We start from the raw sequence: 57,671 nt of genomic DNA, 5'->3' as shown, positions 1-57,671 counted from the left end.
AGGCATCGGCACCCTTTGTGGAACGCTTTTTCGATCGGCTGCACGATCTGGGTCCCAGGGACGGCATGCTTGCGAGCGAAGCCGGGCGGTGGCCGGCCGGGGACCGGCCCCATACCCTGGTGCGGCGCAGCCTGGAACAGGAGGCGCCGGAGGCCTTTTCGATACTGGCAGCGCTGCGCTGGCAAGCGGAGGATCTCGAACGGATCATGAGCCATTGGCAGCAAGACGGTGATTGGCCACGGGCGGCCAGAGCCTGGCTGGAAGCCCGTCCCGTCGAGCCGACCCCCGAGCCACAGCCCTGATTTCGCAACTGCTGGGCTCTTGTGTTATTCCTGCGACACCTCACTGATGAACGGCACGGCCAGTGGCTCCAGGCCCGGCAGGCAGCCGTGTCTGGCCGTACGGAGCAGCCCTTCAATCTGCTCGGCCGACTTGGGTTTGCTGATGAAGTAGCCCTGAATGGAATGGCAGTGCAGCTTGCGCAGAAAGGTCAGCTGGGCCTCGGTTTCCACCCCCTCGGCCACCACCCTCAGGTTGAGGTTTTTCGACAGCGTCACTATGGCCTGCAGTATGGCTTCGTGACTGGGATCGCCACCAATGTCGTTGACGAATGAACGATCGATTTTCAACACATCCAGCGGCAGCATTTTCAGATAACTGAGCGATGAATAGCCGGTGCCGAAATCGTCCAGCGAGACCTGTATGCCCTGCTGATTGATGTTGCGCAGCACGCCGACGGCGACCTCGGGATCTTTCATCACCGCGCTTTCGGTGATTTCCAGCTCCAGTTGCGACGGCTTGAGCCCGGTTTCCTTCAGTATGCTGTCCAGGGTACTCAGCAGCGATTTGTTCTCCAGCTGTCGGACCGACAGGTTGACCGACATGGAGACCTCTTCGGACAGCAGACCGGATTGATGCCAATGGTGGAGCTGGTGACAGGCCTGGCGCAGCACCCATTCGCCAATCGGCACTATCAGCCCGGTTTCCTCGGCAATGGTGATAAATTGCCCCGGTAACACCAGGGGCTGCCCTTCCGGCTGCCAGCGCAGCAGTGCCTCCAGGCCGATAATCCGGCCGCTGGCGATATCGACCTGGGGCTGATAGGTCAGGAAAAATTCATTGCGATCCAGGGCATGGCGCAGCCGGTTTTCCAGATCCAGGGTCTGGGTGACCTTGTGTTGCATTTCACTGGTGAAAAACTGGAAATTGTTTCGCCCACAGGCCTTGGCCTGATACATGGCCATGTCGGCACACTTCAGCAAGGCATGGGCGTTATCGGCGGAGCCCGGATAGAGGGCAATGCCGATACTGGTGCCGATAAAGACCTCATTCCCCTTGATCATGAAGGGTTCGGCCAGGGCATCTATCAGTTTCTGGGCCACGATCGCCGGCCCATGGGAGTGGTCGATTTCTTCCAGGATCACCGTAAATTCGTCTCCCCCCAGACGGCTGATGGTGTCTCCGTCGCGGATGCGATCCTGCAGCCGCAGTGCGGCTTGCTGCAGTAGCTGATCCCCGGCTTCATGACCCAGGGTATCGTTCACCTGCTTGAAGCGATCCAGATCCAGAAACAGCAGGGCGAGGGTGTGCTGGTGACGATCGGTGCGGGCAAAGGCCTGAGCGAGCAGCTTGAGGAACATGCCGCGGTTGGCCAGACCGGTCAGGGGATCGTACTGCGCCAGGTAGGTCAACTTCTGTTCGGTCTGTTTGCGCTCGCTGATATCCTGAAACACCAGCACCATACCCGGGCTATCGGAATCTTTATCATTGATCGGGCTGGCGGTGAATTCGACCGGAAAACACGCGCCGTCACGACGATGAAACCATCGCTGATCGTCCTGCAGGCGGCGTCTGGCCAGGCAGGCAAGATGCAGCTCGCTGTTTTCGAACGGCAATAGGGATTTTTCCATTCCCTGGATATGTGCGAAATGGAGCCCGATCAGTTCATTATGCTGATAGCCGAGCAGTCGCCTGGCGGCCGGATTGGCGAAGGTGATGTGCCCCTGCACATCCAGACTGAGGATCCCCTCGGCCGTGGATTTCAGCAACAGTTCCTGATGACCGCGCAATTGCCTCAGCTCCAGCAGGCTGTGCTCCAGCAGTGTCTTGTGCTTGGACAGTTCGAGGAAGAAGCGCACCTTGCTCAGCAGTATCCGGGGTTGCACCGGCTTGAACAGATAATCGACGGCGCCCACGTTATAGCCCTTGAATTCAAAGGCGTCTTCCTTGTCGGCTGCGGTCACGAAGATGATGGGAATATGCTGGCTACTCTGGTGGCCGCGGATCAGCTCTGCGGTTTCGAAGCCGTCCATTTCCGGCATCATCACATCCAGCAGGATCAGGGCAAACCGATGACGCAACAGCAGGGCGAGGGCTTCCATGCCGGATAACGCATAATGAACGTCTGCGTCCACGTCCTCCAGGATCCGGGTCATGGAGCGGATGTTTTCTATCCGGTCATCGACCACCAGTATGGCGGGGCGCTGTATTTCATGGCGCATGGAAAGCTCTCTTATCATGGTTGTCTCGGCCCGGCACGATACCGGTGTTGTCATGGGGGTAAGCAGATTGATCATGGTTGGCCAGGGGCAAGTCGTGACAGCAGGCGGGCGATATCCTGCAGGCCGAGTACCCGGTCTACCCGGGTTGCCTTCAGCGCCGACCTGGGCATAACGTCGGCCAGGGCCGTCTCCGGATCCTGGACCACTGCCAGTCCGCCGGCCGCCTTCAGCCGGGCCAGTCCGGCACTGCCATCGGAATTGGCGCCGGTCAGGATAATACCGGCGAGCCGGTCGGCATAGACATCGGCGGCACTCTCGAACAGCACATCAATCGACGGGCGGGAATAGCTGACCCTGGCATCGACCGACAGGCTGAAGTGCCCCTGCTGTTCCAGCAACAGATGGTATCCGGCAGGGGCCAGATAGACATGACCGCCCTGCAGCGATTGTTTGTCTTCGGCCTCGATCACCGGCAGGGCACAGTGCCGGCCGAGGAAGGTGTCCAGATGACCCACAACGCCTTCCCGTCGATGCAGCACCACGATCACCGGCAGGGCAAAATCGGCGGGCAGTTGCTCTAGTAGTATCGGCAAGGCCTGTATGGCTCCAGCTGAACCACCGATGACCACGGCATCACAGGGGCGGTTCATTTATTTGTCCGCCGGCTTTGCAGCAGCCTGGTCATCATGGCGCCGCTGAGCGGAGGATGGATAAAAAAGCCCTGAACACAGTCACAGCCATGTTCCTGGAGGAATGCCGCCTGCTCCCGGGTTTCAACCCCTTCGGCTATCAGGTCAAAGCCCAGGGTATGGGCCATGCTGATAATGGTTTTGATCACGGCATCATTCTTGGCGTCCTGTCCTATCTTGTTGACGAAGGGCTGGGCCAGCTTCAGGCTGTCGATCGGCAGACAATGGATTTGATTGAAAGAAGAGTAGCCGGTACCGAAGTCGTCCAGCGCGATGCGCATCCCCGACGCCCTGAGCTGCTCAAGCCTTTGGGTAATGACTTCCAGCTCGTCTTTCAGGGTGTTTTCGGTCAGCTCCAGGTTGACACTGTGCTCGGGCAGGCCGTGTCTGGCCAGTATTGCCTGTATGGTGGATACGCTGTCATCGCGTGTCAGCTGCCGACTGGAAATATTGAGCGCCAGCATGACCCCTTCATCGAGCAGGCCGGCCTGGCACCAGCGTTGAAATTGCCCGCAGGCCTGATCGAATATCCACTCACCCAGTTCGCTCATGATCCCCATGCGTTCCGCCAGGGGAATAAAGCGGGCCGGGTTGATCATGCCCATTTCAGGGTGTCGCCAGCGCAACAGCACCTCGATACCGACCAGGTTCCCGGTGGTCAGATTAACCTGGGGCTGGTAGTGCAGCGATAATTGCTGCTCTTTCACACGGAGAGCATGACGCAGATCCTGCTCGAGCCGTATCCGCTCCATGGCGGCTCTGTGCATGTCCGGGGCGTAAAACTGATAGTTGTTGCGTCCCTGTGCCTTGGCCTGGTAAAGGGCGGTATCGGCGGCCTTTACCAGCTCTTCCGCTTCGTCACTGCAGGCCGGGTAGGTGGCGATGCCGATACTGGGGCTGATAAACACCTGATAGTTGTCCAGCTGGTGCGGGGGAGCCAGGCTGCCAAGGATCTTCTGGGCCACCACGGCGGCGTCCTGGGGCTGGCTGATGTCATCCAGCACGATGGCAAACTCGTCTCCGCCCAGGCGGGCCACCAGATCACTGCGTCTCAGGTTGTCTTTTAGACGTTGGGCGACGCTTTTCAGCAGGTGAGCATTACCATCAAGGGGAGCCGCCTCGGTCTGCGGCGTCACCAGGCTGTACTGGATACGCTGGGCCACGCTCTGCAGCAGTTTGTCGCCGGTATCATGGCCCAGGGTATCGTTGATATCCTTGAAATGATCCAGATCCAGCAGCAGCACCGCCATGTTGCCCTTGCGTCGCCGGGCCCGGGCAATCGACAGGTTGAGGAAGTCGTGAAACAGGGCGCGGTTGGCCAGGCCGGTCAGGGGATCATACTGGGCCAGCTCCAGCAGCTTTTGCTCGGTCTGCTTGCGCAGGCTGATATCCTGGAAGACGATGACACCGCCGACAAAGCTGCCCGCCTCGTCCTTCAGCGGGGCACTGGTGTACTCGGCGGGGATGGCCTGCTGCTCCCGGCTCCAGAGCCGGGTATCGTGCACCCGATAGGGCTGACCGTCCTGATAGGCCATATAGATGGTCGACTGCTCCCAGTGGGGCAGCTCCTGCTCCTGTGCGCCGAACAACAGTCGATGCAGGTGGCAGCCCCGCAGCTGCTGCTCGGTATAGCCGAGGATCCGGGCGCCGGCGGCATTGGCAAACTGAATATGCCCCGACGGTGAGACACCCAGTATGCCCTCACCGGCACAGTTCAATAACAGCTGATATTGCCGTTTCATGGCCGTCAGTTCATGTTGATAGCTGTCCAGCGCCAGGAAAACCCGGATCTTGCTGAGCAGAATATCGCTGTCGACCGGCTTGATCAGGTAATCGACGGCACCCGACTGGTAGCCCTGAAAGATATACCGGCTGTCGGTATTCAGGGCCGTCATGAAAATAATGGGGATCTGCCGGGTTTCCTCATCCTGCCGGATCAGGCTGGCGGTTTCGAAGCCGTCCATTTCCGGCATCTGCACATCCATCAGGATCAGGGCAAAGTCGTGATGCAGGGTAAACGACAGCGCCGCATTGCCCGATTGCGCCAGAAAGACCTCTACCTCACAGTCTTTCAGCAGGCTCTCCATGGCATAGAGGTTTTCCGCCTTGTCGTCGACCACCAGGATCTTGGAACTGTGGGGCTTGATGATCATGATACCTCCCTGCTTGCCTGTTGCCCGGCTTGTTGCTCGAGTTGTTGCCCGGCTTGTTGCTCGAGCTGCTGCTCGAGCAGCTCTACCAGCCGAGTCTGTAGCCGGTTGATGTCCAACGGCTTGACCAGACAGGATACCGCCTCTTGCCGTAGCCAGGTTTCGGCCTGCTTTTGCTCCGTCGATGCCAGCAGCACCAGGGTCGGGCAGGGGGCCTCGTCTCCGTCCTGCAGGGCCCTTATCAGCTGGCGCGCCTGCTGATGTTCCTGCTGGTGTTCCTGATGGTGTGGCGGCATCAGGGCCATGATCAGAACGTCAATCCGGGATTCCGATGCCAATCGGGCCAGGGCGGTGGGGTAGCTGTCTGCCTTGATGACCCGGAATCCATGTTGTCGGAACTGTGCCGTCAGGGTAAAGCTGTTGCGCATGTCGCCGTCTACCAGCAGCAGGTTTTTTCCCCGGGCCAGTTCGGAGAGCCGGGGGGAAGGCTCAGCCTGCCGACCGGGGGATACCGAGTGTGGCTCAGAGGGTGTGGGCGGTTCGGTGTGAGGCCGAGTGGTCAGGGTCTCAAGCCGGAGCCTGCCGGATGAGGGCTTCAGCGGCAGCAGCAGGGTAAAGTGGCTACCCTGTCCCGGCCGACTCTGCAGGCTGATGCGACCGCCCAGCAGGCGAGCCAGTTCACGGCAGATGGCCAGCCCCAGGCCGGTACCTTCATAATAGCGGTTGATGGCCACATCTACCTGCTGAAAGGCCTCGAAAATGTCTGCCTGCTTGGCAGCGGCGATGCCGATACCGGTATCCGAGACCGTAAAGGCAATCGCTTCGTTTTCTTCCAGGCCGACGGTCAATGCGACTTCGCCCTGGTGGGTGAATTTGAGCGCGTTGGAGAGCAGGTTTTTCAGGATTTGCTGTAGTCGTTGGCGATCGGTATGCAGATCCTCGGGTAGATCGATCTGCTGGGTGACAGTGAAGGCGAGCTGCTTTTCGGCGGCGAGGGGAGCAAACTGGCTTTGCAGGTGCCTGAGCATATCGGCAACGGAGACCGGCTCCCAGTGCATGGCCATCTTGCCGGCTTCCACCTTCGACAAATCCAGAATATCGTTGATCAGCCGCAGCAGATCCTGTCCTTCCCGCCGGATGACGCCGGCGGCCTTGAGCTGCTCGCTGTTCAGGTTGCCTTCTTTGTTGGCGGCCAGTTGTTTGGCCAGGATCAGCAGGCTGTGCAGGGGGGTGCGCAGTTCATGGCTGATAGTGGCAAGAAAAGCGGACTTGTATCTGCTGGCCAGCTCCAGCGCCTCTCGTTCCTTGCGCTCGCTGATATCCTGAAACACCAGTACCACACCGGTAAATTTCCCATGCTGATCGTGCAGCGGGCTGAGGGTATATTCGACCGGAAACCGGTGTCCGCCCGCATGGCGAAACCAGTGCTGATCGCAGGTGCTGCTGCCGGCGTTGGCGCCATGCCGGGACAGGGTGTCGATGAGCCAGGCTTCATCGGCCGCTTGCTGTTCGGTCAACAGTAAAAAGTCGGTCAGGGAAGAGCCGGTGACCTGGCTGACATCCAGACCCAGCAGGTGGGCGGCCGCCGGGTTGGCAAAGCCGACGTGCCCGCCGAGATCCAGACTCAGTATGCCTTCACCGACCGAACGCAGCAGTAATTCATTGTTATCCCGCAGCTGGTGGACTTCGCGCAGGCTCTGCTGCAGTTGTTGCTGCTGACGGGCCAGTTGCAGGAATACCCGGACCTTGCTGAGCAATATAGAGGGCTGCAGGGGCTTGAACAGGTAGTCGACGGCACCGAGATCATAGCCCTTGCCCTCGAACGACTGATCCTTGTCGGCGGCGGTGACGAAGATAATGGGTACGTGCTGGCTGGCCCGGTTACCGCGGATCAGGCCGGCGGTCTCGAAGCCGTCCATTTCCGGCATCATCACATCCAGCAGGATCACGGCGAAGTCATGGCGCAGGATCAGGGCCAGGGCCTCATACCCCGAGTGGGCGGTGATAATCTCCGCCTGTAGTCCGGCCAGTACACGCTGCAGGGAATGCAGGTTTTCGGGTCTGTCATCCACCGCCAGTATCTTGGGGAGTGTGGCTGCCTGGCCGGCAGCCGGGGTCGGGGACGGCTCAACGGTCAAGGTGGGTACCCCGCGAGGGAACGCGCTTGAAAATGCGTTGTGGGTAAACCTGGTCTTCAAAATAGTGTTGTACCGCCGAAAATTTCAGTGATTCCTTGTTGCCGAGGCACAGGAAGCCGCGGGGGCTCAGGCTGTCATGCAGCAGGGTCAGCACCCTGTCCTGCAATTGCTGATCGAAATAGATCAGCACATTGCGGCAAATCACCACCTGCATCTCGCCAAAGACACCGTCGGTGGCCAGGTTGTGGTTGGCAAAGGTGACATTGTCCTTGAGCGACTCATGCATCTTGGCCGCGCCGTACTTGGCATGGTAGTAATCGGAGAAAGAGCGGCGGCCACCGGCCCGGATATAATTCTCGCTGTATTGCTGCATCTGTTTGAGGGAATAGATCCCTTCCCTGGCGACGGCCAGAGAGTGGTTGTTGTAGTCGGTGGCGTAGATCTGGGTCCGTTCGTAGAGACCTTCTTCCTTGAGCAGGACAGCCAGGGAGTAGACTTCTTCACCGGTGGCGCAGCCCGCATGCCAGATCTTGATGAAGGGGTAGGTCTTCAACACCGGGATCACCTCTGTGCGCAAGGCCGCAAAAAAGTCGGGATCCCGGAACATGTCGGTCACGGTTACCGACATGAATTTCAGAAAGTCGTCAAAAAACACCTTGTCATGCAGAATGGGCGGGATCAGATCGGCCACCCGACTGACGCCGGCTTGCCGCATGCTCTGTGCCACCCGCCGCTTGAGCGAGGCCTGGGCATAGTGACGGAAATCGTAGCCATAGCGGCGAAAAATGGCCTCCAGCAACAGCTCCAGTTCTATTTTTTCCAGCGCTTTCCGGGCCTCTGTCATCTGAACAACCATACCCTCATCATCGAAATCAGCTTGTCCACATCGACCGGCTTGGTGCAATAGTCATTGGCGCCGGCTGCTATGCTCCTGGCCTTGTCGTCGGGCATGGCCTTGGCGGTGAGCGCAATGATCGGCAGGGACTTGAACCGGGCCTGCTGACGGATTCTACGCATGGCTTCATAGCCGTCCATGACCGGCATCATGATATCCATCAATACCAGCTCGATATCCTGCTCTTCTTCCAGTTTCTGCAGGGCCAGCTCGCCGTTGTCGGCCATGCTGACCTCCAGGCCATGTTCGCGCAGTACCTTGGACAGGGCATAGGTATTGCGCAGATCATCGTCTACCAGCAGTATCTTGCGGCCCTGCAGCAGCTGCTCCGGGCTGTGCAGCATCTGGATGATATTGCGCTGACTGAGCGGCAGGGACGACTCTACGCTGTGCAGGAACAGGGTGGTTTCATCGAGCAGACGCTCCGGGGAGCTGACGCCCTTGATGACGATGCTGCTGGTGTATTCGCTCAGCTCCTTGTATTCCTCGGTCGTCAGCTCCCGTCCCGTGTACACCACTATGGGCGGCAGGGATATCTGCTGGTCCTGGCTGATCTGGTTGAGCAGTTCGAAGCCGCTGATGTCGGGCAGGCTCAAATCCAGGATCACGCAATCGAAGGCGCCGCTGGCCAGCTTGTCATAGGCTTCCCGCCCGGTGCCGACCGCGCAGATGTCCACATCCTTGTTGGCAATCAGCCGGGTTACCGCCTGGCGGTTATGGCTGTCGTCCTCGACCAGCAATACATGCTTGATTGACGCCTGCAACAGGGACTCCATTTTGTCGAACAGGGCCTCGACTTCCTCTCCCGTTACCGGTTTGGTCAGGAAGCCCACGGCGCCCATCTGCAGTACCTCGTTGTTCCTGTCCTCGGCCGACAGTATATGCACCGGGATATGCCGGGTCTTGATGTTCTGCTTGAGCTGCTCCAGCACCTGGCGGCCGCCGATATCGGGCAGCCCCAGATCCAGGATAATGGCGCTGGGCTGATACTCTTCCGCCAGCTGCAGGCCGCTGCTGCCGGTCAGGGCAGTCAGGCACCGGTATCCCTTGTCGCGGGACAGGCCGAGCAGGATTTTGGCAAAGGCCGGATCGTCTTCGATGATCAGCACCGACTTGTCACCCGGCGTCAGTGTCTCCCGGTCGTCATCGGGCGCCGGCATGACGGGCTTGACGGACGGGGCAGGCGCCGGCGTCTCCGTCTTCTGTGCCGGGGCCAGGGGGTGAACCGGTGCCACGGTGGCGGTCTGCGGTTCGCTCACCCGGGCCGGTGACGAGCCGTTGACAAAACGCTGGAATGGCACATAGGTCTTGCCCTGCTCGCCGGCGGCCTCTGTCGTCTGCCCCGACTGGGCCTCCAGCGGCAGATACAGGGTAAAGGTACTGCCCTGGCCTTCTTCACTCTGCAGCTGGATTTCGCCGCCCAGCAGCTTGACCATCTCCCGGGAAATGGTCAGCCCCAGTCCGGTGCCGCCATAGATCCGGCTGATGGAGCCGTCTCCCTGCTGGAAGGCTTCAAACACCGACTGTTGCTTGTCGGCCGCCATGCCGATACCGGTGTCGATGACCGCAAAGGCGAGCACCTGCCCCGGTATCAGGGCCGGATTATTGAACCGGACCGCCGGGTCGGGTCGGTATACCTTCAGGCGCACCGAGCCCCGAGGGGTGAATTTGAGGCCGTTGGACAAGAGGTTGCGCATTACCTGTTCGACGCGCAGCAGATCGCTGAAGATGCTGGCGGGGAGGCCGGATGCTTTCTCCAGCACCAGCTCTATGCCCTTGTCGGCGGCGATGGGGCTGAACTGGCTGCGCAGGTTGTCGATCAGGATGTCGATGGCCATCTGCTCGAAGTGGATATCCAGTTTGCCGGCCTCCACCTTGGACAGGTCCAGGATGTCGTTGATCAGGCCGAGCAGGGCCTTGCCGCCCTGATAAATCACCTTGGCATCTTCCTGCTGTTCTTCGGTCAGATTGCCCTGGCGGTTGTTGGCCAGCGACTGGGAAAGGATCAGCAGGCTGTTGAGGGGGGTGCGCAATTCATGGGACATATTGGCCAGAAATTCCGACTTGTACTGGCTGGCCAGGGACAAGTCACGGGCCTGTATTTCCACCGCCTGTTTGGCCAGCTCGATATCGCGGTTTTTTTCTTCGGTCTCGGCCTTCTTGCGCTCCAGCTCCTCGGTGCGCTCTTCCAGCTCGCTATTCAGCTGCTGCAGCTCTTCGCCCCTGCTGCGCAGGGCGGCTTCCGACTTGACCAGCATCTCGGCATGCTCTTCCAGCTCTTCATTGGCGGCCTTCAGCTCTTCCTGCTGGGTCTGCAGCTCTTCCGACTGCTGCTTGGACTCTTCCAGCAACTGAACCAGTTGTTGCTGGGTGCGAGCCACGTGGATGCCGATGGCGATGCTGTGTGTCACCTTATCGAGAAACTCCAGCTCTATGTCGCTGAAACGACGGTTCACGCCCAGCGCCAGCACCGCCTCGACCTCGTCTTCATGGATCAGCGGCAGCACAATGACGTCACCCGGCCGAGACTCGCCCATGCCGGCATTGATGGTTAACAGCTGTTGCTGATCGTCGGGCATCTGGCTACAGAGAATACTCTGTTGCTCCAGGGCGGCCTGCCCGATCAGCCCCTCGCCGAAGCGGAACTCGTTATCGCTGTTGTTGCGTTTTTTATAGGCATAGCTGGTGACCAGCCGCAAGCGCTCGCCTTCCGCCAGGTAGCAGACCCCGACCTGGGCCTTGAGGTAGCCGGCCAGCCAGGTCATCACCAGTTGTGTCAGGGAGAGCAGCTCATGTTCGCTGCGCATCTTGTAGTGCAGCTCGGCCAGCCCGGATTTCAGCCAGTCCTGTTCCGTTCTATGGGTAGCCAGACGCCTCAGGCTGTCGGACATCTGGTTGACGGACTGGGCCAGCTTGTCCTTCTCGCCCAAGACCTCTACTTGCCTGGAGAAATCCTCCGTTGCCGTGGCGGTGGTGACGGCTGCCACATGGCGCAGCCGTTGTACCATCTGATTGAAGGTATGGGCCAGGGCGCCGGTTTCATCATTCGAGTCTATTTCGATCTCGACATCGAGCTCGCCCCGTTCAAATTTTTTGCCGGCCCTGACCAGGCGCTTCAGGCGCCGGGTAATGCCCAGGGTGGCAAACAGCGACAAGCCGACTCCCGAGACGATGAGCACCAGGGCACAGATGATGAATGCCGTGCGGGTCAATTCGGTGGTGTCCTTGACCTGCTCCAGTTTTTCTTCCAGCTGTCGCTTTTCTATCGCCATCAGCGGGGCCAGCTTGGTTTTGATTTTTCCCAGCAGGGAGTTGTTCAAACGCAGGTTGTCAATCAGGGTCTGCTGCGTAAGTGCCTGGTTTTGTTGTATGTACAGGGCGATACCGGGTTCAACCCTGTTGGTAATCCAGTCATCGATCAGCCTGGTTAACTCGGCCAGATGAGTCAGTTTTTCAGGCTCGTCGGACCAGGCCTGCTGCAGTATATCCAGCGTCTGAATGAGCTGCTCGCGAGTTTCATAAAAGGTGCCGTAAAACATCTGGTCACCGGTACTCAGGTATCCCTGGGCATTGATGACCAGAGAGCGGATCAGGTTAGTGACCGTCAGGGTATGCTGGTAATTTTCATTTTCGCGAGCCAGCTCTGCATTGGCCTTGAGAAGGGCGTTGGTGTTGTATAGCACGACCATGATCAACACGGCGCCGATCAGCCCCCGCAACAGGCTGACCACTAAAAAACGTGAGGAGATCGACTCCTTGTACAATGTCATAAGGTGTTGCCTTCGTTCTGAATAGGTAAGGTGCTTGGGCACGGCAAGGGAGGCCGCAGAAGGGGTATAACGAGGCGATAAAACGAAGGAGATATCCAGGAGTTATCAGGTTCTTCTGCAACTCTGCTGCCATAGAGCGAACTCGTTAGGCCAGAGGTTTTGCGTCACTATCTTTCGATGGGGTTGCCCTTTATTGAACCTGCACGCTAACTGGGCAAGTTGTATACGATATTGTCCCACAGGGCGGAGGGGAGAGACAAGGGATACCGCTTCGAGCGTCAGTACCTTTACCCGATCAATTCGCCTGCTATACCGGCCGGGTGGCCAGCTAGGGGTGACCATGGATGCGAAGTAGTCGGCCACCCGGGTCAACCGCGGCATGACCAGGTTCGGCTGCAAGCGCGCAAGGAAGTGCTCAGGTCCCGCTGCGACCGCTTTGCCCACCCTGCAATTTAATCATGGGTTTTTTCAGATGATTAATATAAATTATGCGCATCGAAATAATAACGATTTATATTAATGATGAGGAGATAATCATGCGCTTCCCGGTACTGGCATTGCTCGCCACTCTGGCTTTTCCCTTTTCCATGGCGGTTGCAGGGCCGGCAGACTCCATTACCGTGGAACACCCGATGGGCAAGACACAGGTGCCGGTGAAGCCTGAGCGGGTGGTGGTCATGGGCATTGGCGCCCTGGATGTGCTGGATACCTTCGGCATAGCGCCGGTGGCGGTGACCAAGGAATATCTGCCGGACTACCTGTCTGAATACCGGGATGACCAATATGCCACCTCCGGCACCCTGTTCGAGCCCGACTTCGAGGGCATCTTCAGCCTGAAACCGGATCTTATCATTATCGGCCCCCGCAGCGTTGATCAGTTCGACGAGCTGAGCAAGATTGCCCCGACCCTGGTGTTTGCGTTCGACGAGCAGGCCGATGCCAGTTACTGGCAGGCCACCCGGCAGTTGTGGCGCACCCTGGGGCGGGTGTTTGCCATCGAGGACAGGGTAGAGGCAAAAATTGCCGAGCTGGATGCCGAGTTTAACGCCATTGCCGAGCATAACCGGGCCGAGCAAAACAATGCCTTGCTGGTGATGAGCAGCGGCAAGAACATCACCGCCTTTGGCGCGCACTCGCGTTTTTCCGCCCTGTTCCGTGACTTTGGCTTTGTGAATGCGGCCGGGGTGCAGGATCAGTCCCGTCATGGCGAGCTGGTTTCTTTTGAGTACATTAAGCAGGCCAACCCCCGGCACCTGTTTATCATCGATCGCGACAAGGTGGTGAACAAGGGCAAGAGCAGCACCCACCAGCAGTTCGACAATGCTCTGGTGAAAGCCACCGCAGCCTACCAAAACCAGGCCGTGACCTATCCGGACACCGGTGCCTGGTACATTACCGCCTCGGGCGTGACCGCCACCGAAATCATGATTTCGGATGTGAAACGGAACCTGCAGATGCAGTAATACTCATCGGATTAATCATGTGCTCAGGCCGTCATCCTGACGAAAGTCAGGATCTCTCTGCAGGAAGATACCGGGTCCGTCATGCTGATACTGAATCAAGTTCAGCATGACGAAGATTCAGTACCGGTATGACCGTGTTTAAAGCAGGGCTGAGATTGAGTACTTTTTAGTGAGATTGTTGTAAGCCGTTGATGCGGCCGGGAATTTAACGTGAAAATCTTGTTGCCTGTTTTTGTGCTGCTAAGTGTGGCATCGGTGTTTGTCGGTGTGATCGATCTGGATATGGCGGCGATATGGCAAGGCGATACCGCCGCCCTCGAGCTGTTGCTGGTCAGCCGCCTGCCCCGGCTGCTGGCCATCTGGCTGGCGGGGGCGGGCCTGAGTATTGCCGGGCTGATTATGCAGCAAATCAGTCAGAACCGCTTTGCCGCCCCGTCCACCACCGGCACCATAGAGTGCGCCATGTTCGGCTATGTGCTGAGCCTGGTGCTGTTTGGTGACGGCAACAACCTGCCCGTGATCTTCGGCTCGGCCATGGCCGGCACCCTGCTGTTTGTGAACTTCATTCACGGGGTGCAGTTCAAAAACGCCATCTATGTGCCGCTGATCGGCATTATCTTCGGCAATGTGGTGGGGGCCGCCGCCACCTTTGTTGCCTATAAGTACGATGTAGTGCAGAACCTGTCCGGCTGGGAGATGGCCAACTTTTCCAGCATCTTGCTCGGCAACTACGAGCTGCTCTATCTCGCCCTGCCGGTGGGCATTGTCAGCTACTGGTTTGCCACCCGGCTGTCGGCGGTGGGCATGGGTCGGGACTTCTCCGTTAACCTCGGCCTCAACTACCGGCAGGTGGTGCTGCTGGGCGTCATGCTGGTGTCGGTGATGTCGGCGTCGGTGGTGATGATCGTCGGCATGCTGCCGTTTCTGGGGCTGATCGTGCCCAACCTGGTGTCCCGCTATCTGGGCGACAACATGCGCAGAAACCTTCCGGTTACGGCGCTGTGCGGCGCCATTCTGGTGCTGGTGTGCGATGTGCTCGGCCGTCTGATTATTTTTCCCCATGAGGTGCCCATCACCATGATCATCAGCCTGCTGGGCGGCGCCGCCTTCATCTATCTGGTGCTGCAAGACACCCGGCGCCGGCAGGGGGCATGATGTCTGACAGAGTTAAAATCATGCTGATGGCGGCGGCCTCGCTGCTGCTGGTGGCGCTGTTTGTGGGCGTGGGGCTGGATGCCGACAACTACCGGTATTTTCTGTCGCGCCGGGTGCCCCGGGTGCTGGCGCTGATCATCGCGGCGGTGGCCATCGCCCAGTCGTCACTGGTGTTTCAGACCATTACCGGCAACCGCATTCTGACCCCCGGCATCATGGGCTTCGATGCCCTGTATCAGGCCACCCAGCTCCTGCTGGTGCTGGTGCTGGGCGGCCTGAGCGTGGCCATGGCCAATGTGTATGTGAATTTTGCGCTGTCGGTGGCGGTGATGATGTTGTTCTCGCTGCTGCTGTTCGGCTTTTATTTTAACAAGCAGCAGGCCGGCATCATGACGCTGTTGCTGCTTGGGGTGATCTTCGGTCAGCTATTCGGCAGCCTGTCTTCCTTTTTCATGATGCTGCTGGACCCTACCGAGTTTGCCGTGGCCCAGGGCAAGATGTTTGCCAGTTTCAACAACATCAACGGCGAGCTGGTGTACCTCTGCCTGTTGCCGCTGGCACTGGTGGTCACGCTGCTGTATCGCCAGCACCGCACCCTGGACGTGTTCTGGCTGGACAGAGACAACGCCATCGGCCTGGGCGTGGATGTAAAGGCGGTCACCCGGCGGGTGCTGCTGCTGATTGCGGTGCTGGTGTCGGTGTCGACCGCCCTGGTGGGGCCCATACTGTTTTTCGGCCTGCTGGTGGCCAATCTCAGCCGGCAGTTGTGCCACAGCTATCAGCACAGAGTGCTGCTGCTGGCCAGCTCGCTGCTGGCGGTGCTGATGCTGCTGGGCGGCCAGTGGCTGCTGGAAAACCTGTTTTCGCTCAACACCACCCTGAGCGTGGTGATCAACTTCTTCGGCGGCCTGTATTTTCTGTGGCTGCTGATCCGGCAAAAAATATAACGACAGGGGTGACCGAAACCATGATTGAACTGGACCGGCTGAGCAAGAAATTCGGCGCGAAAATGGTGATCGATCAGGCCTCTGCCTGTTTCAGGGCCGGCCAGGTGACGGCCATTATCGGCCCCAATGGCGCCGGCAAAAGCACCCTGCTGTCCATGGCCAGCCGGCTGCTCGACAAGGACGGCGGCGAGGTGTTTATCGACGGCAAGGCGCTGGCGCAATGGGACACCAAGGCACTGGCCAAACGGCTGGCGGTGCTGCGCCAGGCCAACAACCTCAACATGCGCTTCAGCGTGCGCGAGCTGGTGTCGTTTGGCCGTTTTCCCCACAGCGGCGGCAAGCTCACCGAGGATGACAAGCAGGTGATCGACCAGGCCATCACCTACCTGGATCTGACCGACATTCAGCACCGTTATCTCGACGAGCTGAGCGGTGGCCAGCGGCAACTGGCCTTTATCGCCATGGTGGTGGCCCAGGACACCGAATATGTGTTTCTGGACGAGCCGCTGAACAACCTGGATATCAAGCATTCGCTGCAGATCATGCGCAATATCCGGGTGCTGGCCCACGAGCTGAACAAGGCGGTGGTGATCGTGATCCACGATATCAACTTCGCCTCCTGCTATGCCGACCATATCATCGCCCTCAAGCAGGGCCGGGTGATCACCCAGGGGCCGACCGATGAAGTGATCCGGGCCGAGGTGCTGTCGGACATCTACGACACCGGGTTCAATATCGCCGAGATGAACGGCCAGCGGATTTGCATGTATTACGGTTGAGTAAGGTCGTGGGAGGCGGCTGTGCTCCGCTTGCACACTGGTGCGGTATGACGGCGTGACTTGCCTCGGCACAGCGCCCGTTATCGACCTGTATCACCCCCTTTGGGCGACGATGATGCTAGAATCCGGGGCAATCTGTCCGCCACCTTCAGTGGTCACAACAAGAGCACGATAACAACCATGACCTCCAATATCTCTACTCTGGCCGGCCTGATCTGGTCGGTGGCCGATCTGCTGCGCGGCGATTTCAAGCAATCCCAGTATGGCCGCATCATTCTGCCCTTTACCGTGCTGCGTCGTCTGGAATGCGTGCTGGCGCCCACCAAGGAGCAGGTGCTGGCCATGGTCGACACCACCAAGGCCATGCCGGAAACCGCCAAAGACAAGCTGCTGCTCAACGCCAGTGGCCAGAGCTTCTACAACACTTCCCAACTCAGCCTGGACCGACTGGGTGAAAACCATGTAGGTGACAACCTGGATGCCTATGTGCGGGCCTTTTCCCGCGATGCCTTCGAGATCTTCGAGCACTTCAACTTCGACGGCACCATCAACCTGCTGGAAGACGCCGATCTGCTGTACAAGGTGGCGCAGAAGTTTGCCAATGTGGATCTCTCCCCCGAGGCGGTCGACAACTACCACATGGGCCTGGTGTTTGAAGAGCTGATCCGCCGCTTTGCCGAAAGCTCCAACGAAACCGCCGGGGAGCACTTTACCCCCCGTGACATAGTGCGGCTGACCACTTCGCTGGTGTTTACCGAAGACGACCAGGCGCTGACCAGGCCCGGCATAGTGCGCTCCATCTACGACCCGACTGCCGGCACCGGCGGCTTTCTGTCCTGCGGCATGGAATATCTGCACGAGCTTAACGAGCAGGCCCGTCTGGCCACCTTTGGCCAGGAGCTGAACGCCGAGTCCTATGCCATCTGCAAGGCCGACATGCTGATCAAGGGCCAGGACATCAGCAACATCAAGCTGGGCAACACCCTGTCCGACGACCAGCTCAAGTTCAAGCGTTTCGACTACTGCCTGTCCAACCCGCCCTTCGGCGTGGACTGGAAGAAAGTGGAAAAAACCGTGCGCGACGAGCAGCAAAGAGAAGGCTTCAACGGCCGCTTCGGCCCCGGACTGCCACGGGTATCCGACGGCTCCCTGCTGTTTCTGCTGCACCTGATCAGCAAGATGCAGGACCCCACCGCCGACTGTGCCGGCTCGCGTATCGGCATCATCCTCAACGGCTCGCCGCTGTTCACCGGCGGCGCCGGCAGTGGCGAAAGCGAGATCCGTCGCTACATACTGGAGCACGACCTGCTGGACGCCCTGGTGGCCCTGCCCACCGACATGTTCTACAACACCGGCATCGCCACCTATATCTGGGTGCTGAGCAACCACAAGCCGGCGGAGCGCAAGGGCAAGGTGCTGCTGATCAACGCCACCGAGCTGCACAGTCCGATGCGCAAGTCGCTGGGCTCCAAGCGCAAGTTCCTCAACGACGAGGCGCTCAAGCAGATCGTCGAGCTGTACAGCCGCTACCAGCAAAGCCCCATCGCCAAGCTGTTCCCCACCACCGCCTTCGGCTATCGCCGCATCACAGTGGAACGTCCGCTCAAGCTGGCCTTCCATCCCCAGGATGCCGACCGCCTCGCCGCGCTGCAGGCCGACAAGGCCTGGGCCAGGCTCGATGCCACCCTGCAGGCCAGTCTGCTGACAGCCCTGGCGGCCTTTGTCGAACCCAAGCTGTTAAGCCGGGACCAGTTCAAGCAACAGCTCGCCAAGGCCATGGGAACGGTCAAGCTGCCGGCAGCGGTTTTCAAATTGCTGTGCAACCACCTGGCCGAGCAGGACGACGCCGCCGAGGTGTGCAAAGCCAAGGGCCAGCCCGAGGCCAACCCGGCGCTGCGTGACAACGAGAATGTGCCTCTTGGCGAAGATATCCACGACTACTTCCGGCGCGAAGTATTGCCCCATGTGCCCGATGCCTGGATAGACGAAAGCAAAACCGATCCGCTCGACGGCCAGGTGGGGCTGGTCGGCTACGAAATTCCCTTCAACCGCCACTTCTATCAGTACCAGCCGCCCCGGGCGCTGGAGGAGATCGACGCCGATCTGGATGCCGTCGCCAAGGAGATCATGCAACTGCTGGCAGAGGTGCATTCGTGAGCCAATTTCAGCCACAGCCGCACTTCAAGGAAGTGCTGACGCTGATCGAGCAGGCGCGCCAGCGGGCCACTCAGGCGGTCAACACCCAGCTGGTTGAGCTTTACTGGCAGGTGGGGGCTTATATCAGCCACAAGCTGGACCAGGCCGAATGGGGCGATGCCGTGGTGGGCCAGCTGGCCGAGTACCTGGCGCACACCCAGCCGGGCCTGCGCGGCTTTACCCGCTCAAACCTGTTTCGCATGCGTCAGTTTTACGAGACCTACCGTGACGATGAAAAAGTCGCAGCACTGCCGCGACAATTATCCTGGACCCACAATCTGAGCATTATCGGCCAGTGTAAGCGACCGGAAGAGCGCGAGTTTTACCTGCGCATGGCCATTCAGGAGAAGTGGTCCAGCCGTGAGCTGGACCGTCGGCTGAAGACGGCTTTGTTCGAGCGCAGCGTCATGCACCCAGCCAAAGTGACACCGGTGGTGCGACACACCCACCCCGGTGCCCTGGATATGTTCCGCGATGCCTATATGGTGGAGTTTCTCGACCTGCCCCCCGGCCATGCCGAGGCCGACCTGCATCAGGGGCTGCTGCAACGCTTGAAGGACTTTCTGATCGAGCTGGGCCGGGACTTCTGCTTTGTCGGCTCCGAATATCCGCTGCAGGTGGGCGGCCGCGACTTTGCGCTGGATCTGCTGTTCTTTCACCGGGGGCTCAACTGCCTGGTGGCCATCGAGCTGAAAGTCGGTCGCTTCGAGCCGGAATACCTGGGCAAACTGGACTTCTATCTGGAAGCCCTCGACCGTGACGAACGCAAGGCCCATGAAAACCCGGCCATCGGCGTGCTGCTCTGCGCCAGCAAAGACAGTGAAGTGGTGGAATACGCCCTTAACCGCTCCCTGTCACCGGCGCTGATCGCCGAATACCAGACCCAGCTGCCCAACAAGGCACTGCTGCAGGCCAAATTGCATGAGTTCTATGCGCTGAATGCGTTGAATGCGCTGGAGGGGGAGCAGGAATGAACCTGAATCAAGCGGTAAGCGAACGGAAAGCCATAAGCTGTAAGCCGTCAGCTATAAGTGGCGTGGCTGGAAAGTATCAGCCCTATCCGGAATATAAGGAGTCGGGGGTGGAGTGGTTGGGGGAAATTCCAGCACATTGGGCGATTCATTCATTAAAACGGACGGTCGATGGCTGCACCAATGGAGTTTGGGGCGGCGAACCTGATGAACTGAGTGATATTACTGTGCTCCGTGTTGCAGATTTCGACCGTAACAAGCTTGAAGTGCGTGACGACAAGCTGACTACACGTTCTATTCCGGAGAAGGATCGTAGAAATAGACTGCTTCAAAAAGGCGATCTGCTAATTGAAAAATCAGGTGGTGGTGAAAAGACGCTAGTCGGGTGCGTTGTTATTTTTGATAAAGACTATGACGCCGTTACGTCAAACTTTGTTGCCAAAATGACCCCAAGAGCTGGGTTTGACAGTGTTTTTTTAAAGTATGCATTCGCTAAACTGTATGCGGGACGTGTGAATTACCCTTCAGTAAAGCAAACGACAGGTATACAAAACCTTGATTCGGATGCATATCTGATGGAGCGATTTGTTTTTCCCTGTGAACAAGAGCAACGCACTATCGCCGCCTTTCTCGACCATGAAACCGCCCGTATCGATGCCCTGACCGCCAAGCAGCAGCGGCTGATTGCGCTGCTCAAGGAAAAGCGCCAGGCGGTGATCTCCCACGCCGTGACCAAGGGCCTGAACCCAAACGCACCGATGAAAGACTCCGGCGTCGAATGGCTGGGGCAGGTGCCGGCACATTGGGAAGTGAGTAAGTTTGGATTCATCTCAATGGTCGTGCGAGGAGGTTCTCCTCGGCCAGCAGGTGACCCTGAATTATTCAATGGAGACTATTCACCTTGGGTTACCGTAGCTGAGATAACCAAAGATAATGAGATTTATCTTACGGATACTGAGAGTTTTTTGACGAAAAAAGGTAGCGATCAATGTCGAATATTTTCTTCGGGCACTTTGCTGATATCAAATAGTGGGGCAACGCTGGGCGTCCCCAAAATTCTTTCAATTAATGCAAATGCAAACGATGGTGTTGTTGGATTCGAAAAATTGAAGATAAACTCAGAGTTTGCTTATTTTTACCTGTCAACATTGACAGAAGATCTTAGAGAAAGGGTTAAGCAAGGTTCTGGTCAGCCGAACCTTAACACTGACATTCTTAAGGGAGTTGTTATTCCGATTCCTCCAAAATCGGAGATTGAAGTCATTGTTAAAGCTATCCACGAGAAAAGAGCCAAGTTCTCAAGCCTGATATCCAAAGCAAGTGTTGCTGTTCACTTGCTTCAAGAACGCCGCACTGCGCTGATCTCCGCCGCTGTCACCGGCAAAATTGACCTACGGGATTGGAAGGCGCCGGATGCAGATTAACGATTACGTCTTCTTGCAGCAGCTGGCCGGGTTGCCCTTTGTGCAGGCCATTTGGTTGTTCGGCTCACGGGCGCGGGGCGATCACCGGGAACGCTCCGATATCGACCTGGCCATCAGTTGCCCGAATGCCAGCGAGGCGGACTGGCTGCAACTGCTTGAGATAGTGGCCCAGGCTGATACCTTGTTGGGCATCGACTGTATCTGGCTGGAACGAGAGCCGGAACAAAGCGCATTGCGCGCCGCCATCGAGCGAGACAAAGAGGTCCTTTATGAACGCCAACCAAAATAATCCTGTATCCGACCAGACAGACAAGCTGTCCCTTAGCCTCAATGCCATGGGCAAGGCCCTGCAACGACTGGCCGAATCGCTGGCCTTTGACCAGAGCCAGCCATTGGTAGTGGATGCCAGTATTCAGCGCTTCGAGTTCTGCATCGAGCTCACCTGGAAGACCATGAAAAAGGCGCTGACCCAGGAAGGTATCGAAGCCAACACCCCCAGAGAATGCATGCAGCAGGCCTACGCCGCCAAGTGGCTGGATGATGAAACCGCCTGGCTGAGCATGCTCAGAGACCGTAACCTGACCTCCCATACCTACAAGGAAGATCTGGCGCTGGAAATCTATCAGCGTCTGCCCGGGCACCTGACCGCCATGCAGGCCCTGCACCAGCTACTGGTGGCCCGGTTTGATACACAGGTGACCGAATGACAACTCAATTCAGCGACTATATCGTCTATGTGGATGAGAGTGGTGACCATGGACTGCAGTCGCTTGACCCCAACTATCCTGTTTTTGTGCTGGCCTTTTGTATCTTTCACAAACGCTATTATGCAGAAACCGTTGTCCCCCGACTGCAGAAGTTCAAGTTCCAGCACTTTGGCCATGACCTGGTGATCCTGCATGAGCATGAAATTCGCAAGGAAAAAGGCGACTTTGCCTGCTTTCGTAACCGGGAGCATAAAAACGATTTCCTCCATGAGCTGACCACTATCATCGAGGAAAGTAACTTCGTGCTTGCTTCCTGTGTGATCGAGAAGCAGCGGCTACGCGAGCAGAGCCAGGCCCCTGAAAACCCTTACCACCTTGCGTTGGGGTTTTGTCTCGAAACGCTCGATGCCTTCCTCAAAGAAAAAAAGCAGCAGGATCGGTTGACCCATGTGGTAGTGGAAAAGAGAGGGAAAAAAGAAGACGACAAGCTGGAGCTGGAGTTCCGCCGTATCTGTGATGGGGAAAACAGGTTAAAACAGACCATGCCGTTTGCCGTACGTTTTGCCGACAAGAAAGCCAATTCGGCAGGATTGCAACTGGCTGATTTGGTGGCACGGCCTATCGGAGTGCATGTTTTGAGACCTGAGCAGGCAAACCGGGCATTTGACTTGTTGAAGCTGAAGTTTTACTGCAGCGGTGGCCGCCAACAGGTAGGTAATGGCTATGAAGCGTGGGGTCTCAAGCGGTTTCCAGAAGCCATAAAAAGCGAAAAGCCCCGATGAATCTCACCGAGGCATTAACGCCGACCGGGTACTCCCAGTCCACTTGCCGCTGATCATAGGTGAATTTTGGCCATTGCTCAACACAAATTCTTGCTAAAAATCGTGCATCAAGACACGGGCATAACAATCGCCAAAACAAAACAACGAGGAGCCGAGCGGGATGCAGGCAGACAAAGCACGGGAACAGGTTTTTCAGGACCATATTATCAGCGCCCTGGCGGCCCAGGGCTGGCTGGTGGGGGAGTCGGCAAAGTACGACAGAGAGCGGGCCCTGTACCCGGAAGATCTGCTGGCCTTTGTGCAGGAAACCCAGCCGGAGGCCTGGCAGAAGTACGGCAAACTCTATGGCGAACAGCCGGAGCAGCACCTGCTGAACGCCGCCGTGCGTCAGCTGGCGCATCCGGCCAAAGGGGCGCTGTGGCTGCTGCGCAATCAGATTGAAGACAGAGGCCACCGGCTCAAACTGGCCAGCTTCAAGCCCGATCACGACCTTAACCCCGAGCTGCTGGCGCGTTACCGGGCCAACCGGCTGCGGGTAGTGCCCGAGCTGGTCTACAGCCCCCACGGCTATGAAGGCCGGCTCGACCTTACCCTGTTTCTCAACGGCATTCCGGTGGCGACCCTGGAGCTGAAGTCCTGCTTCAAGCAATCGCTGGAAAACGCCAAAAACCAGTATCGCTATGATCGCCAGACCAAAACACATGGCAAGGCCGAGCCGCTGCTGACTTTTCGTCGGGGCGCCCTGGTGCATTTTGCGGTCAATCAGTTCGAGGTGGCCATGACCACCAAGCTGGCCGGCAAGCGCACCTTCTTCCTGCCCTTCAACAAGGGCACCCATGAGGGCGGCGCCGGTAACGATCAGCCGCCGATGGTGGACGGCCAGGGCGGCTATGCCACCGAATACCTGTGGCAGGAAATACTGCAGCCGGACAACTTCCTGCGCATTCTCGGCCGCTACCTGCACCTGGAGGTGAAAACCGAAGAAGACGCCCTGGGCAAACTCAACAACAAAGAAACCCTGATCTTCCCTCGTTATCATCAGTGGAGCGTGGTGCAGCAACTGCTCGGTGCCGTCGGCCAGGAAGGGCCGGGCCAGAAATACCTGATCCAGCACTCGGCCGGCTCGGGCAAGTCCAACTCCATCGCCTGGCTGGCTCATCAGCTGGCCTCGCTCTATCGGGAGGGCGGCCACAAACTGTTTCAGTCGGTGATTGTGATCACCGACCGCACCGTGCTCGACAGCCAACTGCAGGAGACCATCGCCCAGTTCGATCATGCCGATGGCGTGGTCAGCCGCATCAACCGGGAAGACGGCGAAGGCAGCAAGTCGGCCCAGCTGACCGAGGCATTGGCCAGCGGCACGCCGATCATCATCGTTACCATCCAGACCTTCCCCCATGTGCTCAAGGCCATTCAGGAGTCCACCTCGCTCAAGGCTTCTACCTTTGCGGTGATTGCCGATGAAGCCCATTCCAGCCAGACCGGCAGCACCGCCCGCCAGCTGCGGGAAGTGCTGATGGCCGAGCAGCTCGACGGCGATGAAGACCTGTCGGCCGAAGACATGTCGGCGGAAGACATGATGAACCTGACCCTGACCGCTCGCGGTGGCAGCGCCAACATCAGCTATTTCGCCTTTACCGCCACCCCCAAGGGCAAGACCCTGGAGCTGTTTGGTCGCCCGCCCAAGGCCAACATGCCCATTGGGCCCGACAACAAGCCGCTGCCGTTCCATGTGTACAGCATGCGCCAGGCCATTGAAGAGGGTTTCATTCTCGATGTGTTGAAGAACTACACCCACTACAACCTGGCCTACAAGCTGGCGATGCAGGCCGAAGAGGATGATCGGGAAGTGGATGCCAAGAAGGCCCGTATTCGGTTGTCCAAATGGGTGCGGTTGCACCCGCACAACATCGGCCAGAAGGTGCAGATCATCATAGAGCACTTCCGTGAGAATGTGGCCCACCTGCTGGGGCATCAGGCCAAGGCCATGGTGGTCACCTCCAGCAGGCTGGAAGCGGTGCGCTACAAGCTGGCGTTCGACAAATACATTCAGGAAAAGGGGCAGCAGGACAAAGGCTACGACGCCATTCGCGTCATGGTGGCCTTTTCCGGCGAGGTGTCCGATGAGGGCGTCGATTACACCGAACGCAACATGAACCCCGAGCTGAATGGCCGGGATATGCGCAAGGCGTTCGATACCCCCGACTATCAGTTGATGCTGGTAGCCAACAAGTTTCAGACCGGCTTCGATCAGCCCAAGCTGTGCGCCATGTATGTGGACAAGAAGCTGACCGGAGTGGACTGTATCCAGACCCTGTCCCGGCTCAACCGCACCTATCCCGGCAAGGAGAGCACCTTTGTGCTCGACTTCGTCAACGATCCCCAGGACGTGCTGGAGGAGTTTCAGAAGTACTTCGAGACCGCCACCCTGGATACGGTGTCCGACCCCAATCTGGTCTACGACCTGTCCCACAAGCTGCGGGCGGCCGGCATCTTCAACTGGAATGAAGTGACCGCCTTTGCCGATGCCTACTTCGATCCCAAGCGGGGCCAGGAGGCGATGCTGAGCTATGCCAAACCGGCGCTGGAACGCTTCAGGAAGCGCTATACCCTGGCCACCGACAGCCTGCGGGAATGCCGACGCATGCTCAAACTGATTGAGCGGGAAGGCGGCAGCGCCACCGACAAGACCAATGCCGAACGGCGGGTGAAAGAGGCCGAAGAAGCCCGCTCCGAGCTGGATATCTTCAAGAAAGACCTCAACAGCTATGTGCGCTTCTACGAGTTTGTATCCCAGATCACCCCGTTCGACGATGGGGAGCTGGAGCAGCTGTGTGTCTATGCCCGCCATCTGCTGCCCCTGCTACGCCAGGAACAGCTCGAAGAAGACGAGATCGACCTCTCGGCGGTGGTGCTGAGCCACTACCACCTCAAGGCCAGACGCACCCAGGACCTCAAGCTCAGGGAAGATGCCGCAGGCTACGGGCTGCAAGGGGTATCGGCGGTGGGCAGCGCCACGCCCAAGGAAGAGAAGAAGGATTACCTGTCCCAGATCCTGGAGCAGCTCAACGATCTGTTCGGGCTGGAAACCACTGACGGCGACAAGCTGACCCTGTTGCAGGGGGCCATGGCCAAGATCAGCGAAAACGACACAGTGATGGCCCAGGTGCGCAACAACTCCAACGAGCAGATCATGCTGGGCGATTTCCCCAAGGCCATGGAGCAGGCGATGATCGACAGCATGGGCTCGTACCAGCACCTGTCGATGCAATACCTGTCCGACCCGGATGTCGCCAAAGGCTTCAACCAGCTGGTGCTGGGCATGTTGCTCAAGGGCCTGCAGGGATCTTTGAAAGCATAAGGGCGGTGGAAGGGGGCTTGCTGCCTCAAATTCTCTTGGCCTGGCTCATTAAGCCGGGCAACCGTTTGCTCTAGAGCTGGGACTCATCTTCAGCTTAACGGCGGTTTGGGAGTTAGGGTTGCACTGCTTGGCGCTGATGCCTTCCATGATGTTTTTTCATGCGGGTACTTTGCCAAGTGTGGGTTCAAGTGAGGGTTCAGAAAAGAAAAAGGCGCTAACCCGCACAGGTTAACGCCTTTTAATTCAACATCTTAACTGACTGCTATCAGTTCATGCCGTATTTCTTGAGCTTCTTGCGCAGGGTACCGCGGTTGATGCCCATCATGTTGGCGGCGCGGGTCTGGTTGCCGCGGGTGTACTGCATGATCACGTCCAGCATGGGGGCTTCGACTTCGGCGAGGACCAACTCATACAACTCGGTTACTTCCTGACCATTGAGCTGGGACAGGTAATTGCGCAGGGCCTGATCGACCGAGTTGCGCAGCGGGCGCTGAGTGGGCTGCTCGGAAGTCGGAGATTTAGTGGTAGTAACCAGTGCATCAGAAGTCGTAGTTTGTTCGAACATATTCAGTCGGCTCTTCTTTTGTTCGTTAAGCTATATTCGCGAAATACTGCTCCAACGAGTCGAGCTGATGCCCGGCTTCGTCGAGAGCGTTGAAATCACTGCGAAAGTCACGGCCCGCATCACTGCCTTGCAGATACCACCCCACATGTTTCCGGGCAATCCTTACGCCCATTACCTCACCGTAAAACGCATGCAGTGCGGCAACATGTTCCCGGATCATCGCCCGCTCCTGGTCCCTGGGAAGCGGTGCGGGAGTAGTACCCTGTTCAAGATAGTGGCGGATTTCTCTAAAAATCCATGGCCGTCCCTGTGCAGCCCGGCCAATCATGATGGCATCGGCGCCGGTATAATCCAGTACAAAACGCGCCTTTTCCGGGCTGTCGATATCACCGTTGGCAATCACGGGAATAGAGACGGCTTGTTTTACTGCTCTGATGGTATCGTATTCCGCCTCACCCCTGTACATGCAGGCCCGCGTGCGGCCATGCACGGCCAGCGCCCGGATACCGCAATCTTCGGCGATACGCGCAATGTGCACGCCGTTGCGGTGGTCCGGATCCCAGCCGGTACGAATCTTCAGGGTGACCGGAACCGTTACTGCATTTACCACGGCGCTGACAATGTCTTGCACCAGCTCCGGGTATTGCAGCAGGGCGGACCCTGCCATCTTCTTGTTTACCTTCTTTGCCGGGCAGCCCATGTTGATGTCGATAATCTGCGCGCCCTGGTCCACATTGAACCGGGCCGCCTCGGCCATCAACGCCGGATCTGCCCCTGCAATCTGGACGGATCGGATACCCGTTTCCCCTTCATGATCCATACGCCGAAGAGATTTTTCGGACTGCCACACCCTGGGGTTGGACGACATCATTTCCGACACCGCCATTCCGGCTCCCATGCGCAGGCACAGGGTACGAAAGGGCCTGTCGGTTACTCCGGCCATCGGCGCCACCAGCAGGGGGGTAGACAATTTGTAAGGACCAATTTCCATGAGAATACGGCTATCTCGGCTCAGGGTCGCGTATCTTACGCATTTTTTGGGGGTCTGAAAAGGTCATAAATTGAGCGGCGCATAATTTTTTATAAGTCAAGATGCCGGTGCATTTTTTATGCAGTTTCAGAGCGCTTTGGCGGGCCTTATGGCATTGTTTGCGCCGGCCGGCTCTGGTATGGCGCCCCGGTCAATACGTGATTGTCGGCGTTTTCATCCTGGTAGTGACCAAATATCCCCATTTGGTACCATTTTGTACCGCGCCGTTTCATGCATCATGCCAGGCCTGGCGGTACCCTGGCGGGCGCCGGCCCCGAGTCCGCCATTGGCACTCAATGAACAAGGCTCCAGCAGTACCTTGTCTGTGAGCGTCTTGTCCGTGAGCATCTGGTCGATGAGCGTTGGCTGCTTATCGCTTGATACCGCTAAGCCGGGCCCAGTCTTCGCGCAGCTCGGGGCTGTCCATGTCGAACCACTGCTGGTACACCTGGTTCAAACCGTCGGCCTGGCTTTCCAGGATGCCGGACAGTGCCAGCTTGCCGCCGGGCCTGACCAGGCTGCTGATCAGCGGCGACAGCTCCTTGAGCGGGCCGGCCAGGATGTTGGCGACCACGATGTCGGCCTTGAGACCTTCGGGCTGATCCTGGGGCAGGTAAACGCTCAGCCGGTCGGCCACGCCGTTGCGCTCGGCGTTGTCGCGGCTGGCCTGCAGCGCCTGGGGATCGATGTCGATGCCGATCACCTCTCTGGCGCCCAGCTTGAGCGCCGCCAGCGCCAGAATGCCGGAGCCGCAGCCGAAGTCGATCACCGTCTTGTCAGTCAGATCCTGGCCGTCGAGCCATTCCAGACACAGGGCCGTGGTGGGGTGGGTACCGGTGCCGAAGGCCAGACCCGGATCCAGCATCACGTTGACCGCGGTGGGGTCCGGCACATCGCGCCAGCTGGGGCAGATCCACAGCCGCCGGCCGAAGCGCATGGGGTGGAAGCTGTCCATCCATTCGCGTACCCAGTCCTTGTCTTCCAGCTGTTCGACCTTGTAGACCAGATCCTTGCGGTAGAATTTTTTCAGGAACTCGAGGATCGGCGCCGGATCGGTTTCGGCATCAAAGAGGCCGACTACCACGGTGTCGTCCCACAGCAGGGTTTCGCCGGGCAGGGGTTCGAATACCGGCTTGTCTTCGGCGTCCATATAGGTCACCGACAGCGCACCGCGGCCCAGCAGCATGTTGCTGACCTTGTCGGCGGTTTTTTCGGTGGCGTTAATGCGAATTTGTATCCAGGGCATGGCGAGGCTTCATCAAACGGTAAAGGGAAGATTCTAGCATGAAACCCGCCGGTTTTAGCAGCAGAAGCAGTGCCTACAGAATCACGCCTTCTGTAGGCACTGCTTGTAGGTACTGCTTGTAGGCGATGCTTCAGCTTCGCAATGTTGCGTAGCAACATCCTGCAATGTGGCGGAGCCACATCCCGACTCCGGTATTACCTATATCACCGCATTATCATCACGATTCATCGCACAGGATTGAGCTTGTGCCTCGGAACCTGCTCTGCAGGTTTTCGCGGCTGAAGCCGCGACTACATTCGTGCCATATGCAGCCTTGGCTGTTCATGTACCTAGCGGCTCGAAGGGCTCTTTCCAAACAAGGCTCGTACCTCGGCGGTGGGCGGCGCGGTCAACAGCGAGCCCAGCACATAGGCCAGGCCCGACAGGGTCAGGCTGGGCACTATGGCGTGCAGCCCCAGCGGCTTGATGCCGAAGCTGGCCAGCAGGCCGTAGCAGAGGGCGCCGGTGACCATGGAGGCCAGGGCACCGGCGGCGTTGCCGCGCCACCAGTACAGGCCCAGCACCAGCGGCCAGAAGAAGATGGCCTGCAGGGCGCCGAAGGCCAGCAGGTTGAGCCAGATAATCATGTCCGGCGGGCTCAGGGCCGCCCACAGCACGACCAGCCCCAGCGCCAGGGTCACCAGTCGGCTGGCGCGCTTGATGGCGGTAGGCGAGGGCGGGGTGCGGCTCAGATAGTTGAGGTACAGGTCTTTCACCAGGGTGGCGGACGCCTGGATCAACTGGGAGTCGATGGTCGACATGATGGCGGCCATGGGCCCCGCCAGAAACAGCCCGGCTACGATGGGCGGCAGCACGGTCAGCATCAGGGCCGGCATCACCTTGTCGGGCACCACCAGATCGGGCAGCAGCACCCGGCCGAGCGCCCCGGCGAAGTGCATACCGAACATCAGCAGGGCACCCACCAGGGTGCCGATGATAATGCCCTTGTGCATGGCGCGGCTGTCTTTATAGGCGAGGCAGCGCACCGCCGAATGGGGCAGGCCGATGACGCCAAAGCACACCAGTACCCAGAACGACAGCATGAAGCTGGTGCTCAGGAAGCCGTCCGGTCCGCGGGGCTCGACCAGGCCCGGATCGATCTCGGCCAGGGCGGTGAACATGGCGCCGGCGCCGCCGCCTGCATGCAATACACCGGCCAGCAGTACTACGGTGCCCAGCAACATCAGCACCCCCTGCACCGCATCGGTAACCACCACGGCCCTGAAGCCGCCAATCAGGGTATAGAGCAGCACGGTAGTGGCAAAGATGATGAGGCCGCCCTGATAGGGCAGGCCGGTCACGGTTTCCAGCAGGCGGGCGCCGCCGATAAACTGTACCACCATGGTGGCGACAAAGGCGGCGAGCAGGCCCAAAGCGGCCAGTATCACCACCAGCGGACTGCGATAGCGGGCATAGAGCATGTCGTTGATGGTTAGCGCATTGATCCGGCGGGCGATATGGGCGAACTGTTTGCCCAGCACCCCCAGAGTCAGCCAGACGGTCGGCACCTGTATCATGGCCAGCAGCACCCAGCCCAGCCCCATGCGGTAGGCGGCACCGGGCCCGCCGATGAAGGAAGAGGCGGAGGCATAGGTGGCCACCATGGTCATGGCCAGCACAAAGCCGCCCATGGAGCGGTTGCCGAGAAAATAGTCCTGCACGAAGCTGCCTTGCTGCGGGCGGCGGCTCAGCCAGAAGCCGAGCCCGATCATGACGGCCAGGTAGCACACCAGCGGTATCATCAACTCAATATTCATGACGGCTCTCCACGGCGGCTCTCCCGGCCCGGTTCAGGGCGGGGCTGTTTATCCGGCTCGGGGCCGTCCAACGCAACGGTTTTGAAGCAGTAGCGCACCATCAGTACGCAGAGCATGACAAACAGCAAGGGGTTGAACAGGCAACTCAGCACAAACCACAGCGGCCAGCCGGCCAGCATCAGCGTGGGCGGCACCGTGTAGGCGCTCAGCCACCAGCCCCCCAGATACAGCACCGCCAGCGCCACGCTCAAGGTGGCTTCCCGGCGGGCGATGGATACGATATTGGTCATCTTTGATTTTCCGGAAAAAGGGGCCGGAGGATAACAGCGGGAGCGGACCGGAATCAATGCGCAATGCCCCTTCGGTGGCGTCCGGGAGCGGATACCCGACTCTTGCCACCACCAACAAAAACGGCGCCCGAAGGCGCCGTTTGCAATCAGCCGTCGCGGTGTCTTACAGACCCAGCTTCTTCTCGAGATAATGAATATTGGTGCCGCCATTGCGGAAATTTTCATCACTCATGATTTCTTTATGCAGCGGTACATTGGTCTTGATGCCTTCGATGACCAGCTCGTTCAGGGCATGCGTCATGCGGGCGATCGCGATGTCGCGATTTTCGCCGTAGCAGATCAGCTTGCCGATCATGGAGTCGTAGTAGGGCGGAACCTTGTAGCCGGCATAAATATGCGAATCCCAGCGCACGCCCAGACCACCCGGAGAATGGAACAGGGTGATCTTGCCCGGGCTCGGCACGAAGGACTGGGGATCTTCGGCGTTGATCCGGCATTCGATGGCATGGCCATGCACCGTCACCTGCTCCTGGGTGATGGACAGCGGCTGGCCGGCGGCGATGCGCAGCTGTTCCTTGATCAGATCCACGCCGGTGATCATTTCGGTGATCGTATGTTCCACCTGAATACGGGTGTTCATTTCGATGAAATAGAACTCGCCGTTTTCGTAGAGAAATTCGAAGGTGCCGGCACCGCGATAACCGATATCGATACAGGCGCGGCAGCAGCGTTCACCGATAAACTTGCGCATTTCGGCGGTAATGCCCGGTGCCGGCGCTTCTTCCACTACCTTCTGGTGGCGGCGCTGCATGGAACAGTCCCGCTCGGCCAGGTGAATGGCCTTGCCCTGGCCATCGGCCAGGATCTGCACTTCGACATGACGCGGGTTTTCCAGGAATTTCTCCATGTAAACCATGTCGTTGTTGAAGGCGGCACCGGCCTCGGCCTTGGTCATGGCGATGGAGTGTTCCAGCTCGCTTTCGTTGCGCACCACGCGCATGCCGCGACCGCCGCCGCCGCCGGCAGCCTTGATGATCACCGGGTAACCGATGCGCTTGGCAATGGTGGCGTTTTTCTTGGCGTCGTCGCCGATGGGGCCGTCGGAACCCGGTACGCAAGGTACGCCGGCCTTCTTCATGGCGGCAATGGCCGACACTTTATCGCCCATCAGGCGAATGGTGTCACCGGTGGGGCCAATAAAGACGAAGCCCGACTTTTCAACCTGGTCGGCAAAGTCGGCATTTTCTGCCAGAAAGCCGTAACCCGGGTGAATTGCCACCGCATCGGTCACTTCGGCAGCGGCGATGATGGAGGGAATGTTCAGATATGACTGATGGGACTGATTGCCACCAATACAGATGGACTCGTCTGCCAGCAGTACATGCTTGAGCTCACGGTCGGCGGTGGAGTGCACCGCCACCGTTTTGATCCCGAGCTCTTTGCAGGCGCGCAGGATCCGCAGGGCAATTTCACCGCGGTTGGCGATGACTACTTTATCCAGCATGAGAATTCCTTATTCGATGATGAACAGCGGCTCGTCGAACTCGACCGGCTGGCCGTTGTCGATCAGAATGGCCTTGATCACGCCGGATTTGTCGGCTTCGATCTGGTTCATCATCTTCATGGCTTCAACGATACACAGGGTGTCGCCTACCTTGACGGTCTGGCCCACTTCGGCAAAGTTCTTGGCGCCGGGGCTGGAGGCACGGTAGAAGGTACCGACCATGGGGGAACGCATCACATGGCCGCTAACGGCCGGTTCGGCGGCTTCTGCAGCCGCCGCGGGTGCCAGTGCGGCAGCCATGGGGGCCGCCGGGGCCGGGGCGGCTTGTATCTGCTGATACTGGGGCTGCATGACCTGGCCGGGGTTACCGTAACGACTGATGCGAACGGATTCTTCACCTTCGGAAATTTCCAGCTCGGCGATGCCGGACTCTTCTACCAGTTCGATCAGTTTCTTGATTTTACGAATATCCATGAGCGTTCTCTTGTTATGTTAGTACTGTGCTGAGGGTTAACGGCGGCTCAGATGACGTGCCGCCGCTTCCAGGGCAAATTCGTAACCGTCGGCGCCAAAGCCACAGATCACACCCGTCGCCTTGTCGGCCAGATAGGAATGATGGCGAAAAGGTTCACGGGCATGCACATTCGACAGATGCACCTCGATAAAGGGGATATTCACCCCCAGCAGGGCATCGCGAATGGCGACGCTGGTGTGCGTGAAGGCGGCGGGATTGATGATAATGAAATCCTGCTTGCCATAGGCCCGGTGGATGGCGTCGATCAGTTGATGTTCCGCATTGGATTGCAGGTGACTGAGCTCGATATTACGTTCGGCTGCCTGCTCGGTCAGACGGGTAACGATGTCGTTCAGGCTGTTCTGGCCATAGATGCCGGGTTCGCGCTGACCCAACAGATTCAGGTTGGGCCCGTTCAGCAACAGAATTCGGAATTTATCGGTCATTGTGCAGCAATCCTCGGCAATCTTGCGGTGTTCACATCTAGCAACAGGGAGACTAGCCGTTTTTACCCATTTCTGGCAAATAAAATCGTACGGCTCGACTCAGACTGGTCAATTATAGTGATTTCGTGAAAATTGGCAGCAATTTACTGGTCTAATCACTGATTGCAGGTTAACGCCGGGTAGCGGGCGGCGGAAACAAAAACACCGCCCGAAGGCGGCGTTTTCTCTGTCGAGGCGGTTCCGATCAGGCGACGCGGCTGCGTTCCTCTATCAGACGGTCGACCACGGCCGGATCGGCCAGGGTGGAGGTATCGCCCAGAGAGCCGGTGTCGCCGGTGGCTATCTTGCGCAGTATGCGGCGCATGATCTTGCCGGAACGGGTCTTGGGCAGACCTTCGGCCCAGTGGATGATGTCCGGGGTGGCGATGGGGCCGATTTCCTTGCGTACCCAGTCTTTCACCTCTTTATGCAGCTCGGCGGAGGGAGTTTCGCCGGCGTTGAGGGTGACGTAGGCGTAGATGCCCTGGCCCTTGATGTCGTGCGGCACGCCGACCACCGCCGCCTCGGCGATTTTCGGATGGGCCACCAGGGCCGATTCGATCTCGGCGGTGCCCATGCGGTGACCGGACACATTGAGTACGTCGTCCACCCGGCCGGTGATCCAGTAATAACCGTCTTCGTCGCGGCGGGCGCCGTCACCACTGAAATAGGTGCCGGGGAAGGTGGAGAAATAGGTCTGCTCGAAGCGGTCGTGATCACCGAAGATGGTACGCATCTGGCCCGGCCAGGAGTCCAGGATCACCAGGTTGCCATCGGTCACGCCGTCCAGCACTGTACCTTCGCCGTCTACCAGTGCCGGCTGTACACCGAAGAAGGGGCGAGTGGCGGAGCCGGGCTTGAGGTCGGTGGCGCCGGGCAGCGGAGTGATCAAAATACCGCCGGTCTCGGTCTGCCACCAGGTATCGACGATGGGGCAGCGCTCGTCACCGATCACCCGGTAATACCATTCCCAGGCTTCCGGGTTGATGGGCTCGCCCACCGAGCCCAGTACGCGCAGGCTGGCGCGGCTGGTGCCTTCTACCGCCTCGTCACCCTTGGCCATGAAGGCGCGGATGGCGGTCGGCGCGGTATAAAGAATATTGACCCGATGTTTGTCGACGATCTGCGCCATGCGGTTGGTCTTGGGATAGTTGGGCACGCCTTCAAACATCAGGGTGGTGGCGCCGTTGGCCAGCGGGCCATAGAGCAGATAGCTGTGGCCGGTGATCCAGCCCACATCGGCGGTACACCAGTAAACGTCACCCTGGTGGTAGTCGAAGATGTACTTGAAGGTCATGGTCGCATACACCAGGTAACCGCCGGTGGTGTGCAATACGCCCTTGGGCGTGCCGGTAGAGCCGGAGGTATAGAGGATGAACAGCGGATCTTCGGCGTTCATCTCGGTGGGCGGGCAGTGGGCATCGACCTGGCTGACGGCCTGGTGCCACCAGATATCGCGGTTTTCAAACCAGGCCACGTCGCCACCGGTGCGGCGATAGACGATAACCTTGCAGTCCGGGCTGACGCCGGGTTTGGCCAGGGCGGCGTCCACATTGGCCTTGAGGGCGACGCTACGGCCGCCACGCAGACCTTCGTCGGCGGTGATCACCAGTTTGGCCTCGGAGTCGATAATACGGCTGGCCAGGGCGTCGGGAGAGAAGCCACCGAATACCACCGAATGCACGGCGCCGATGCGGGCACAGGCCAGCATGGCCACGGCGGCTTCTACCACCATGGGCATATAGATGCTGACCACGTCGCCTTTTTTCACACCCTGGGCTTTCAATACGTTGGCAAAGCGGCACACCTGCTCGTGCAGTTCGCGATAGGTGACTTTTTTGTCGTCGTCCGGGCTGTCGCCTTCCCAGATGATGGCGACCTCGTCGGCCTTGGTGGCCAGGTGCCGGTCGATACAGTTGGCGGACAGGTTAAGGGTACCGTCTTCAAACCACTTGATGCTGATGTGCCCGGGATCGTAAGAGGTGTTCTTTACCCTGGTATAGGGTTTGATCCAGTCGATCTGCTTGCCCTGTTCACCCCAGAACTTGTCCGGGTTGTCGATGGACTCCTGATACATGCGCTGATAAGCCGCATCGTCTATCAGGGCATTCTGGGCAAACTCAGCCATGACGGGATGAACCTTGACTTCACTCATTATTCCGCTCCTTGGGGTGTATCCAATAACCATTGTGTAACAAGGTGACGCAGATGGTCGCCCTGCTCAATTAGACTTTTGGCTAGCCAGGTCACATTTCTAGCACAATTCGGGTGGGCATGTTATCGGCTTGTGTCTCAATATGGTTCACATTGATGAAAATATTGACCTTCGGCGCTGGCAGCTCAAAACAAAAACCGTTCGGCGAAATAGATGACAATGAGGTAGCGCACCGACTTGCCGATAAAGACCAGCAGGACGAAAGGCAGCAGACGAACCTTCATGATGCCGGCAATAAAGGTCAGCGCATCGCCGCCCACCGGCGCCCAGGCCAGCAGCAGCGACCAGACGCCGAAGCGCTGAAACCAGCACTGGGCGCGGTCCAGTTGCTTGTCATTGATGGGAAACCAGCGTTTGTGTTTGTAATGCAGCAGGTACTTGCCCAGCCACCAGTTGACCACGGATCCCAGGGTGTTGCCGACGCTGGCCAGGGCCCACAGCAGCAGCACCGCATCGGGCTGGCGGGTCAGCACCGCCGCCAGCACCACCTCGGAATAAAAGGGCGCTATGGTGGCGGCGAGCAGGCTGCTGGCAAAGACAATCAGATAATCAAGCATAAGGTCATCAACTGTAGAGTCGTTCGGGGCGGGCGGCGCGGGCCAGCCGGACCAGGGTGCGGAAAATGGCGCGTTGATGGCCGAGATAGGGCAGGTATTCCGGGTGCCACTGCACTCCCAGCATATAGTGTTCCCCTCGGTTCTCGATGGCCTGCACCAGGTCGTCCAGATCCCGGGCCGCCACCGCCAGGCCGTTACCCAGCCGGTTCACCGCCTGATGGTGCAGGCTGTTGATGCGCCAGCGTGGCCGGCACATGATGTCATGCAGCCGGCCCTGGCCGCAGCCGATGGCGGTTTTGCGTGGCAACAGGGTGCGGCGGTTGGAGGTGTGGCAGCGCAGCGGCCGGATATCCGAATGCAGGGAGCCACCCAGCACCACGTTGATCAGCTGGGCGCCGCGGCAGATGCCGAGCAGCGGCAGTTGAGTGTCGAGCGCATGCTCGATCAGTTCTATTTCGAAGGCGTCCCGCTCGGGATCGGCGGGGGCCCGGCCCGTGTCTTCGCCATAGAGGGTGGCATCGATATCGTCGCCGCCGCCGATAATCAGCCCCTGCAGCTTGTCCCGTTTGTGAGGCTGAAAGGTGGACGGCGTGAGCCGCAGCGCCCGGCCACCGGCCAGAAAAATGGCCAGTCGGGTGGCCCACCAGGCGCAGGGCAGCCGGCTGTCGGGCCCGGTCACGCCAATCAGCGGAGCCATGGTTTGACCTTGCTCATCCAGGGATCGAGAAAATCGGGTGTCAGGCTGTCCAGATGGACGGCATAGTGCCGACACAGCTGATCCAGCCGGCGTTCATCGTTGGCCAGCATTTCCACCTGCAGCCAGCCGGTCCAGGCGTGCTGCAACGACCAGCGCGGATTGTCTATATCGGAGTTGGGCAGCCGGTAGTGCAGCGTGGGCCTTTTGTTGACCTTGTCGTCCTGCACCCGCTGTTGCACCCGGGCCTCGTCGTGCCAGGCCAGCAGGGGCAGCAGATCCAGGGCGCGGTTGCGGCTGGGGTTGGCGACCAGATAATCGTCGCTGAATTGTGGCAAGTCGGGCCAGTAGTTTAGATCGATCACCTTGCGACTGTAGTCTTTGGCAAAGCTACGGATATAGGGCGACAGCTTGCGGGCCGCGACTATGTCTTCGTGCTGCTCCAGCCAGTCATGCAGACACAGGTAGGCCTTGAAATAGCGCAGCAGGGTGAGGTTGTCGGTGCCCGGCAGCTCCGGATTCAGGTGCAGGCCAAAGGCATAATGCAGGGCGTGACGGGTGCCTTTGGCACCACTGGCACGCAGCCGTTCAAACAGGGCGTCCAGCTGGTCGAGCCGAGAGAGCGGCAGCGGTGGGCTGACCAGCTCCAGCGGCACCAGTTGAAAGGCCAGGGTGCCCAGCAGCTCGGTGGCGGCCTGCTCCAGCTCGCCCGGCGGCTGCCGGAGCTGAACCCGAGCCAGCCGCTTGAGGTAATCGAAGTCCAGCTCGGCCCGGAAGGTACCGAGCGGGGTGTCGATTTCAATTTCGTATTCGGACCTTTGGCGTAACCGGCCATTCAGTTGTTCGGCCACCAGCTCGGCCAGCCGGGGCAGGGGCAGGCCGTTGAGTTCCAGCTCCACGCCGAGACGTCGTTCCTGACCGGAGGCCGAGTGTCTAAGTTCGGGTAAGCGGTATGCCATTGGTTGCTCCTGTCGGTTGAGCGGCTGCTTTCATCAACCCGGCTGTTGCCACCACCAGTAAAGTGCAAAGCCGGTCCAGCTCAGGGCCAGCAGCAACCAGGGAAGCCAGGCTCGGGTTGGCTCCGGGAGCGCGTCCTGCTCGTCGTTCTGGCCCCCGTCATCGGGCTGCTGCTGGCGAAGCTGCTGTTTTTTGGCCTTGTCGGCGGCGCGAGCGCGGGCCTTGTGCTGCTTCTTGTATTCTTCTATGCCTTTCTGGATGCCCTGGCTGATCAGCCGGGTCTGCTCCTTGGTCTGCCCCGGCCGCTGGGTTGCCCTGGCGATGCGGTCGGCCTCTTCCCGGGTCTCGGGCGAGGGGGCGGTTTTCCGGTGCTTGTTATAAGCCATTATGCGCCACCATTATTGCGCCACATTTATTACGCCACATTTATGCGCCACCATTATTGCGCCACCATTCATTGCGCCACATTATTGAGATAATGAATATCCATGCTGAACATGGCAAGCAGCAGGCCGGCGGCGGCGGCATAGAAGCCGAGCGGGTCTTTATGCCTGCAGGCACTCGCGAAGGGTGGCAGCCAGTCTATCAGCAGCTGATTGGCCAGCTCCCGTTGCTTGTCCAGCAGGGCGAGGCGATCGGTCTCGTTGTCGGCGGCGGCACCGGCCAGGGCGAGGGTGGCCATCATCTCCAGCTGGTTGCAGGCATTGAGCGGATCGTCGTCGTTCAGTCGGGTTCCGTGCTGATGCAACAGCGTACTCATCAGTATCATCGCCTCGTCTTCCGGCTGAGCCAGGGAGGCGGTATCGAGCAGCGAGGCCGTGCCAAACAGTCTTTGATAATGTTCACTCAATTCGGCCAAGGGCTTATCCAGCTCCAGCACCCGGCCGGCCTGCCGGCGAAAGGCTTCGGCTGCGTCCTGCAGCGGATCCAGGGTCGCCAGACTATCGAGGAAGGCATGCATGTCGTAGCTGTCGAACTCGCGGAGGTCGTCTTCGGTCAGCGGGGCGGCAAGGAGGGCGGTAAACCAGTGATACAGCTCGGCTCGGCGGTGCGAGGTCACCATGAAATCTTGCATATTATCCTCAAAGGCGGGTTGGGCACCGGTCAGCCTTTGGGCTGGCTTCCGGCTAAAAACCCCTATTCTATCGGGTTTAACAGCCAGATCTACCCTGGTTGCCGGTGAATCGACGGGTATTAAGGTGTTGCTTATTACTCAACTTTTTGTAAAATTTTCAACACAAAGATAAATAAATGTTGTTAACTGGTGTTCCGGGGCTAGGCCCGACCCGGTCTTAAGGGTAAACTCGGGACTTCAGTAACACCCCATGTGAGTCAGGAGAGACGGATGTTAAAGCGTGAAATGAATATCGCCGATTATGATCCTCAGCTGTGGCAGGCCATCTGTGATGAAACTCAGCGCCAGGAAGAGCATATCGAACTGATTGCGTCCGAGAACTACACCAGTCCGCGCGTGATGCAGGCCCAGGGTTCTCAGTTGACCAACAAGTATGCCGAAGGCTATCCGGGCAAGCGTTTCTACGGCGGCTGTGAATATGTCGACATCGCCGAAGAACTGGCCATCGAGCGCGCCAAGCAGCTGTTCGGTGCCACCTATGCCAACGTTCAGCCGCACTCCGGCTCCCAGGCCAACAACGCCGTCTTCATGGCGCTGGTCAAGCCCGGCGACACCGTCATGGGCATGAACCTGGCCCACGGTGGTCACCTGACTCACGGCTCTCCGGCCAACTTCTCCGGCAAGATGTACAACATAGTGCCTTACGGCATCAACGAAGCCGGCACGATCGATTACGAAGAAATGGAGCGTCTGGCGGTCGAGCACAAGCCGAAGATGATCATCGGTGGTTTCTCCGCCTTCTCCGGCATCGTCGACTGGGCGCGCATGCGTGAAATCGCCGACAAGGTCGGTGCCTGGTTCCTGGTGGACATGGCCCACGTGGCCGGTCTGATTGCCGCCGGTCACTATCCGAGCCCCATCGCTCACGCCCACGTGGTGACCACCACTACCCACAAGACCCTGGCCGGCCCCCGTGGCGGTCTGGTGCTGTCTGCCGAAAACAACGAAGAGCTGGAGAAGAAGCTGAATTCAGCCGTCTTCCCCGGTGGTCAGGGTGGTCCCCTGATGCACGTTATCGCCGCCAAGGCCGTGGCCTTCAAGGAAGCGCTGGAGCCCGAGTTCAAGGAATACCAGGGCCGGGTGCTGAAAAACGCCCAGGCCATGGCCGATGCCTTCCAGCAGCGCGGCTACAAGGTGGTGTCCGGTGGTACTTACAATCACCTGTTCCTGCTCGACCTGATCGACAAGGGCATCACCGGTAAGGAAGCCGACGCCGCCCTGGGTCGCGCCTTTATCACCGTGAACAAGAACGCCGTGCCCAACGACCCGCGCTCTCCGTTCGTGACCTCCGGTATCCGTATCGGTACCCCGGCGGTGACCCGTCGTGGTTTCAACGAAGCCGACGTGCGCGAACTGGCCGGCTGGGTCTGTGATGTGCTGGACGACATCAACGACGAAGCGACCATTGCCCGCGTGAAAGAGCAGGTGCTGGACATCTGCCGTCGTCACCCGGTTTACGCTTAATCGTATACCGATGACCGTATGAAAACGGCTGAATAAGAAACGGGGTCTGCGGACCCCGTTTTTGTATCTGGATACCGGAAAAATCGACAACTGACACCCCCTCCCTGCCTCCCCCTGGCGATAGTCGGCAGTGATGCCTGTATCCCCGCAGCCAAGGGGGAGGGGCTATTCGGTCTCACTGTTCAGGCTGTGTGCTTGTCTTTGCTCCCTCCCCTTGGCCTCGGGTTTGTCGGAATGACGACGGAGTGCAACGCAAGGGGAGGGTTGGGGAGGGGTTACTGTGTAGTGTTTTACATCTTGCAGACAGCTTCACGCTTACAACCGTGTTTCATTCTGGCAATCTGTAGCCTGCTTATTTACACTAACGGCCGAATTTAGCTCCCGGAGGCGCCATGCACTGTCCCTTCTGTCACGCAACCGAAACCAAGGTCATCGACTCCCGTCTGGTCGGGGAAGGATTGCAGGTGCGCCGTCGGCGGGAATGCAACGCCTGCAGGGAGCGCTTCACCACCTTCGAGAGCGCCGAGCTGGTGATGCCGCGGGTGATCAAGACCACCGGCATTCGCGAGCCTTTCAATGAAGACAAGCTGGAAGCCGGCATGCAGCGGGCGCTGGAAAAACGCCCGGTCAGTACCGAAGCCATCGAACAGGCGGTCAGCCGCATCATGTCTCAGTTGCGCGCCACCGGCGAGCGGGAAATCAAATCCGAACATATCGGCAACCTGGTGATGGAAGAGCTGAAGCAGCTCGACAAGGTCGCCTATATCCGTTTCGCCTCCGTTTATCGCTGCTTTGAAGACTTGCGCCAATTCGGCGAAGAAATAGCCCGACTGGAGCAATGAGTGTTTAATTCCGACGATGCGCGCTGGATGGCCAGGGCGCTTGAACTGGCCCGACGCGGGCGCTTTACCACCAGTCCCAACCCCTCGGTGGGCTGCGTCATGGTACAGAACGGCACCCTGGTGGGCGAAGGCTATCACCAGCAGGCCGGCGGCCCTCACGCCGAGGTCTTTGCCCTGCGCCAGGCCGGCTCCGCGGCCAAAGGCGCCACCGCCTATGTGACGCTCGAACCCTGCTCCCACCATGGTCGCACCCCCCCTTGTGCCCAGGGACTGATTGACGCCGGTGTGGCCAGGGTGGTTGCGGCCTCGGTGGACCCCAACCCCCGGGTGGCCGGGCGTGGCCTGGCCATGCTGACTGATGCGGGCATCACCGCCGAGGCGGGGCTGATGAGCGAGGCCGCCGAGGCCGTCAATACCGGTTTCATGCACCGCATGCGCACCGGGCTGCCCTTTGTGACCGTCAAGCTGGCCGCCAGCCTGGACGGTCGCACCGCCCTGGCCAACGGCGAGAGCAAGTGGATTACCGGCCCCGCCGCCCGCCGCGACGTGCAACGTCATCGCGCCCTGAGTTGCGCCATCCTGTCCGGTGCCGATACGGTGCTGGCCGACGATGCCAGCTTCAACGTGCGCTGGGGCGAGCTGCCCGCGTCGATACAGGCAGAATATGAAGCAAACCGGCTGCGCCAGCCGCTGCGGGTCATTATCGATACCCGCAACCGGCTGCATCCGGGCCTGAAGCTGTTCGGTCTGCCCGGTCCTGTGTTGCTGCTGCGCGGTGAGCGCACCGGCGGCTTCGGCGACCAGGTGGAAGAATGCGTACTGCCGTTGACCGATGCGGGCCAACTCGATCTGCCGCTGTTGCTGGCCGAGCTGGGCCGTCGCCAGCTCAATCACCTCTGGGTCGAGGCCGGAGCACGCCTCTGTGGTGCCCTGCTGAGCGCGGCACTGGTGGATGAACTGGTGTTGTATCAGGCGCCCAAGCTGATGGGCAGCGGCTCCCGTGGGCTGTTCGACTTGCCCGAACTGACCGCGATGGACCGGGTGCCACAGCTGGAATGGCGCGACTGCCGCCGGGTCGGCACCGATCTCAAACTGACCGCAAGGGTAAAAAACCGATGTTTACCGGAATAGTGGAAGCCACCGGCGTACTGGCCGATATTCGCCGCCAGGGTAATGAGTCTGTGATCCGTATTCACTGCCCCCGGCTGGATCTGTCGGACGTGAAACTGGGTGATTCTATCGCCACCAACGGCGTTTGCCTGACCGTGACCGAACTGGGTGCGGATTACTATTGTGCCGATGTGTCCGGCGAAACCATAGATCGTACCGGCTTTGCCGGCTATCGCACCGGTCAGGCGGTCAATCTGGAAAAAGCCCTGCTGGCCACCGCTCGGCTGGGTGGCCATCTGGTGTCCGGCCATGTGGACGGCGTCGGTCACATCCGCCGCCGCACCCAACTCGGCAACAGCGTGGAGCTGTGGGTCGAGGCCCCGGCCGAGCTGGCGCGCTATATCGCCGAAAAAGGCTCCATTACCGTGGACGGCATCAGCCTCACGGTCAACCAGGTGGACGCCGCGGCCTTTAAACTGACCCTGGTGCCCCATACATTACAGGAAACCACCCTCGACGACTGGCGGCCGGGCCGCCAGGTGAATCTTGAGGTGGATATTATTGCCCGCTATCTTGAACGTCTGCTGACCGCTGCGTCCGAGCCGCAACAGGGCGGACTGACGCTGGCGACTCTGGCCGCCAGTGGTTTTGTGAAATAGCGGTCTCGTTAGATAACAAGGGAGAACCCCATGGCTTTAAGCAGTACCCAGGAAATCATCGACGATATCCGGCAGGGCAAAATGGTCATTCTGATGGATGACGAAGACCGGGAAAACGAAGGTGATCTCATCATGGCCTCCGAGCATGTGCGCCCGGAAGACATCAACTTCATGGCCAAGTATGGCCGAGGCCTGATTTGCCTGACCCTGACCGAAGCCCGGTGTCGCCAGCTGGATATTCCCCAGATGGTCAGCCGCAACACAGAGCAGTTCTCCACCGCCTTCACCGTGTCCATCGAAGCCGCCGAAGGGGTGACCACCGGTATTTCCGCCGCCGACCGTGCCCACACGGTGCAGACCGCCGTGGCCAAGGAAGCCAAGCCGTCCGATCTGGTACAGCCGGGCCATATCTTTCCGCTCAAGGCCCAGAACGGCGGCGTGCTGACCCGCGCCGGTCATACCGAAGCGGGCTGTGATCTGGCCCGTCTGGCGGGACTGGAGGCCTCGTCGGTCATCGTCGAGATCCTCAACGAAGACGGCACCATGGCCCGTCGTCCCGATCTGGAAGTCTTCGCCGAACAGCACGGTATCAAGCTCGGTACCATCGCCGATCTCATCGAATACCGTAACCAGAACGAAACCACCATAGAACAGGTGGCGCGCTGCAACCTGCCCACCGAATACGGTGACTTCGAGCTGGTGACCTTCCGCGACACCATCGACAACCAGGTGCATTTCGCCCTGAAAAAAGGCGAAATCACGCCAGAGGTGCCAGCCCTGGTGCGGGTGCATATTCACGACATGTTTACCGATGTGCTGATGACCGATCGCCACTCGTCGCGTACCTGGCCGCTGGCCAAGTCGATGGCCCGCATCGCCGACGAAGGCGGCGTGCTGGTGATCCTCGGCCGGGAAGAAACGCCGGATCACCTGCTGTCGCTGGTCCGCCAGTTCGAGGCGGTGGATCGCGGCGAGCGGCCGGAAGGCGCCAAGCGTCAGGGCACCTCTCGCCGGGTCGGCGTCGGCTCGCAGATACTGCAGGCCATGGGGGTCGGCAAGATGAAATTGCTCAGCTCACCCAAACGCTACCATGCGTTGTCCGGCTTCGGCCTGGAAGTGGTCGACTACATCATCGACTGATCGATAGCACTGCCGCCGCCGGGGCGGTCGTTATGCGAGTGATGAAGCCCGCCGACCATCACCTTGGTGGTGTCGGCGGGCTTTTTGCCGGTTGTCGATTGAGTTTTCTCGCGTGAGCGTCAACAATGACCCGCTTCGTTTTATTGTACCAATCCGATTAAAGACGTGATCAGTGACTGATAACAATGCCGTATTTAAAGTCCAGTCATGACGGACCCGGTATCTTCCTGCATGGAGATCCTGACGTTCGTCAGGATGACGGTCTGTTTACCCTCACTTTACCCTCTGAACGGAGACAGAGATGACCACACCTGATTTTATTGTGCGAGACACGGCGCCCACCCCGGATGCCTGTGTGATCTGGCTGCACGGCCTGGGCGCCGACGGCCACGACTTCGAGCCGATCGTGCCCGAGCTGAACTTGCCGGTCGGCAGCGCCATTCGTTTTATCTTCCCCCATGCGCCCCGCATACCGGTGACTATCAACGGCGGCCTGCCGATGCCGGCCTGGTACGACATTCTGGCCATGAGTCTGGAGCGGGAAGTGGATGAGCTGCAGTTGCGAGCCTCGGCTTTGGCAATACAGGGGCTGATTGAACAGCTGCTGGCCCAGGGCTTCGACAGCCGCCGCATCGTGCTGGCCGGCTTTTCCCAGGGCGGCGCCGTGGCCTATGAGGCGGCGTTAAGTTACCACGAGCCGCTGGCCGGCTTGATTGCCATGTCCACCTATCTGGCCACCGCCGACAGCCTGCAGCGCCATGAGGCCAACCAGTACCTGCCGGTACAGATACTGCACGGCAGCCGCGATGGCGTGGTACCGGAGCTACTGGGCGAGCAGGCCTGTCAGCAGTTGCAGCAATGGGGTTTTGTGCCCGAATACCACAGCTACCCCATGGAGCACAGCGTGTGCGCCGCCGAAATTGCCGATATTTCCCGCTTCCTGTGCCGTTGCCTGCAGTTGCAGGACTGATGGCTGACGTTAATCAAGCGTTAATTTTCAAACCTATTTTCAAACCTGTTATCAAGGACACAAGATGAACCTGAACGAACTGCAGCACAAACTGCAACACACTCCCGAGACCATCGAATTTGCCGACACCATGGCGGTGATCGAGGGCCTGTACGACTTTACCCCCACCGCCTTTACCAACGGTGAAGTACGTAACGAGGCCGGGCAGAACAACGGCTCCTGCAAGCTGTTCGCCTTCGCCAGATTGCAGGGCTTCAACCCGCAGCAGACCCTGGCCTGCTTCGGCGCCTTCTATCGGAACGATGTACTGGGCAACCCGACTGGACAGGATCACCAGAATATCCGTAACTTCATTGATAGCGGCTGGGATGGCATCGAGTTTGCCGGTCAGCCGTTAGCGCCTAAAGCCTGATTAAGACCTGAACAACGCCCGATCACCACAAAGGATACCGCCATGGCCGGAGCTAGTCTGTTGACCCTGATTGATGATATCGCCACCCTGCTGGACGATGTATCCCTGATGACCAAGGTGGCGGCCAGAAAAACGGCCGGCGTGCTGGGAGACGATTTGGCGCTCAACGCCCAACAGGTCTCGGGGGTGCGGGCCGAGCGAGAAATTCCGGTGGTGTGGGCCGTTGCCAAGGGATCGTTGCGCAACAAGCTGATTCTGGTGCCGGCGGCGCTGTTGATCAGCGCGCTGGCGCCCTGGGCCATCATTCCCTTACTGATGCTGGGGGGCGCCTTTCTCTGCTACGAGGGCGTAGAAAAGCTGGTGCATTCCTTTTTGCACAAAACGAGTGACGAACACCGTCATCTGGTCGGGATCCAGCAGGTGGAAAAGCATGAGGCGGTGGATCTGGTGACGCTGGAGCGGGACAAGATCAAGGGCGCGATTCGTACCGACTTTATTCTGTCGGCCGAAATCATAGTGATCACCCTGGGCACGGTGGCCGGCGCCGGTTTCGGTCAGCAGGTAGCGGTGCTGGCCGGCATCGCCCTGCTGATGACCGTCGGGGTTTACGGTCTGGTGGCGGGCATCGTCAAACTGGACGATCTCGGCCTCTATCTAAGCCAGAAAACCGGCTTGCTGCAGCGCTTGGGCCGGGCCTTGCTGTCGGCCTGCCCCTATCTGATGAAAGGCCTGTCGGTGGTGGGCACCGCCGCCATGTTTCTGGTGGGGGGCGGTATTCTGGTACACGGCATACCCGGTGCCGAGCCCCTGATCCACGACTGGGCCCGGGGGCTGCCGTTATTGGGGAGCACGCTGAGCTGGCTGGCACCGATGCTGTTGAACGGCATCGTCGGTATGCTGGCAGGAAGTCTGGTACTGCTGCTGGTAAAAGGAGTCGGCCGGTTGAAGGCTGCCTGAATTACTCTCCCCTTGAATTCAAGCACGGTAGGTTGGGATGAGCGAAGCGAATCCCAACATCTGATTGACGGCAGAAATGTTGGGACTCATGCTTCGTCCCAACCTACTATTTTCCTCACGCCTCACGCCTCACGCCTCACGCCTCACGCCTCACGCCTTACCGTGGCCCTCGCCCCGCCCTTCGATTACGATACCATTCATACAGCGGCCGGCTCCGGAAGCTGAGCAATGCCAGTAGGATCAGCGCACAGCCAAACATTTTCTCTATCGGCATCGGCTCCTGATACCAGAACACGCTGATCAGTACCGTCCATATCGGCTCCAGCATCATGATCAGGGCGGCATTGGCCACGTTGCTGTATTTTTGTCCGGCGCTCTGACAGAAAAAGCGCAACGAGGTGGCCAGCAGCACGCTGGCGGCAAACCAGCCCCAGATTTCGGGCTCGATGGCTTCGGGCCAGTGTTCGAACAGGGTGGAATAAATCAGATGCATGACGCCGGTGACCGCCAGCTGGACACAGGTGAGCGCCATGGGATCGACGCGTCGGGCAAAGCGGCTGTTCAGATTGAAATACAGGGCCAGCGACAGGGAGGCCAGCAGAAACAGCAGTTGCCCGAGCGACAGACTCAGGCCCGAGCCCATGGTCAGTAAAAACAGTCCGGCGATGGCGATGGGCAGGGCCAGCCAGAATTGCCGACTGGGCCGCTCCCTGAAGAGCAACCAGGCCAGGGGCGGTACCATCAGCATGGCCAGGCTCATGATAAAGGCGCCTTCGCCGATGCCCTCGCTGTGGGAGATAGCCTGAATCCAGAAGATCAGGTTAAGGGTCATGACCAGGCCGGTGGCGGCGGCCTTGAGCAACAGCTCGGTGGACGTCTGGCGCAACTGACGATAACAGAACGGCAGCAGCAGCAGGGCCGCCAGCACAAAGCGCCAGCCCACAAAACCGGCGGGAGGCAGGCCCTGAATGGCTTCCTTGGAAAACAGCCAGCCGGCAGACGCCAGCAGAGTCGCCGTTAAAATAAACAGATCACCGCGCCGTTCTGGCAGCATAAATAGCCCTCGTCATGTTCTGGTGTAAAGCAGGTAAGGCAGGCCGGTCTACAGGATGAAGTGCGCGGTTCCATGGCAGGAAGGGGAGACCCGGCCGGCAGCGACACTACCTTATGCTATTTCACTTTATTTGCATACAGAGCCGTCTGGTTCTGTGGAACTGCCGACACTAACCGGCTTGATTGGCGAAGCGGCTTTCATCTGCATAAGCTTGCTGGAGTGGGGTCGATGAGGGGGATCAGTGATGGCAGAACATACGGACCCGGGGGCGGGCCAGCCGCAGGATGTGCCGCAACAAGTCGATGTCGACCCGGGGGTGATACTGGAACGCCTCGATACCTGGCTGGATGGCGGCATGCGCCTGTTGCCGAACATCTTGCTGGCGCTGGTGGTACTGGCCCTGTTCTATGGTATTGGCGCCTTGAGTCGGCGGCTGATACGGCGTCAGGGCCATCGCCGGGGGCGGGACAATCTGGGCGAGGTGCTGGGCGGCTTTGTGAAGTGGGTGGTGATATTGCTGGGTTTTTTGCTGGCTGCAACCATCGTCATTCCCAGCCTTAAACCGGGCGATCTGATTGCCGGTCTGGGGGTCGGCTCGGTAGCCATCGGCTTTGCCTTCAAGGACATACTGCAAAACTGGCTGGCGGGCCTGCTGATCCTGTTGCGTCAGCCCTTCAATATCAGGGATCAGATCGAGGTCAACGGCCATGAGGGCACGGTCGAGCGCATCGAAACCCGGGCCACCATCATCAAGACCCACGACGGCCGGCGCATCGTGATCCCCAACAGCGATATCTATACCAATGCGGTGCTGGTGAAAACCGCCTACGAGGACCGGCGCAGCCAGTACGATATCGGCATCGGCTATGAGGACGATATCGACCAGGCCTGCGAACTGCTGAAGGACGCCGTGACCAGATTGGAAGGGGTGAAGGCGGAGCCGGCGGTGCAGGCGCTGCCCTGGGATCTGGCGGCCAGCTGGGTGACCATAAGGGTGTGCTGGTGGACCGGCAGCCGGCAAAGCGAGGTAACCCGGGTGCATTCGGCGGTGGTCAGAACCATCAAGCTGACCCTGGAGCAGGCCAATGTCGATATGCCGGGCGAAACCCGGTTATGTCTGTTGCAGCATCAAACCGGGTCTGCCGACGGCGACCGTCAGGCATCCCCCCGGGAGCCGTCATCTTCAGCCCCATTATCTTCAGACCCGTCATCAACAGAGAAGCCAGGCTCGAAGTAAGGGGATGCTCAGAGCAAGGTCTTTGTCAACTTGCTCCCGGTGTTTGGGCTTTTGTCACCCTCCGGTTGTGCTAGAATGTGCGCACTTTTGTCCAAACAGGGATTTCCATGAAGGTAATCGAAGGGCTGATGGCCACTCCCGAGGCCAAGGTGGCGATCGTCGTCGCCCGTTTCAACAGCTTTATCAACGACAGCCTGGTGGCCGGAGCGCTGGATGTGCTCAAGCGTCAGGGTCAGGTAAAAGATGACAACATCACGCTGGTACGCGTACCGGGGGCCATCGAAATGCCGCTGGTGTGCAAAAAGCTCGCCAAGAGCGGTAACTACGATGCCATTGTGGCCCTTGGCTGCGTGATCCGCGGTGGTACCTACCATTTCGATCTGGTCGCCAATGAAAACAGCAAAGGCATGGCCAGTGTGATGATGGATTTCGAAGTGCCGATTGCCTTCGGGGTTCTGACCACCGAAAACATAGAACAAGCCATCGAGCGCGCTGGCACCAAGGCGGGTAACAAGGGCGCGGAAGCTGCCCTCAGCGCACTTGAAATGATTAACGTCCTGCAAGCGCTGGACTAAGAGGAGTACTGCATTGAAACCGTCTGAACGCCGTAAGGCCCGCCGTCTCGCTACCCAGGCCATTTACCAATGGCAAATGACCAAGGATAACGTGGCCGATATTGCCCAGCAGTTTGCGCTGGAACAGGACACCAAAGGGGTGGATCTGGATTATTTCCGCGATCTGCTGTTTGGGGTCTCGGTTCATGTCAAAGAGTTGGATGCGGTGTTTTCACCTTATCTGTCGCGCCCGCTGGCCGAGCTGGATGTGGTGGACAAGGCGGTGCTGCGGTTGGCCACCTATGAGCTGACTCGGCGTGAAGATGTGCCTTATCGGGTAGTGATCAACGAGGCGATCGAACTGGCCAAGGCGTTTGCCGCCGATGAAAGCCACCGCTTCGTCAACGGTGTGCTCGACAAGGTCATCAAGCAGTTAAAAAAATAAACAATAAGCACGGGAAAAAAGCCAGCGGTCGCTGGCTTTTCATTTATATGAATGAATTCGACATAATAAAACACTATTTTACCGTCGCCAGTCGCCGTAAGGATGTGCTGATGGGCCCGGGAGATGACTGTGCCCTGCTGCAGGTGCCACCCAATTCCCTGTTGGCGGTGAGCACCGACACCCTGGTGAGCGGGGTGCATTTTTTTGCCGATATGGACCCCATGGCCCTGGGGCACAAGGCACTGGCGGTCAATCTGTCGGATCTGGCGGCCATGGGCGCCGATCCCTGCTGGGTGTCGCTGGCGCTGACGCTGCCCGAGGTCGATGAAAACTGGATCAAGGGCTTTTGCGCCGGCTTCTTCGAACTGGCGGAATATTACAACGTGGCGCTGGTCGGCGGCGACATGACCCGAGGACCCTTGTCCATTACCGTGACCGTGCATGGCACCCTGCCGGAAGGCAAGGGCCTGCGGCGCAACGGCGCTCGCGTAGGCGATGGTATCTATGTCACCGGCACCCTGGGCGATGCGGCGCTGGGCCTGCAACAGGTGCAGGGCAGGGTGACGGTGCCCGAGCAGCACCGGGATTTTGTACGCACCAAGTTCGAACACCCTCATCCTCGCATTCTGGCGGGACAGGCACTGCGTGATATTGCCTCCAGCGCCCTGGACCTGTCCGACGGCCTGGCCGGAGATCTGGCCCATGTGGCCCGTGCTTCCGGCATGCGCGCCCAGCTGGAGCTGGAGCAACTGCCGCTGAGTGCCGCCATGCTGGCCACGGTGTCGCGGGAGCAGGGCTGGGAGTTGGCATTGACCGGCGGTGACGATTACGAGCTGTGCTTTACCGTGCCCGAGCTGCATCGGGGCCTGCTCGAAACGGCCCTGGCGCACATCGGCGTCAAGTTTACCCGGGTCGGACGTATGCTTGCCGGTGAGCCGGGCGTCGAGCTGACGTCCGAGGGACGCCCTTATCAACTGGCATCCCAAAGCTGGGATCACTTTCGCGGTGGTGACGAATGAGAAAGCCTGAGCTGGCGGCGCTGAAGCTGTCCAACCCGCTGCATCTGCTGGCCCTGGGATTTGGCACCGGCCTGAGCCCGGTCATGCCGGGTACCATGGGTACCCTGGCGGCGATACCGCTGTATCTGCTGATACAGGGTCTGTCGCCGCTGTGGTATCTGCTGATCCTGGCGTTGGGTTTTGTTGCCGGCATCTGGATTTGCAATGCGGCCACCCGGGCCATCGGTCGCCACGATCACGGTGCCATCGTCTGGGACGAGATCATCGGCTTTGGCATCACCATGTTCGCGGCCCCGGCCGGTGGCTGGTGGATACTGGTGGGCTTCGTGCTGTTCCGGTTTTTCGATATCGTCAAACCCTGGCCTATTCGCTGGTTCGATCGGCGGATACACGGGGGGTTCGGCATCATGTTCGACGACGTGATCGCCGGGCTGTTCGCACTGGCCTGCCTGCAATTGCTGGCGGCACTGCTGTAATCACTGGCCGTGCAGCCATTCCGGCTGTGCGGCACACTTCCTTTCTGCCAAACCTTCAAGCCTCTTTTCTGCCAAACCTTCAAACCTCGCTGAGGCCAACAGACCTTGCAGCGAAAGGCTACCCTGCCAATCATTCATTGGCTGACGTCATGCTTGTCCGGTATCGGTTGTCTGCCGCTTTATGTTCGTTATCGCCTTTTTATACCAATAGGGTTAATCAGCTACTCAGGCCGTCATTCTGACGAACGTCAGGATCTCCCTACAGTAAGATACCGGGGCTTTAAAGGCGTTGTTATTAGCGCCAAAAACCTGTTTTTTTCTCGTCAGCGTTTCAGCCCTCACTACCGATCCAGTTATTAACACCATTGATAATTTGATACTTGAAACATCTTGCTGAATGTGTGAGCTACCTCCCTATAACCGCGGTTTGTTTTGGCATAAAGACAGGACTACAATGGCTCTCTGATGTTGCTTTTTTGTTTCCGGTCATCCATGTTCGGCAACAGTATATCGGCTGCCATTGAAGGCGCCAGCGGCAGGATACGCAAGCGAGGGCCAGACCTCGGTTAAGGATGAACATGTCCCTGTTAGAAGTAAGGCATCTGCGAATCGAATATCCGTCCCGTCATGGCGTGATGGCCGCGGTGGACGATCTTTCCTTCAGCATCGAAAAAGGCGACATTCTCGGTGTGGTCGGCGAGTCCGGCGCCGGCAAGTCGACCATCGGCAATGCGATCATCGACCTGCTGAGTCCGCCCGGCAGCATGGCCAACGGCGACGTTTATCTGGACGGCGAGCAGATCTCGGGCCTGAGTCCGACCGAGATGCGCGCTATCCGCGGCAGCCGTATCGGTTTTATCTTTCAGGATCCCATGACCTCGCTCAATCCGCTGTTGACGGTGGAATATCAGATGGTCGAGACCCTGCTGGCCAATACCGACCTGAGCCGGGAGCAGGCCCGCCACAAGGCCATTTCGCTGCTCGACGCCGTGGGCATTCCCGAGCCGGAGCTGCGTATCAGGCAGTATCCTCACCAGTTTTCCGGCGGCATGCGTCAGCGGGTGGTGATTGCCATCGCCCTGTCCTGCGACCCCGAGCTGATCATCGCCGACGAGCCGACCACGGCGCTGGACGTGTCGATTCAGGACCAGATACTGACCCTGATCCGCAATTTGTGCAAAGAACGCAAGGTGGGCTGCATGCTGGTGACCCACGACATGGGGGTGGTGTCCAACGTCACCGACCGGGTGGCGGTGATGTATCGTGGCCGGCTGATGGAAATCGGCCCGACCGCCCGGGTGCTGGGTACCCCGGAACACGAATACACCAGAAGCCTGATCTCCGCCGTGCCCCGTTCCGACGTCAAGCTGCGGCGCTTTCCGCTGGTATCCTATATCGAGGACGCCAAAGAAAAGGTCAGCCTGGATCTCAAACGGCACTGGCTGGGCCAGAGTCAGGATCAGCGCGACTATCGGGGCGCCTTGCTGCGGGTGGAGCACTGCAACCTGCGCTTCGTGACCCGGGACTCGATTTTTCCTTCCCGCCGCCGGTATCTGCAGGCCACCAAGGATGTCAGCTTCGAGATCAACGAAGGGGAAACCTTCGGCCTGGTGGGGGAGTCGGGCTCCGGCAAATCCACCATAGCCCGGGCCATTACCGGCCTGTATCCGCCCGACAGCGGCCAGATCTGGTTCGAGGGCATAGAGCTCACCGCCATCAAGAGCGAGCAGGAGCGTCGCCCTCTGCGCCGGCAGATGCAGATGGTGTTCCAGAATCCCTATTCTTCGCTCAATCCGCGCATGCGGGTGGCGGACATCATCAATGAGCCGATCCGTTTTCACCAACTGGCGCAGAACGAGGCGCAGATCCGCGGCATCGTCGACGACCTGCTCGATTACGTCGGCCTGGGCCGGGCGGCGGGGCTCAAGTTTCCCCACGAGTTCTCCGGCGGTCAACGCCAGCGCATCTCCATCGCCCGCGCCCTGGCCACCCGGCCGCGGCTGCTGATCTGCGACGAGCCCACCTCGGCGCTGGATGTGTCGGTACAGGCGCAAATTCTGAATCTGCTCAAGGATTTGCAGGATGAGCTGAAGCTGACCATGCTGTTCATCAGCCACGATCTACCGGTCATCCGCCAGATGTGCGATCGCATCGGGGTAATGAACAAAGGCACCCTGGTGGAGGTGGCGGCCACCGAACAACTGTTTACCGATGCGGCGGATCCCTACAGCCGCTCGCTGATTGCACTGATGCCCGAATTCAAGGGCATGTCACGGGAAGGCCTGGACATTTCCAATACTCAAACGGGCCAACATTAATGATGTCAATGGAGTGTTTCATGAAATCAGGACTCAACAAGGTAACGGTGGCGCTGCTGGCGGCCGGCCTGGCATTCGGTGTGCAGGCCGCGGATATTACCATCGCCTACGACGCGGACCCGGTGTCGATGGACCCGCACGAGCAGCTGTCCGGCGCGACGCTGGAAATGTCTCATTTGCTGTTCGATCCCCTGGTGCGCTGGACCAGGGATTTCAAGATTGAGCCGCGACTGGCGGAAAAATGGGAGCGCATCGATGAAAACACCATGCGGTTTCATCTGCGCCAGGGCGTCACATTTCACAGTGGCAACGACTTTACCGCCGATGACGTGGTCTGGACCTTCAACCGGCTGAAGGCGTCGCCCGACTTCAAGGCTATTTTCGACCCCTTCAGCGCGGCGACCAGGGTGGACGAGCACACAGTGGATCTGGTGACCAAGGGACCCTTTCCGCTGGTGCTGAATACCGTGACCTATCTGTTTCCGATGGACTCGACGTTCTACAGCGGCACCAGCGACGACGGCAGGAACAAGGCCGATGTGGTCAAACACGGCAGCTCTTTCGCCTCGACGCACACCTCCGGTACCGGTCCCTTCAAGCTGAAGTTCCGTCAGCAGGGGGTCAAGGTGGAATACGAACGTCATGCCGATTACTGGGATAAAAACTCGCCCGGTAACGTACAGCACATGACGCTGGTGCCGATCAAGGAAGATGCTACCCGGGTGGCGGCATTGCTGGCCGGTGACGTGGACTTTATCAAGCCGGTATCGCCCAACGATCACGCCCGGGTCGAGTCTGCCGGTGGCGTCAAGCTGGTGACCGAGGCGGGTACCCGCATCATTACCTTCCAGCTCAATCAGGCGCGCTTCGAGCCCTTCAAGGACGTGCGCGTACGCCAGGCGGTAAACTACGCCATCAATCAGGAAGGCATCGTCAAGCGCATCATGCGTGGCTTCGGCACCACCGCCGGCCAGCAGGCACCGGCCGGTTATGTGGGGCACAACCCGGAGCTGACGCCGCGTTACGATCTGGACAAGGCCAAACAGCTGATGATGGATGCCGGTTACCAGGATGGCTTCAAGATCAGCATGATTGCGCCCAACAACCGTTATGTGAACGACTATCGCATTGCCGAGGCGGTCAAGGCGATGCTGGCACGCATCAACATAGAGGTGGATCTCAAGACCCTGCCGGTGGCCCAGTACTGGCCCGAGTTCGACAAGTGCGCCGCCGACATGCTGATGATTGGCTGGCACTCGGACACCGAAGACACCGCCAACTTCTCCGAGTTCCTGACCATGACCCGCAACGAGGAGACCGGTCGGGGCCAGTACAACTGCGGTCATTATTCCAACCCGGAACTGGACGCGCTTATCGAGTCCGCCAACCTGGAAACCGATGGTGGCAAGCGGGAACTGATGCTGCAACGGGCCGAGAAAATCCTCTATGACGACGCCGCCTTCGTGCCGCTGCACTGGCAGAACCTGGCCTGGGGCGCGCGCAACAATATAAATGCCGAGCCGGTGGTCAACGCCATGGACTTCCCCTACCTGGGGGATCTGGTGGTCGAATAAAAACGGCGAATAGGGAATAGGGAAAGGGATTGGGGATTCGCCCATTCCCTATTCCCCAATCCCCAATCCCCAATCCCGAATCCCTGTTTTTTCGTCCCCGGTCCCGCAGTTGGAATTTAAAAGATGCTTACTTTTTTACTGAAACGGCTGTTCCAGGTTCTGGTTGTGATGTTCGTCATCAGTCTGGTGGCGTTTTCGATTCAGGATAATCTGGGCGACCCGCTGCGCGAGCTGGTCGGTCAGTCGGTATCGGAAGAGGTGCGCCAGCAGATGCGTACCGAAATGGGTCTGAACGATCCCTTCATGATCAAGTACGGCCGTTTTATCGGCAATGCCCTGCAGGGGGATTTCGGCACCTCGTATTTTTACAAGCAGCCAACCCTGGAGGTGATTTTCGAGAAATTGCCGGCCACGCTGGAACTGGTGTTCTGTGCCAGCATCCTCATTATTGCCCTCAGCATACCGCTGGGGGTCTATTCGGCCATCAAGCCCCGCGCCTTCTTGTCCCGGGTCGTGATGGGGGTCAGCATCATCGGCATTTCGGTGCCGGTATTCCTCACCGCCATTCTGCTGATGTATGTCTTTTCCATCGAGCTGGGCTGGCTGCCCGCCTACGGCCGCGGCGAACTGACCAGCCCCTTGGGCTGGGAGTCGGGGCTGTTCAACTGGCAGGGCTTTCGCAACCTGATACTGCCGAGCATGGCGCTGTCGTCCATCATGCTGCCCCTGTTCATCCGTCTGGTGCGCTCGGAAATGCTGGAGCAGCTAAGTTCGGAATACGTCAAGTTTGCCTGGGCCAAGGGCCTGGGCAGGTACCGCATCTGGTTTATTCATGCCCTGAAAAATACCCTGTTGCCGCTGATCACGGTAGGCGGGGTGCAACTTGGTACCATGGTGGCCTACACCATTCTGACCGAGACGGTGTTTCAGTGGCCGGGCATAGGCCTGCTGTTCCTCGACGCCATCAATCGGGTGGATACGCCGCTGATCACCACCTACGTGATTTTTGTCGGCTTTATCTTTGTGGTGACCAACACCGTCGTCGATTTGATCTACGGCCTGATCAATCCGACCGTCAACCTGGCAGCGAAGGGATAAGCATGATGACGACAGACATTAACCCGAGCCGTTGGGCCCGGTTCAGGCAGTCGGATTTTCTGTACCACTTTCGGCGCGACAAGGTGGCTATGGTCAGCTTTGCGGTGTTTGTGACCTTGCTGGCCGCCGCTTTGCTGTCGCCGATTATCGCGCCGCACAATCCTTATGATCTGGCCACCATCGACATTCTGGACTCGGAGTTGCCACCCAGCTGGCAGGACATGGGCGACGAGCGCTTTGTGTTGGGCACCGATGTGCAGGGGCGGGATATTCTGAGCACCATTCTCTATGGCTCCCGGGTGTCGTTGATTATCGGCCTGGGCGCGGTGGCGTTGCAGTTGGTGATCGGCATAGTAGTAGGCCTGTCGGCCGGTTACTTCGGTGGCCGCATCGACAACCTGCTGATGCGGGTTGCCGATGTGCAGCTGTCATTCTCGACCATGATGGTGGCCATTATCGTATCGGCGGTGTTTCAGGCCACCCTGGGCGCGGACTTTTACGCCGAATATGCGGTGCTGATGCTGGTGGTGATCATCGGCCTGGCCGAGTGGCCCCAGTATGCGCGGACCATTCGCGCCACCGTGCTGGCGGAAAAGAAGAAGGAATACGTGGAGGCGGCCAAGGTGATGGGCTTCAAGTCCATGCGCATCATGTTCCGCCACATACTGCCCAACTGCCTGTCGCCGATACTGGTGATTTCCACTGTGCAGGTGGCCAACGCCATCATGAGCGAGGCGGCGCTGTCGTTCCTGGGGCTGGGTATGCCGGTGGACAAACCCTCGCTGGGGTCGCTTATCAGCATGGGATTCAGTTACATCTTTTCCGGCTCCTGGTGGATCACCGCCTTCCCCGGTATCTATCTGGTGATACTGGTACTGGTGATCAATTTGCTCGGCGACTGGCTGCGTGATGTGTTCAACCCCAAGTTGTACAAGGGATAATCACAGCCGTAAGCCGTAAGCCGTAAGCCGTAAGCCGTAAGTTGTTTGGTGTTGTAGGTGATGCCAGCCTTTGAGTCGTTGCCGTAGGTTGGAATGAGCGAAGCGAATTCCAACATTTTGCAGACGCCTGTATTTGTTGTGACATCACAACCGACGTGTACCTTTTGTACCTTTTGTACCTTTTGTACCTTTTATACCTTTTTTGGTGTGACGCCACATTACTTAACCAATGCGGATGTTCTGCAAATCAAATATACCTTTTATACCTTTTATACCTTTCACTCAGGAGTCCCTTCTTGCTGGCCACCCGGTATTTGTTATTCCCCCTCGCTGTGCGCCGTCGACTGGCGGGAATACTGATCATGACGTCCATGGCGCTGGTGGCGGCAGACTTGCTGGGGCTGCCGGTCAGTCGTCTCTGGGCCGGGGCCGGGTACTGGTGTGCGGCGGTTTTGCTGTGGTCGGGGCTGGCCCGGCGCAACCGT

51 protein-coding genes and 1 riboswitch (2 of these 52 only partly in view) are annotated in these 57,671 nt (G+C 59.1%); of the genes, 30 read left to right on the top strand and 21 right to left on the bottom strand.

Annotation, left to right across the window (positions count from 1 at the left end):
- Positions 1 to 302: the 3' portion of a glycine betaine ABC transporter substrate-binding protein gene (locus tag HNR62_RS05660; protein WP_204795118.1), read on the top strand. It extends 286 nt beyond the left edge of the window; the window shows 302 of its 588 coding nt (coding positions 287-588); the start codon falls outside the window, past its left edge; it ends in the stop codon at positions 300 to 302.
- A 24-nt stretch (positions 303 to 326) separates the two neighbouring features.
- Here HNR62_RS05660 and HNR62_RS05655 read toward each other — a convergent pair whose 3' ends face one another.
- From HNR62_RS05655 to HNR62_RS05630, 6 genes are all read right to left on the bottom strand, one after another.
- On the bottom strand, positions 327 to 2,501 hold the full coding sequence (locus HNR62_RS05655) for a putative bifunctional diguanylate cyclase/phosphodiesterase (RefSeq protein WP_204795117.1): 2,175 nt from the start codon (positions 2,499 to 2,501) through the stop codon (positions 327 to 329).
- 71 nt (positions 2,502 to 2,572) lie between these two features.
- The gene (locus tag HNR62_RS05650; RefSeq protein WP_204795116.1) at positions 2,573 to 3,151 is read right to left on the bottom strand and encodes a chemotaxis protein CheB; all 579 of its coding nucleotides are present in this window, start codon (positions 3,149 to 3,151) and stop codon (positions 2,573 to 2,575) included.
- The gene (locus HNR62_RS05645; protein WP_204795115.1) at positions 3,148 to 5,343 is read right to left on the bottom strand and encodes a two-component system response regulator; all 2,196 of its coding nucleotides are present in this window, start codon (positions 5,341 to 5,343) and stop codon (positions 3,148 to 3,150) included. Before HNR62_RS05645 ends, HNR62_RS05650 begins: the two co-directional genes overlap by 4 nt.
- A complete protein-coding gene (locus tag HNR62_RS05640; RefSeq protein ID WP_204795114.1) occupies positions 5,340 to 7,478 on the bottom strand; it encodes a hybrid sensor histidine kinase/response regulator in 2,139 nt (712 codons plus the stop codon). The genes HNR62_RS05645 and HNR62_RS05640 overlap by 4 nt, the downstream gene beginning before the upstream one ends.
- Positions 7,468 to 8,322 (bottom strand): CheR family methyltransferase, encoded by an 855-nt coding sequence (locus HNR62_RS05635; RefSeq protein WP_204795113.1) that lies wholly within the window; start codon positions 8,320 to 8,322, stop codon positions 7,468 to 7,470. The genes HNR62_RS05640 and HNR62_RS05635 overlap by 11 nt, the downstream gene beginning before the upstream one ends.
- The gene (locus HNR62_RS05630) at positions 8,319 to 12,143 is read right to left on the bottom strand and encodes a response regulator (protein ID WP_204795112.1); all 3,825 of its coding nucleotides are present in this window, start codon (positions 12,141 to 12,143) and stop codon (positions 8,319 to 8,321) included. The genes HNR62_RS05635 and HNR62_RS05630 overlap by 4 nt, the downstream gene beginning before the upstream one ends.
- 113 nt (positions 12,144 to 12,256) lie before the next feature.
- Positions 12,257 to 12,341: riboswitch (cyclic di-GMP riboswitch) on the bottom strand.
- Between the two features lie 338 nt (positions 12,342 to 12,679).
- On the opposite strand from HNR62_RS05630, the gene HNR62_RS05625 reads away from it, so the two are divergent.
- The 11 genes from HNR62_RS05625 to HNR62_RS05575 all read left to right on the top strand — a co-directional run bounded on the left by HNR62_RS05625 (position 12,680) and on the right by HNR62_RS05575 (position 25,928).
- On the top strand, positions 12,680 to 13,606 hold the full coding sequence (locus HNR62_RS05625) for a siderophore ABC transporter substrate-binding protein (protein WP_239552610.1): 927 nt from the start codon (positions 12,680 to 12,682) through the stop codon (positions 13,604 to 13,606).
- Positions 13,607 to 13,816: 210 nt separating this feature from the next.
- Complete coding sequence (locus tag HNR62_RS05620; RefSeq protein ID WP_204795111.1) at positions 13,817 to 14,761, top strand: iron chelate uptake ABC transporter family permease subunit; 945 nt, start codon at positions 13,817 to 13,819, stop codon at positions 14,759 to 14,761.
- Entirely contained in the window at positions 14,758 to 15,708 is a 951-nt protein-coding gene (locus tag HNR62_RS05615) for an iron chelate uptake ABC transporter family permease subunit (RefSeq protein WP_275588081.1), read from the top strand. The genes HNR62_RS05620 and HNR62_RS05615 overlap by 4 nt, the downstream gene beginning before the upstream one ends.
- A gap of 20 nt (positions 15,709 to 15,728) precedes the next feature.
- The gene (locus HNR62_RS05610) at positions 15,729 to 16,487 is read left to right on the top strand and encodes an iron ABC transporter ATP-binding protein (RefSeq protein ID WP_204795110.1); all 759 of its coding nucleotides are present in this window, start codon (positions 15,729 to 15,731) and stop codon (positions 16,485 to 16,487) included.
- A 180-nt stretch (positions 16,488 to 16,667) separates the two neighbouring features.
- Complete coding sequence (locus tag HNR62_RS05605) at positions 16,668 to 18,644, top strand: type I restriction-modification system subunit M (protein WP_204795109.1); 1,977 nt, start codon at positions 16,668 to 16,670, stop codon at positions 18,642 to 18,644.
- A complete protein-coding gene (locus HNR62_RS05600; protein ID WP_204795108.1) occupies positions 18,641 to 19,657 on the top strand; it encodes a PDDEXK nuclease domain-containing protein in 1,017 nt (338 codons plus the stop codon). Before HNR62_RS05605 ends, HNR62_RS05600 begins: the two co-directional genes overlap by 4 nt.
- Positions 19,654 to 21,078, top strand: a complete 1,425-nt coding sequence (locus tag HNR62_RS05595; protein ID WP_204795107.1) for a restriction endonuclease subunit S — start codon at positions 19,654 to 19,656, stop codon at positions 21,076 to 21,078. The genes HNR62_RS05600 and HNR62_RS05595 overlap by 4 nt, the downstream gene beginning before the upstream one ends.
- Positions 21,068 to 21,367, top strand: a complete 300-nt coding sequence (locus HNR62_RS05590; RefSeq protein WP_204795106.1) for a nucleotidyltransferase domain-containing protein — start codon at positions 21,068 to 21,070, stop codon at positions 21,365 to 21,367. Before HNR62_RS05595 ends, HNR62_RS05590 begins: the two co-directional genes overlap by 11 nt.
- The gene (locus HNR62_RS05585; RefSeq protein WP_239552609.1) at positions 21,348 to 21,785 is read left to right on the top strand and encodes an HI0074 family nucleotidyltransferase substrate-binding subunit; all 438 of its coding nucleotides are present in this window, start codon (positions 21,348 to 21,350) and stop codon (positions 21,783 to 21,785) included. Before HNR62_RS05590 ends, HNR62_RS05585 begins: the two co-directional genes overlap by 20 nt.
- Positions 21,782 to 22,567: a DUF3800 domain-containing protein gene (locus HNR62_RS05580; protein WP_204795105.1), complete on the top strand. Its 786-nt coding sequence runs from the start codon at positions 21,782 to 21,784 to the stop codon at positions 22,565 to 22,567. The genes HNR62_RS05585 and HNR62_RS05580 overlap by 4 nt, the downstream gene beginning before the upstream one ends.
- A gap of 160 nt (positions 22,568 to 22,727) precedes the next feature.
- A complete protein-coding gene (locus HNR62_RS05575; protein WP_204795104.1) occupies positions 22,728 to 25,928 on the top strand; it encodes a type I restriction endonuclease subunit R in 3,201 nt (1,066 codons plus the stop codon).
- Between the two features lie 265 nt (positions 25,929 to 26,193).
- On the opposite strand, the gene fis is transcribed toward HNR62_RS05575, so the two are convergent.
- The 14 genes from fis to HNR62_RS05505 form a co-directional block, all read right to left on the bottom strand.
- On the bottom strand, positions 26,194 to 26,493 hold the full coding sequence (gene fis / locus HNR62_RS05570; protein ID WP_104486259.1) for a DNA-binding transcriptional regulator Fis: 300 nt from the start codon (positions 26,491 to 26,493) through the stop codon (positions 26,194 to 26,196).
- 25 nt (positions 26,494 to 26,518) lie between these two features.
- On the bottom strand, positions 26,519 to 27,484 hold the full coding sequence (gene dusB, locus HNR62_RS05565) for a tRNA dihydrouridine synthase DusB (protein ID WP_204795103.1): 966 nt from the start codon (positions 27,482 to 27,484) through the stop codon (positions 26,519 to 26,521).
- Between the two features lie 409 nt (positions 27,485 to 27,893).
- Entirely contained in the window at positions 27,894 to 28,769 is an 876-nt protein-coding gene (gene prmA / locus HNR62_RS05560) for a 50S ribosomal protein L11 methyltransferase (protein ID WP_204795102.1), read from the bottom strand.
- A 329-nt stretch (positions 28,770 to 29,098) separates the two neighbouring features.
- Positions 29,099 to 30,565, bottom strand: a complete 1,467-nt coding sequence (gene panF, locus HNR62_RS05555; RefSeq protein WP_204795101.1) for a sodium/pantothenate symporter — start codon at positions 30,563 to 30,565, stop codon at positions 29,099 to 29,101.
- Positions 30,562 to 30,855: a YhdT family protein gene (locus HNR62_RS05550; protein ID WP_204795100.1), complete on the bottom strand. Its 294-nt coding sequence runs from the start codon at positions 30,853 to 30,855 to the stop codon at positions 30,562 to 30,564. The genes panF and HNR62_RS05550 overlap by 4 nt, the downstream gene beginning before the upstream one ends.
- Before the next feature lie 163 nt (positions 30,856 to 31,018).
- The gene (accC, locus tag HNR62_RS05545; RefSeq protein ID WP_204795099.1) at positions 31,019 to 32,359 is read right to left on the bottom strand and encodes an acetyl-CoA carboxylase biotin carboxylase subunit; all 1,341 of its coding nucleotides are present in this window, start codon (positions 32,357 to 32,359) and stop codon (positions 31,019 to 31,021) included.
- A 9-nt stretch (positions 32,360 to 32,368) separates the two neighbouring features.
- Positions 32,369 to 32,833, bottom strand: coding sequence for an acetyl-CoA carboxylase biotin carboxyl carrier protein (gene accB / locus HNR62_RS05540; RefSeq protein ID WP_204795098.1), 465 nt, complete (start codon positions 32,831 to 32,833; stop codon positions 32,369 to 32,371).
- A 36-nt stretch (positions 32,834 to 32,869) separates the two neighbouring features.
- Positions 32,870 to 33,319, bottom strand: coding sequence for a type II 3-dehydroquinate dehydratase (gene aroQ, locus HNR62_RS05535; RefSeq protein WP_204795097.1), 450 nt, complete (start codon positions 33,317 to 33,319; stop codon positions 32,870 to 32,872).
- Between the two features lie 244 nt (positions 33,320 to 33,563).
- The gene (gene acs / locus HNR62_RS05530; RefSeq protein WP_204795096.1) at positions 33,564 to 35,513 is read right to left on the bottom strand and encodes an acetate--CoA ligase; all 1,950 of its coding nucleotides are present in this window, start codon (positions 35,511 to 35,513) and stop codon (positions 33,564 to 33,566) included.
- Between the two features lie 185 nt (positions 35,514 to 35,698).
- A complete protein-coding gene (locus HNR62_RS05525; protein ID WP_204795095.1) occupies positions 35,699 to 36,130 on the bottom strand; it encodes a YqaA family protein in 432 nt (143 codons plus the stop codon).
- A gap of 7 nt (positions 36,131 to 36,137) precedes the next feature.
- Entirely contained in the window at positions 36,138 to 36,827 is a 690-nt protein-coding gene (locus HNR62_RS05520) for a gamma-glutamyl-gamma-aminobutyrate hydrolase family protein (RefSeq protein WP_204795094.1), read from the bottom strand.
- Positions 36,815 to 37,783, bottom strand: coding sequence for an amidoligase family protein (locus HNR62_RS05515; RefSeq protein ID WP_204795093.1), 969 nt, complete (start codon positions 37,781 to 37,783; stop codon positions 36,815 to 36,817). Before HNR62_RS05515 ends, HNR62_RS05520 begins: the two co-directional genes overlap by 13 nt.
- Positions 37,784 to 37,816: 33 nt before the next feature.
- Positions 37,817 to 38,167 carry a DUF2956 family protein gene (locus HNR62_RS05510; protein ID WP_204795092.1) on the bottom strand — a complete coding sequence of 117 codons (351 nt, stop codon included), beginning with the start codon at positions 38,165 to 38,167 and terminating at the stop codon, positions 37,817 to 37,819.
- A 68-nt stretch (positions 38,168 to 38,235) separates the two neighbouring features.
- A complete protein-coding gene (locus tag HNR62_RS05505; protein WP_204795091.1) occupies positions 38,236 to 38,856 on the bottom strand; it encodes a molecular chaperone TorD family protein in 621 nt (206 codons plus the stop codon).
- Between the two features lie 270 nt (positions 38,857 to 39,126).
- On the opposite strand from HNR62_RS05505, the gene glyA reads away from it, so the two are divergent.
- The 8 genes from glyA (at position 39,127) to HNR62_RS05465 (ending at position 46,470) form a co-directional block, all read left to right on the top strand.
- On the top strand, positions 39,127 to 40,380 hold the full coding sequence (gene glyA, locus HNR62_RS05500; protein WP_204795090.1) for a serine hydroxymethyltransferase: 1,254 nt from the start codon (positions 39,127 to 39,129) through the stop codon (positions 40,378 to 40,380).
- Between the two features lie 392 nt (positions 40,381 to 40,772).
- On the top strand, positions 40,773 to 41,222 hold the full coding sequence (gene nrdR, locus HNR62_RS05495) for a transcriptional regulator NrdR (protein ID WP_204795089.1): 450 nt from the start codon (positions 40,773 to 40,775) through the stop codon (positions 41,220 to 41,222).
- Complete coding sequence (gene ribD, locus HNR62_RS05490; RefSeq protein WP_204795088.1) at positions 41,223 to 42,353, top strand: bifunctional diaminohydroxyphosphoribosylaminopyrimidine deaminase/5-amino-6-(5-phosphoribosylamino)uracil reductase RibD; 1,131 nt, start codon at positions 41,223 to 41,225, stop codon at positions 42,351 to 42,353.
- Positions 42,338 to 42,991 carry a riboflavin synthase gene (locus HNR62_RS05485; protein ID WP_204795087.1) on the top strand — a complete coding sequence of 218 codons (654 nt, stop codon included), beginning with the start codon at positions 42,338 to 42,340 and terminating at the stop codon, positions 42,989 to 42,991. The genes ribD and HNR62_RS05485 overlap by 16 nt, the downstream gene beginning before the upstream one ends.
- A 30-nt stretch (positions 42,992 to 43,021) precedes the next feature.
- Complete coding sequence (gene ribBA / locus HNR62_RS05480) at positions 43,022 to 44,131, top strand: bifunctional 3,4-dihydroxy-2-butanone-4-phosphate synthase/GTP cyclohydrolase II (protein WP_204795086.1); 1,110 nt, start codon at positions 43,022 to 43,024, stop codon at positions 44,129 to 44,131.
- 301 nt (positions 44,132 to 44,432) lie between these two features.
- Positions 44,433 to 45,101, top strand: coding sequence for an alpha/beta hydrolase (locus tag HNR62_RS05475; RefSeq protein ID WP_204795085.1), 669 nt, complete (start codon positions 44,433 to 44,435; stop codon positions 45,099 to 45,101).
- A 64-nt stretch (positions 45,102 to 45,165) separates the two neighbouring features.
- Positions 45,166 to 45,513 carry a HopJ type III effector protein gene (locus tag HNR62_RS05470; RefSeq protein ID WP_204795084.1) on the top strand — a complete coding sequence of 116 codons (348 nt, stop codon included), beginning with the start codon at positions 45,166 to 45,168 and terminating at the stop codon, positions 45,511 to 45,513.
- Positions 45,514 to 45,555: 42 nt separating this feature from the next.
- Entirely contained in the window at positions 45,556 to 46,470 is a 915-nt protein-coding gene (locus HNR62_RS05465) for a DUF808 domain-containing protein (protein ID WP_204795083.1), read from the top strand.
- A gap of 157 nt (positions 46,471 to 46,627) precedes the next feature.
- On the opposite strand, the gene HNR62_RS05460 is transcribed toward HNR62_RS05465, so the two are convergent.
- Positions 46,628 to 47,524 (bottom strand): DMT family transporter, encoded by an 897-nt coding sequence (locus HNR62_RS05460; RefSeq protein WP_204795082.1) that lies wholly within the window; start codon positions 47,522 to 47,524, stop codon positions 46,628 to 46,630.
- A gap of 244 nt (positions 47,525 to 47,768) precedes the next feature.
- On the opposite strand from HNR62_RS05460, the gene HNR62_RS05455 reads away from it, so the two are divergent.
- The 10 genes from HNR62_RS05455 to HNR62_RS05410 form a co-directional block, all read left to right on the top strand.
- Positions 47,769 to 48,761 (top strand): mechanosensitive ion channel family protein, encoded by a 993-nt coding sequence (locus HNR62_RS05455; protein ID WP_204795081.1) that lies wholly within the window; start codon positions 47,769 to 47,771, stop codon positions 48,759 to 48,761.
- Positions 48,762 to 48,868: 107 nt separating this feature from the next.
- On the top strand, positions 48,869 to 49,336 hold the full coding sequence (gene ribH / locus HNR62_RS05450) for a 6,7-dimethyl-8-ribityllumazine synthase (RefSeq protein ID WP_071471517.1): 468 nt from the start codon (positions 48,869 to 48,871) through the stop codon (positions 49,334 to 49,336).
- Between the two features lie 13 nt (positions 49,337 to 49,349).
- A complete protein-coding gene (gene nusB / locus HNR62_RS05445) occupies positions 49,350 to 49,760 on the top strand; it encodes a transcription antitermination factor NusB (protein WP_104486229.1) in 411 nt (136 codons plus the stop codon).
- Positions 49,761 to 49,807: 47 nt separating this feature from the next.
- Positions 49,808 to 50,779, top strand: coding sequence for a thiamine-phosphate kinase (gene thiL, locus HNR62_RS05440; protein WP_204795080.1), 972 nt, complete (start codon positions 49,808 to 49,810; stop codon positions 50,777 to 50,779).
- Complete coding sequence (locus HNR62_RS05435; RefSeq protein ID WP_204795079.1) at positions 50,776 to 51,255, top strand: phosphatidylglycerophosphatase A family protein; 480 nt, start codon at positions 50,776 to 50,778, stop codon at positions 51,253 to 51,255. The genes thiL and HNR62_RS05435 overlap by 4 nt, the downstream gene beginning before the upstream one ends.
- Before the next feature lie 578 nt (positions 51,256 to 51,833).
- On the top strand, positions 51,834 to 53,573 hold the full coding sequence (locus tag HNR62_RS05430) for a dipeptide ABC transporter ATP-binding protein (RefSeq protein ID WP_204795078.1): 1,740 nt from the start codon (positions 51,834 to 51,836) through the stop codon (positions 53,571 to 53,573).
- A gap of 20 nt (positions 53,574 to 53,593) precedes the next feature.
- Positions 53,594 to 55,147 carry an ABC transporter substrate-binding protein gene (locus tag HNR62_RS05425; protein WP_204795077.1) on the top strand — a complete coding sequence of 518 codons (1,554 nt, stop codon included), beginning with the start codon at positions 53,594 to 53,596 and terminating at the stop codon, positions 55,145 to 55,147.
- A 123-nt stretch (positions 55,148 to 55,270) separates the two neighbouring features.
- Positions 55,271 to 56,245, top strand: a complete 975-nt coding sequence (locus HNR62_RS05420) for an ABC transporter permease (protein ID WP_204795076.1) — start codon at positions 55,271 to 55,273, stop codon at positions 56,243 to 56,245.
- 2 nt (positions 56,246 to 56,247) lie between these two features.
- Positions 56,248 to 57,186, top strand: coding sequence for an ABC transporter permease (locus HNR62_RS05415; protein ID WP_420827139.1), 939 nt, complete (start codon positions 56,248 to 56,250; stop codon positions 57,184 to 57,186).
- Between the two features lie 296 nt (positions 57,187 to 57,482).
- A protein-coding gene (locus HNR62_RS05410; protein ID WP_204795075.1) for a hypothetical protein crosses the window boundary here: on the top strand, positions 57,483 to 57,671 show its start. It continues 1,176 nt past the right edge of the window; the window shows 189 of its 1,365 coding nt (coding positions 1-189); its start codon is at positions 57,483 to 57,485; the stop codon falls past the right edge of the window.

Source organism: Oceanisphaera litoralis, from assembly GCF_016907015.1.
GTDB classification, from domain to species: domain Bacteria; phylum Pseudomonadota; class Gammaproteobacteria; order Enterobacterales; family Aeromonadaceae; genus Oceanimonas; species Oceanimonas litoralis.
Note: the sequence above shows the minus strand (reverse complement) of the source record. Positions and strands in the feature narration are given on the sequence as shown.

Bases quoted from the DNA above. Each gene is read 5' to 3' on its own strand.
- HNR62_RS05475 (WP_204795085.1), top strand. From the start codon at position 44,433: ATGACCACACCTGATTTTATTGTGCGAGACACGGCGCCCACCCCGGAT.
- HNR62_RS05485 (WP_204795087.1), top strand. From the start codon at position 42,338: ATGTTTACCGGAATAGTGGAAGCCACCGGCGTACTGGCCGATATTCGC.
- HNR62_RS05455 (WP_204795081.1), top strand. From the start codon at position 47,769: ATGGCAGAACATACGGACCCGGGGGCGGGCCAGCCGCAGGATGTGCCG.
- ribH (WP_071471517.1), top strand. From the start codon at position 48,869: ATGAAGGTAATCGAAGGGCTGATGGCCACTCCCGAGGCCAAGGTGGCG.
- HNR62_RS05590 (WP_204795106.1), top strand. From the start codon at position 21,068: ATGCAGATTAACGATTACGTCTTCTTGCAGCAGCTGGCCGGGTTGCCC.
- HNR62_RS05430 (WP_204795078.1), top strand. From the start codon at position 51,834: ATGTCCCTGTTAGAAGTAAGGCATCTGCGAATCGAATATCCGTCCCGT.
- HNR62_RS05520 (WP_204795094.1), bottom strand. From the start codon at position 36,827: ATGGCTCCGCTGATTGGCGTGACCGGGCCCGACAGCCGGCTGCCCTGC.
- HNR62_RS05470 (WP_204795084.1), top strand. From the start codon at position 45,166: ATGAACCTGAACGAACTGCAGCACAAACTGCAACACACTCCCGAGACC.
- HNR62_RS05645 (WP_204795115.1), bottom strand. From the start codon at position 5,343: ATGATCATCAAGCCCCACAGTTCCAAGATCCTGGTGGTCGACGACAAG.
- HNR62_RS05610 (WP_204795110.1), top strand. From the start codon at position 15,729: ATGATTGAACTGGACCGGCTGAGCAAGAAATTCGGCGCGAAAATGGTG.
- HNR62_RS05575 (WP_204795104.1), top strand. From the start codon at position 22,728: ATGCAGGCAGACAAAGCACGGGAACAGGTTTTTCAGGACCATATTATC.
- HNR62_RS05435 (WP_204795079.1), top strand. From the start codon at position 50,776: ATGAGAAAGCCTGAGCTGGCGGCGCTGAAGCTGTCCAACCCGCTGCAT.
- HNR62_RS05580 (WP_204795105.1), top strand. From the start codon at position 21,782: ATGACAACTCAATTCAGCGACTATATCGTCTATGTGGATGAGAGTGGT.
- aroQ (WP_204795097.1), bottom strand. From the start codon at position 33,319: ATGACCGATAAATTCCGAATTCTGTTGCTGAACGGGCCCAACCTGAAT.
- thiL (WP_204795080.1), top strand. From the start codon at position 49,808: ATGAATGAATTCGACATAATAAAACACTATTTTACCGTCGCCAGTCGC.
- HNR62_RS05625 (WP_239552610.1), top strand. From the start codon at position 12,680: ATGCGCTTCCCGGTACTGGCATTGCTCGCCACTCTGGCTTTTCCCTTT.
- HNR62_RS05420 (WP_204795076.1), top strand. From the start codon at position 55,271: ATGCTTACTTTTTTACTGAAACGGCTGTTCCAGGTTCTGGTTGTGATG.
- accB (WP_204795098.1), bottom strand. From the start codon at position 32,833: ATGGATATTCGTAAAATCAAGAAACTGATCGAACTGGTAGAAGAGTCC.
- acs (WP_204795096.1), bottom strand. From the start codon at position 35,513: ATGAGTGAAGTCAAGGTTCATCCCGTCATGGCTGAGTTTGCCCAGAAT.
- HNR62_RS05515 (WP_204795093.1), bottom strand. From the start codon at position 37,783: ATGGCATACCGCTTACCCGAACTTAGACACTCGGCCTCCGGTCAGGAA.
- dusB (WP_204795103.1), bottom strand. From the start codon at position 27,484: ATGGAAATTGGTCCTTACAAATTGTCTACCCCCCTGCTGGTGGCGCCG.
- glyA (WP_204795090.1), top strand. From the start codon at position 39,127: ATGTTAAAGCGTGAAATGAATATCGCCGATTATGATCCTCAGCTGTGG.
- HNR62_RS05525 (WP_204795095.1), bottom strand. From the start codon at position 36,130: ATGCTTGATTATCTGATTGTCTTTGCCAGCAGCCTGCTCGCCGCCACC.
- panF (WP_204795101.1), bottom strand. From the start codon at position 30,565: ATGAATATTGAGTTGATGATACCGCTGGTGTGCTACCTGGCCGTCATG.
- HNR62_RS05465 (WP_204795083.1), top strand. From the start codon at position 45,556: ATGGCCGGAGCTAGTCTGTTGACCCTGATTGATGATATCGCCACCCTG.
- ribBA (WP_204795086.1), top strand. From the start codon at position 43,022: ATGGCTTTAAGCAGTACCCAGGAAATCATCGACGATATCCGGCAGGGC.
- HNR62_RS05425 (WP_204795077.1), top strand. From the start codon at position 53,594: ATGAAATCAGGACTCAACAAGGTAACGGTGGCGCTGCTGGCGGCCGGC.
- HNR62_RS05605 (WP_204795109.1), top strand. From the start codon at position 16,668: ATGACCTCCAATATCTCTACTCTGGCCGGCCTGATCTGGTCGGTGGCC.
- HNR62_RS05655 (WP_204795117.1), bottom strand. From the start codon at position 2,501: ATGCGCCATGAAATACAGCGCCCCGCCATACTGGTGGTCGATGACCGG.
- HNR62_RS05585 (WP_239552609.1), top strand. From the start codon at position 21,348: ATGAACGCCAACCAAAATAATCCTGTATCCGACCAGACAGACAAGCTG.
- prmA (WP_204795102.1), bottom strand. From the start codon at position 28,769: ATGCCCTGGATACAAATTCGCATTAACGCCACCGAAAAAACCGCCGAC.
- accC (WP_204795099.1), bottom strand. From the start codon at position 32,359: ATGCTGGATAAAGTAGTCATCGCCAACCGCGGTGAAATTGCCCTGCGG.
- HNR62_RS05630 (WP_204795112.1), bottom strand. From the start codon at position 12,143: ATGACATTGTACAAGGAGTCGATCTCCTCACGTTTTTTAGTGGTCAGC.
- HNR62_RS05415 (WP_420827139.1), top strand. From the start codon at position 56,248: ATGATGACGACAGACATTAACCCGAGCCGTTGGGCCCGGTTCAGGCAG.
- HNR62_RS05510 (WP_204795092.1), bottom strand. From the start codon at position 38,167: ATGGCTTATAACAAGCACCGGAAAACCGCCCCCTCGCCCGAGACCCGG.
- HNR62_RS05550 (WP_204795100.1), bottom strand. From the start codon at position 30,855: ATGACCAATATCGTATCCATCGCCCGCCGGGAAGCCACCTTGAGCGTG.
- HNR62_RS05460 (WP_204795082.1), bottom strand. From the start codon at position 47,524: ATGCTGCCAGAACGGCGCGGTGATCTGTTTATTTTAACGGCGACTCTG.
- HNR62_RS05505 (WP_204795091.1), bottom strand. From the start codon at position 38,856: ATGCAAGATTTCATGGTGACCTCGCACCGCCGAGCCGAGCTGTATCAC.
- HNR62_RS05615 (WP_275588081.1), top strand. From the start codon at position 14,758: ATGATGTCTGACAGAGTTAAAATCATGCTGATGGCGGCGGCCTCGCTG.
- HNR62_RS05635 (WP_204795113.1), bottom strand. From the start codon at position 8,322: ATGACAGAGGCCCGGAAAGCGCTGGAAAAAATAGAACTGGAGCTGTTG.
- HNR62_RS05650 (WP_204795116.1), bottom strand. From the start codon at position 3,151: ATGAACCGCCCCTGTGATGCCGTGGTCATCGGTGGTTCAGCTGGAGCC.
- fis (WP_104486259.1), bottom strand. From the start codon at position 26,493: ATGTTCGAACAAACTACGACTTCTGATGCACTGGTTACTACCACTAAA.
- nrdR (WP_204795089.1), top strand. From the start codon at position 40,773: ATGCACTGTCCCTTCTGTCACGCAACCGAAACCAAGGTCATCGACTCC.
- HNR62_RS05595 (WP_204795107.1), top strand. From the start codon at position 19,654: ATGAACCTGAATCAAGCGGTAAGCGAACGGAAAGCCATAAGCTGTAAG.